Genomic DNA, 57,671 nt, shown 5'->3' with positions numbered 1-57,671 from the left:
CTTGTAAAGCTTCCGCCAAAGTAACAGCATGCTCATGGAAATAGCCACCATCAGGCTTGCCTTCATTAGGTTCACAGCGCGTAACTGCTGCATAAATCGACCACATTGGACTAACTGAATAAACAGCTGGAAAGTCAGAGCCAAAGCCTAAATGACTACCAGAATCAAGAATTTCACGGTATGGCCAAGTATGGGATAATCTTTCCTGCCCAATACATGGCAAATAACCGCCACTCATATAATCACCGGTACAATGTTGCGGTTGAACACAACACATGATATTTAGCTTCTTTAACCGATCGATATCATCCTGTCTAATCATATCAATATGCTCAATTGAATTGTGCAGTGTTAACTTGCCCAACTTATCCTTAGCATATTGATAAGCATCAAGCGCCATCGTACTTGCCTGATCCCCAATTGCATGAATTTTTACTGGTAAATCAGCTTCTTGTGCTTCTAAAACATACTTATTTAATTCATTCTGAGTTAATGAAGCATCACCTGAAACAGTTGGATCATTGTCATATGGCTTGCTAAGTAGTGCTGTATGAGCTTCAACAACACCGTCTAATACCTGCTTAACCCCAGCAACACGATGCTTCTCAGTATGGTATTTTGCTTGTAATTCCTTAGCACCCTTAACATCAGTTAAAGATGGAAATGAAGTTATCCTAGTAGTTAATTCGCCACTTTTTTCTAATTCATCAAAAATTTCTGGAATATTATCATTAGTTAGCCCTGATGGATAAACATCAGCTACTGAGGTTAAACCTAATTCACGAAAATGCTTCAAACATTTTAATAAGGATTGTTTTAAAGTTGGAACATTTAAGACTTCATCCATCATTGCTTTAGTTGCAGGTGGCTCATATAAAATACCGTTTAATTCACCATCTTCATCATGACCATAAATCCCTCCTTGAGGATTAGGTGTATCTTTTGTAATACCAATTTTTTCTAAAGCAACCTCATTGCACCAGACTGAATGCAGGTCAAACGAATTTAAACAAACTGGCCGATCCAAATTCAGTGCATCCAGTGATTTCTTTGATGGCGTATGTGGTTGATCCCAGACTTCTGAATACCAGCCGGTACCATAAATCCACGGATTATCTGGATGAGAATCAGCAAAGTCCTTAACCATTTGCACGCATTCTTCTTCGCTCTTACAATCCATCATTTGAATACAAAAGTCTGGATCATTTTGTACTGAGCCTAACGAAATATGCATGTGAGAATCATTGAATCCAGGCATAATCAAATGATCGCCACAATTAATTACTGTAGTATTCTTATCAATATAACCCGTTAACCGCGATAATGGGACTACTTTTAAAATTCTGTTACCTTTAATCAAGACACATCCTGCTTGTGGCTCGTCATCATTACCAGTAAAAATTGCATTCCCTTTTAAGATATAATCTGCTTTTTCTGTCATCATTAAATCCCCCCTCAATTATTTTTTAGCCTTACTGCCTAATTCAGGTAAAACTAAAATACAAATGATTGATAGACCAAAAATCAACGATTCAATTCCTAAATTAATTGCATAATCATTACCTGCAATCTTCGAAACAATAATCGGAATAATATAGGAAATAAGCATAGATACAGTACCGACAATTCCGCCAGCACTACCAGCATATTTTTCTCCAATTTCTGAGAATTGAATTGGCATTGCCTGCACAATTGGACCACTAATAGCAGTAAAGAAACCATTAATTACTAGCATTACCCATAAGAAGAAGCCAGCTGGTGTATACCAAGTAAAGTACATTACAATCGCACCAATTAACGTTGTCACTGTCAAAAACATCTTATAGCGACCGATTTTATTGCACATTGCCGGTCCAATTAATGAACCAAAGAAACTACCAACAGTAACAATTGCGGCCATAACGCCAGCTGTTGCGTTACTAATGTGTTGACCTAATGTCAAAGCTTGTGGCAAAAAGCCCGCATATGCAGTAGTTGAGGCAATACCTAAACCAGCACAAATTGAAACAATCCACGTATTCTTACTTTTAATAGCAACCTTTAAGTATTTCATGGTTGGCTCTGCTGGCGGCAAGGACTCACCTTTAGGCGTATCACGTACAAAAACTATCCAGCATACTGTTAAGATTAGCAAGATAACTGATGAAAACATGTAAGCTGAGTTAACAGTTGCAAACCAAGAACCAGTAATCTGCGACAACGTGATGCCTAAACAAGATGCCGCATAAAAAATCCCCATAGCTGAATCAGTATCTTGTTTAAACCAAGTACCTAAAACCTTAATTAAATTAGCATTAAGTAGAGCAATGAAAATACCACATAATAGAAGCATAATCATCATCATTGCAAAATTAGTAGCAACAAAGCGCCCAAAAGCACCAATTACCGATAAAATACAGCCAACAGTAATAACTCGTTTGGAACCGAACTTATCGCCTAAAGACCCAGCTGGAATACTAAGTACAACAGCAACTAACATCGGTGCCATCAATAAACTTGAAAATTCTGCAGTCGTGATATGCAGTTGCGGCATAATTGCCGTTGCCAATGCTGAAACCTGAAATTGAATATAGTTAGCCATTAAGCAAAGCAAACTAACAATTGTCAGAATTACCCAGCGATAACTGGGTAACTTTTGTTTTTCCATTTTATTTCTTCCCCCTTAAATTATGAAGACTAATTACAGGTTAAAATTAATAAAATGTACAAGCATTTTCAATCAACTTTGGTAATATTTTTGTTAATTTGGTAAATTAAACTTACCTAAACTTTAGTATGAGACATTTAAAAAGCCTGCTAAACTCACGTTTAGCAGGCTTAATTTTATTTTTCTTTATATTCCATAAAAACATGCATCAATTGACTGCGCCTATCGATTGCTAACTTTTTAAAAATACTATAGATATGGGACTTAACTGTACCAACTGAAATATATAATTCATCAGCAATTTCTTGATTCTTCTTACCCTTTAATACTAACCGTAAAATTTCCGATTCACGCTTAGTCATTTGATAATACTCACAAAACGCGACTACCTGATCTTCCTCACTGGCAACTTCTTTTTCATGGATCATTGCCTGATACTGATTCATTTTATGCTGAACTAATATTTCTAAATGCATTTTATCTGCTCTTATTTCTTCATGCTTAGCAAACCAAATAACTAGGAAAGACATGATAAGTGAAAACAAATCTTCATTAAAACCAATAATCTTCATATAACTAAGTAATTTATTTAAGTCAAGATTATTCAAACTAGACAAACTAAAATAAATAATCCCTTCTATACAAGACAAAAACATGAAAATTCCGGTAATTAACACTGCACGGTTATAATATTTTTGATTAACTGCCTGCTGTCCGTTATGCAATTTATAAGCATATAATAGACATAGCATTAAAATGCCCGCATCCTGAATGCTTCTTTGCCAAACAACCGTGTGAATATCACCATAAAAAAATAAGACATGGCCAATATCTAACACAGCTACGACAATAATTGGTATATAAAAAAGAAACTTTTGCTTCTGCATCAGCATTTTAGCCACAATTTTGACATACAAATCGCCACCAATCAAAAAGAATAAAATCCGAGCAAAATAATAAGTACGCCCATAAACATTCAATCCGCTATTAGCAGTTCTTAATAAATCAAACGAAAACGCAAATGTACTATCAATAATTAAAACTACATAAAGTAGTTCAACATAATAAAAAATACTGTTATTAGTTGCTTTATAAGCATAACTAGAAACATTAATCACCCACAAATATAATATGATAAAGGCAATATTATAAATATAAACAAATATCTCCTGCAAAACGAAAGCTCCTATCCCCAATCATGCCAACTTTGTAACTATCTATCTTGAGTTTAACACAATCGCTTACATTAATTTGGCAAACTTTAATAATATTATCCAGTCAAAACTAAAAAGGCATTAATCCAATCCCGATTTTTAGTGAGGAACTAAATCAATACCTTTTATTTAGTCGTTAATAAAAATTATTCAATAACGTTTAATTTTTCACCATTCAGATAGGCTCGTAAATTATCAAAAACAATCTGCAATAAACGATCACGTGTTTCATGAGGAGCCCATGCAATATGCGGTGTAATGTAACAATTCCTAGCTGTCAGTAATGGACTGTCTGCAGCTATTGGCTCTGTTTGCGCAACATCAACACCGGCAGCTGCAACCTTGCCATCATTTAAAGCAGCAGCAAGATCAGCTTCATTAATTAAGCCACCGCGCGCCGTATTAATAATGACAACGCCGGACTTCATTTGCTTAATTGAGTCAGCATAAATCATATTGGTTGTTTCAGGAGTTTGCGGCACGTGCAGCGAAATAATATCAGCCTCTTTGTACAACTCATCAAGACTGACCTGCTTGACCCAATCACCAGGAACTTCCTTAGGACGATGATTGTAGAAAATCACATTCATGTTAAAAGCATGCGCAATTTCAGCAACGCGCTTAGCAATCGCACCAAAACCGATTAAGCCAATGGTCTTGCCTTGCAACTCAAACAACGGCTTAGCCCAAAATGTAAAGTCAGGATTGCTCGTCCATTTACCTTCATGAACTAGCTTGTTATGTAAACCAACTTGATTATAAATTTCTAATAGCAAGGCAAAGGTAAATTGAGCTACGGCATCCGAACCATATGTTGGAACGTTAGTAACAGTAACACCAGCTGTCTTAGCTGCGTCAACGTCAATCACATTATAACCTGTAGCTGTTACGCCAATATACTTTAAGTTTGGCGCTGCATTAATCACCTGTTCATCAAGCGGTGTTTTATTAGTTAAGACAATCTCAGCATCACCAATCCTGCGTAAAATTTCCGCATTATCATTAACTGGTGTCCGATCATATAATTTGTATTCGCCAAATTCCTTTAATGGTGTCCAATCTAAGTCACCTGGGTTCAAGGCATAACTATCCAAATTTACAATTTTCACGCTGTTTCCTCGTTTCTATCATCAAAGAATTTTAATCAGTCTTATTATAGCAATTAATTGGATTAATTATCGCTCTATTGCTTATTTTTAACGCATCGTTTAGATAACTAAAATATTGCGATAAACCCGTCTTTAAATTTGTTATTACAGTAAATTATTTTAAAACAAGAAAACTATCAGCGTATTCCTTTATACCTATTTTTTAGATATAATATTTATTACAGAACAGCTAAAGCTGGTGGCTATTTCTTTCAAAAGAGGTGGTGCTTATGGTGTATCTACACCTGATGCAAAATCCTAATGAAAGGAGGTTAGCCCGATACCTTTATGGGTATTGCACTTTTTATCTTGCGTTTGGCAATTATCTTTACAATATTAAGTTACTTATTGCATTCTTTAACGAATGCGACAAATTCCTTAACCACTTGGATTATTGCTTTAGCAAGATTGTTTCTTGTAATCAAACTATTTTTTACGAGAAACAAAAAGTAATCACTTTAGCTTTGGCGAGTTAATGATTACTAGATAATTACTATTTGCCACCACTTTAGCTAGTGGCTTCTGTGAGGAGTTCTATTCCCATTAGAACTCCTTTTCTTTTGTCATTATAGCACATGAATTTTGAGAATAAAAATTATACTCTTACTTTGTAGTATCTATTTTTTTCGTTTAAGCTATGACTGAACACTTAAGTCACGACACAATTATTATGCTATTGCCTATTTTTAATGTATTACTAAGATAGTTAGAATACTGCCAATAATTATTTAGATAATTTAGTATTAGTTAGTTTCTATCACATGATACATTTACTTGGGAACAACATAGACTTGGAGATATAGCTGAAATAAAAACAGGAGCCAGTGACCTTCAAGATGCAGATTCGAACGGAAAATATCCATTTTTTGTTCGTTCTAAAAAAGTTGAAAGAAGCAACAAATACTTGTTTGATGGCGAAGCTATTTTAATTCCTGGCGAAGGAAAGCTAGGAGAAATTTATCATTATTACGTTGGAAAATTTGATTATCATCAAAGAGTTTACAAAATAAGTAATTTCAAGTTACAAGGTAAGTATGTTTTATATTACATGCAAAAAAAGTTTAAGCGTCATGCATTAAAATATACTGTAAAAGCAACAGTTGATAGCCTCAGGCTACCTACAATAACTAAATTTCAAATTTTTTCACCAACAAATGAGGAACAAACAAAAATAAGCCTTATTTTAGACCGTATAACTATGGTTTTAACTCTCCAAGAGCGTAAGTTTGAGCTGTACAAGCAAATTAAGAAATATTTGCTTCAAAAGATGTTTGCTAATGAACAGGAAAAAGTTCCTCAAATTAGATTTAAAGGATTTAATGAAGATTGGCAAGTTAACTCATTACACAAAATGGTAAATATTTTTGATGGCGTTCACCAAACTCCAAATTATACTGATTATGGTATAAAGTTTTTAAGCGTAGAAAATATTAAAACACTTAATTCAACTAAATATATTTCAAAAAAGGATTTCAAAAATCCGCCTCAAGAGGGTGATATATTTATGACAAGAATTGGAAGTGTAGGTGTTGCAAATATTTATAAAAGACGAGAATCTGTGGCTTATTATGTTAGTCTGGCTTTAATAAAACCTAAAAGTATCAATTCATTATTTCTATTTAGTTCTGTTAATACCCCCACAAGTTCAAAAAGAAATTTGGAAAAGGACTTTACAAGTAGCTTTTCCTAAAAAAATAAATAAAGAAGAAATAGGTAAAATAAAGCTAAAGTTTCCACTTTTGAAAGAGCAATTTGATATAGGGGGATTTTTTGAAAAATTAGATTTACAAATTAAATCTATAGAAAAAACAACAAATATATTTTATTCTATTAAACAATACTTTCTCCAAAATTTATTTTGTTAACATACATTAAAAATGTCGTATTCTTCAACTAAAGAATATGACTTTATTTTTTTAATAATTCTGCGTGACTGCATATTCTAATAAGTGCCAAAGTTGTTTTATTAACTTGATAGATTAATAATCAGTCTAGCTTTATATAGTATTAAAGATAATTAGAATAATTCCCATCCAAAGCATTATTTTTATAACTTTAAGACAAGCTGTAATTTTGCTCAAATTCATGAATAATCAGCCTAAGTTGAGTTATTGGTAATACTGGCTTGTTAACATCTTTATTAAACTTAGCTGTAACCTTAATATTTAACATATTAAATACCCAAGTCATGCCATAATTCATCTGAATTATCGTAAGTTTTAGTCTTAGATATATCTTCATGCATAGCATCCAACGTTTCTTCATTTGGTATTTCAGGTTTTTTAACTGCAAAAGGTAAACCATTATTCCATATAATTTGTTGATAAAAAATTTTCAAAGCAGTTGAACGATTAAGTCCTAAATCTTTTAAGATGCCTTCTGCTTCATCCATAATTTTACCATCCATTCATACCTGCAAAGTTTTATTCATAATATCACCTTAAATCAATTTTATTATTATTTGTATTTAGCAATAATTTATAACTACAATTGCATAGCTTTTTTAATCTTTATCCAAATAGTTTAAGCTAATTAAGTCCTATGGGCAAAATTATTTTGGAGGTATTGTTTTATGAAGAAGCAGTTATTTTGGGAGTATTTTGAAGAATGGATAGAATTATATAAAAATGGTGCAGTTAGACCTGTTACCTTTGCAAAATATCAAATTACTCTTAGAACGTTGAAGAAATTAGCACCGCATGTTACTTTAGATCAATTAGACCGTAAATTATATCAAAAACTCATTAATGAATATGCACAAAATCATGAACATCAAACAGTAATTGATTTTAATCGTCATCTTAAATCTTCGTTAGTTGATGCTCTTGATGATTAGTTAATTAAGCGTGATCCAACCCGTAAAGTTGTTATTAAAGGAACAATAAGTCGTAATCACAAGAAGAAATATCTTAGTCAAAAAGAACTAACCAAATTAATGCGAGAATTGGAAATAGGTCCAAGAATTTCTTGGGACTATTTTATTTTGCTTGTTGCCAAAACGGGTTTAAGATTTAGTGAAGCATTTGGATTAACTGTTAAAGATTTTGATTTTGAGGCTAGAACTCTTAATGTTAATAAGACTTGGGATTATAAATCAAAAATTGGCAATTTTATCCCGACCAAAAATGATTCATCAATTCGAAAAATACCAATTGATCGCAAATTAAATACACAATTTAAACGTTTGACTAAAAATATGGATGTAAGTAAGCCAATATTTATTCAGGATCAGCAACGAATATTTAATTCTACAATTAATAATCGTTTGGAAGTCTTATGCGATCGTGCTAATATTCCAGTAATTAGTGTTCATGGCTTAAGACATACTCATGCTAGCGTGCTGCTTTATGCTGGTGTTTCAATTGCTTCAGTTGCTAGAAGACTGGGCCATTCTAGTATTACAACAACTCAAGAAACATATCTGCATGTGATTCGCGAACTAGATAATCAAGATAACGATAAAATTATTAAGTATATTTCAACGTTGAAATAGTTAATGAAGTTTAAAAAATGAAAGCTCACAAAAGATTATATCAATTACGAAAAAATTCAGATCATTGTAATTCTGTTAATGAAACTTTATATCTTAAAAATGTTGGTGTACTGAAAAACGTTCGTGAACGACAAACAGATAAGACAGGCTTTATTAACATAGATTGGAATAATTTATGAGCAAGTCATCCTAAATTTATAGCATGTCACTGGCATTGCTAATAAAAATGTTATATATTTTTAGTTCAAAGTTATTAAAAATAGACGATAATTTTCTTCGAATCAAATAAAAAGGACATACTTTTTCAGAATCAACTGAAAGATATGTCCTTTTTTGTATGTATTATATTATGATTTAACAGAATAAGTTTTGAAGAAGATATTGTTTTAAATTAATATAAGCTTTCTTTTTTCTTTCCTGAGTAATAATAAGATTGTCAAAGTAAAGAAAAAATGAGCCCATCTTTTGTTGTTCATCATGAATTGTACACTGAAATTTAAAATTTCTGATTTTGTTCAAACTAAGAAATTTTTGTGTTCCTCCCGCATTTTCAATATGTAAATATTTATTAAATACCGGAGATTTTAACAACTGAATTAAAAAAGTATTACTTATTTTATTACTTTTCTTTAATAACGCAACATTTTTTATTGCAAATCCATCTTGATTTAAAAGTACTGGAGTTCCTATAGTCCCAATCATTCCAAAAATTATGTCTCCGATTGCTATTTTAGAACGTTGGTTTATAGAATCAAAATCTTCTTTAGAAATCAAAGAAACGTCCGACAAATCAAGACCTTTGCTTGTTAAATTCTTAGATGTTACTAAAGGAAAGCCGGTTTTATAATATTTTGGAGATTCATGTGTTCCATCTTTGACATTAACTATTTTACCTAATTGTACTGATTTCCAATTCTCAGTAAACCCATTAAATCTTACTTGAGGCAATATTTCATGTTTATTAGCAAACATCTTTTGAAGCAAATATTTCTTAATTTGCTTGTACAACTCAAACTTACGCTCTTGAAGAGTTAGAAGCATAGTTATACGGTCTAAAATAAGGCTTATTTTTGTTTGTTCCTCATTTGTCGGTGAAAAAATTTGAAATTTAGTTATTGTAGGTAGTCTGAGACTATCAACTGTTGCCTTTACAGTATATTTTAATGCATGTCGCTTAAAATTCTTTTGCATGTAGTATAGAACATACTTGCCATTTAATTTGAAATTACTTATTTTGTAAACTCGTTGATGATAATCAAATTTTCCAACATAATAATGATAAATTTCTCCTAGCTTTCCCTCTCCAGGAATTAAAATTGCTTCGCCATCAAACAAATATTTGTTGCTCCTTTCAACTTTTTTAGAACGAACAAAAAATGGATATTTTCCATTTGAATCTGCATCTTGAAGGTCACTGGCTCCTGTTTTTATTTCGGCTACATCTCCAAGCTCATCCCGTTCCCAAGCGTTAGTGAAGCCTTTAAACCTAATCCGCGGTACATTAGTATCTTTACTCATTCTTGAACAACTCCTTCAGCAATTCTATTTCTTGATTTGATTGTTCATCAGAACCTACTAAGTCATTCAAATCTTCCAATATAGAGCTATTTAGCTCTTTAATCTTTTTATTAGTTTCTTGAATTTCAGCCACGACTTTTTTAATGTCAACTGGTGGTTCTTCTTCAAATGTATCTACATAACGTGGAATATTAAGGTTATATTCGTTTTCCTTAATTTCATCCAAACTGGCGTCATGGGCATACTTATCAACGTCTTCACGCTTAAGATAAGTAGAAACAATCTTATCAATATCTGTTTCACGCAATAGATTTTGATTTTTACCTTTTTCAAAATCCTTGCTGGCATCAATAAAGAAGATATCTTTGCGCTCACGCTTTTTCTTTAATACCAAAATAACTGTTGGAATACTAGTCGAATAGAATAATCCTGCTGGCAAGCCAATTACGGCATCAAGACGATTCTTATCAATCAAGGCCTGACGAATTTTTCCTTCTTTGGCACCTCTGAACAAGACACCATGAGGTAAAACAATCGCCATTGTACCGCTATCTTTCAAGTGATATAAGCCGTGCAAAACAAAAGCATAATCTGCCTTAGTCCTAGGCGGCAATGCCCCATATTCTCCGAATCGCGGATCCTTTAATTTTCGGTCGTCATTATCCCACTTTTGTGAATATGGTGGGTTCATAACCACTGCATCAAAAGTTTGTGGGCCTTCACTACCATCCGTATTTTTACGTTTAGGCCAATCTTCTTCCAAAGTATCAGCGTTAGATAAAGTCATATTCTGATATGGCACATGGTGCATCATTAAGTTCATTCGTGCCAAGTTGTATGTTGTCGTATTTAATTCTTGCCCATAAAAGCGAACCGGAATCTTTTTAGCAAGTTGCTTACTTAATTCACCTTGAACCGTTAATAACAGCGAGCCTGATCCCATTGCAGCATCATAGACACTAAATGGTTCACCATTATCTGTTGCAGATGCAGTTGCCAATCTTGCTAAAACTTGTGAGACTTGGTGTGGTGTATAAAACTCCCCGGCTTTTTTACCAGAATTGCCAGCAAACTTAGCAATTAGATATTCATAAACATCCCCTAGAATATCATGACCAGATTCATCGTTATATTCAAACTGATCAACCAAATTAACAATCTTCATTAATGATTTAGCACGTTGATTAGTATTATTTCCTAAACGACTGTTACCTAAGTTAATATCTGCAAAAACCCCGCTAAAATCTTGTTCGGCATTAGTATTAATCTTAGTGTTATCGTTAAACCGGTTAAACATCTCTTGAAAGTCTTCTGGCTTCAACGTATTATTATTGACTTTATCAGTAATTGACTGCCAAGTATATTCTGGCTCAATTGCATAACCTAAGTCTTCAGCAATTGCCATTAGGAAGTCTTGCAATTCATCTCCTACTGCTTGTTCTAGATAGTCTTTATTTAATTCTTCAAAAGTATTTCCAGTCAATAAGTCACTTTTACGTAAATGATCTAATTGATTTTCTGATAAATAACGATAAAACATGAAACCCAGAATATAATTACGATATTCATCAGCTGCCATATTTCCTCGCAATTCATTGGCCATAGCCCATAATTTACTTGTAATTTCTTGAGCACGATTTTCACTCATTTGTTTCTCCCCTACTTATTTAACTGATCTGCAAACTTTTTAAATGATTGACGCAACTTGGTATGATATTTAATTTTACTAAGTTCTCTAACCATTGTATCTTCTGCGTCATTTTGGTAATTCTGTTGGCCTTCCTGCACTATCTTGGATAGACCACCTTCAACATCCAAGTCATCTTGACCAACAACGTGTTTTTCTAATAGCTCGTTGATTCTTTGTGAATCAGTAATATCAACTAAGCCCCATTTTTTCTTAAAGTCTAGAATTTCTGTTCGATGGTTCTTCTCAGTATGATCTTTAATTAACTGCTTTACTTCTTCTGATAAAACCGGATATTTCTGAATATCTACTTTATGAGCCATTAAGTCATTAGTTACAATTTGAACATCTTTAGCATATTTTTCATCTTCTAATTGGGCAATGAAGTTTTCAATTTGCAGTTTGGTTTTAGCCGCTTCAGTCATTTGTTCATCATTAACTTGATTTGCCAATTGTGCAATCAATTCATCGAGATAGTCATAGTCAACGTCAATGTCTTTGATATGTTCCATTTCCAAAGTTAAGTCACTAACGTCCAAATGCCGACTTTTAGCTACACATTCTTTTATTTGACTAGTGAATGCACCCGTTAGTTTCGCCTCATCATCTTCGGACATCCCGAGCTCTTGCAATAATTTTTCTGGATGTTCCTCATCATATTTCTCATCCTGCTTAATTCTAGCCATTGAATGACTGTAATCATTCAGAGTGTTATACATTTGCTTTTGTTTAACTTCACTATGAGGAATATCATCAAAGTTATTAGTTAATGTGGCTAATTCATCAACTGTCTTCTTTAGCGCTTCAACTTCTTCATCGTATGACTTTGCTAAAATTGAAGTTGCTGCAACTTCAGGTAATTCTTCTTGCACAAAAGCAGATTGCCTGTCAGCATATGTTGCTAAAGCTTGCTTCATTAGCTTTTCTGCGTTCTTAGGCCAGCGATAATTAACAATGCGACCAAAGGGCTTTTTCTGCATATCATGAACCCTATTGGTTCTTGAATAAGCTTGAATCAGAGCAGACCCTTTCAGTGTTCGGTCAACATAAAGAGTACTTAATTCAGGAGCATCAAAACCCGCTAATAATTGATCAACTACGATTACTAAATCTAGATAATTTCGGTCATCAACACTGCGATTTAGCCTAGATATCAGGTCTTGTTCATAATCGTCTACTTGATCATCTGTAAAGTTGGTATTGAACAGTGAATTGTAATTATCCATTGCCCTTCTTAAATTAGTATTATTAACTAATTGGGTATCATCATTACTTGTACTTTGACTAAAAGTTACGGCAACCTTTAGTGGCTTAGCCATAGTGGCCATCTGCTTATTAAATTCATCAAGATACATCATTGCCATTTCTGATGAAGAACCTTGACCAACATGAGTAGTCAGTAACGCGTTATATTGACCTTTATTGGAACGCTTGTCCCACTTTTCTAGAATATCCTCGACCACTTTTTCAACATGTTTAGGATTACGATCATAGACACTTGGCTCCACCATCTCATCCATATCATCGGGTGTTAAATTATTAATTCGTTCTTCAATTTGAGCTTGAGAGAATTTAGGATATCTAAATTTAAAGTATCTTGGTAAATATTGGTTCTTCATCACTTCTTCTGATAAAGTCGTTTCAAAATCAACTTTAAAGCCTAAAACGTTTTTATCAGAAATTGCATCCTTGATGGTGTAAATATGAAGCGGATTTCCGAATACTTCTTGGGTAGTTGGACCTTTTTTAGCATCAAAATTTGGCGTTCCTGTATAGCCAACAAATGCTGATTTGGGAAATGCTGTCTTAATCTTTTGCATCATGTCACCAGCAGTAGAACGATGAGCTTCATCCATGATAAAGACAATATTTTTATCAGAACCATAAACTTCTTTATGACTGGCAAGACTAGATAATTTCTGAATCGAAGTCACGATAATATTATTACTTTTAGACCGCAATTGCCGACCCAAATCATAATGATTTTTAGTTTTAGAAATTGACCCACCAGCAGCAGTATCTGCTGTTGGATCATAGGCTAAATACTGTTCAAAAGTTTGCTTAGTTAATGCTTTTCGATCAACCGCAAAAACAACTTTATCAACATTAGGTAATCTGGCAGCTAACCAAGCAGCTTTAAAGGAACTAATAGTTTTACCAGAACCTGTTGTATGCCAAATGTAGCCAACCTCTTTAGGGTCAAAACCAAAGGAATGATGCCGTAATTTTTCTAAAATTCGTTTGGTTGCGTATACCTGATATGGACGCATTACTTTAACATTTTCATGATTTTTTGTACCATCTAAAATCATAAAGTTAGTCGCCATTTCATGAGCCATCGGAATTGAAAGCATTTGTCTAGCAAATTCACGCCATTCATATACTGGATGGTTGTCTTTTTCTCGTTGCCAACGAAAAGCAAAGTCTGTATTAAACTTATCCAAAGTAGTATTAGCCATATAACGTGCATCATGCGGTGTTAATGCAACTAAAATCTGTACTGTTGAAAAAATATCACTATACTGATTTTCCGAAATATATTGTTGCATCTGATTTAGTGCTTCTTTAGCATCGTGTGCATCAGCTTTTTCTTCAATTTGAATAATCGGCAGACCATTAATTAATAATGTTGTATCAAATCTTCGTCTTTTGCGACCTACTATTACAGGGTCACGCCAAATCTGATTAACAACTTGATAAACGGTATTACCAGCACCAATATGACTTTGATCAAAAACTGTAAGGAAAACATGGTTACCATTATCCAAATCTACTTCAACTTGGGAAATTCCATTAACTCCGTATAAAAATTGCCCTGCTTCATAAGGTGTAGATAAATTCTTGATTTGCACCTTAACTTGGTTAAATTCATTAGTAGTTAATGGCTGATCTAATTTATCTTGATTATTTTGTTCTAAAATTTGCTTAAAGTTCACCCATAACTGTTCAGTCGTTTTTATTTTTGACATATAGGTCCATTGCTTGTCACCACCAATTTTAGTTAAATAATCAATTAGTTCATCTTCAAATTTTAATTCGCTGTTTTCAATTGCCATTTTTCGCCTCTGTTTTAATACCAATGATATTGTCTAAAATTTGATACACAATCCTATCTCTATTTAAAATATTTTTATACAATTGATTAGACTGTTTTAACTGGTCCACATATAACTTTCCAATTGATTTTTGATTTTCAACGCTCAGTTCCGGAACAATAATTTCTTTAAGAATTTTTGTTGTATATTTAAAAACAATGCTACCCTGCAAATATTTTTTTATTTGTCGATCAAAACATTTACTTTCGTTTAATAGAAAAAGAATGTATTCAATTGATACAGAAGTTCTAGGAATTAATTTAACAAAATTCTGTGTTAAAATGTATTTGTCGTGTTTCTGAGTTATAATGGCTGCTTTTCCACTTTGTAGGTTGAAAATCAAGTCACCTTGCTTAACCAGAACCACATCAGATGTAGTTTTTATTTGCTTTGTTTTGCTATTATTTGTTAGAGACTGAAAAGTATCTTCTAAATAACAATTTCTATCATAAACAAAGTAAGATTTTGTATTACTTTTATTACTGGCTTCTAGTCTAGATTGTAATGAACCACTTTTAAATTCGAAAAGGTCCTTTAATTTCAAATTTGGTTCTCCTTTCTTTCGGTAATTTAGCTAAATTACATAAATAATTATAATACATTTTTCACTAAAATCAAGTGTAATTTTTTAAAATTACTTTATTATCATCACTTATTGTTATAATTGATGATAATTACTATAAAAAGAAGGTACAAAAATGATTAAATTTTATGGCTATAAACGTTGTTCAACCTCGCGCAGTGCTGAAAAATGGCTCCACGAACATGATGTTGACGTCGACTTTCAGGACTTGGTAGAGCAACCACCTAAGAAAGAAGACCTAGTTAAGTGGATGACTGCTCATGAAGACCGTGGCTTGCGTTACTTCTTCAACACCCACGGCATGGACTACCGCAAATTGCATTTAAAGGATCAATTACCAAGTATGACCATTGATGAAGCAGCCGAGATGATGTCCAAGAATGGCAAACTAATCAAGCGCCCGTTAGTTGTTGACGGCGACAAATTAACCTGCGGCTTCAATGAAGATGTTTACAAAGATACTTGGTTATAGAAGTGAGCTTAATGCTCGTTTTTATTTTGTCTATTTTCTATGCCTGCAATAACCTTTATAATAGGAAATAAAAAAGGAGCACAGTATGAAATACAATCAATATGCCTATGTCGAAACTGATTTTCAAACACAGGTACAAGAACTACTTACTATCAAATTTTTACCAGAAAATTACCAAGAACTGACTTTTAGCGAGTTGCTAGCTGAATTAGTTGAGAACACACTCGCAGAAGTTAATCCTACCGCGGATTTTGCTAGACAAGCCAAGTTAGGTGAGTTTGCCGTTTCTGATAACCAAACCCTAGCAGATTTTTTAGCGACTAATCCAGAAAACATTAAGCCAGAACAATTTTACAATGTCGCCCTGCAGCTGTTAGGTTATCATGTTCACTACGATTATCAGCTGTCTGACCCACTGGGCTACATGACTAAGCAAGCCCTGCCAGCTGTTTCTAGCATTAATAATCGGGACGAACTAATTCATGCCTTTTACCGCTTATTAAATACCCGTGCCAAAAACGGTCAGCTCTTAATTGACGTCATGGCTGGCAAAGGTTACTTCCACGAAAAACTTCTTGGTATCCCCTACAGTAAATTCATCTTATTTAACGGCAAAAGCTTACCCGTATTTGATACCAGCAACGTAATTCGTGAGGTTGTCTATGTAGAAAGTGACCTTGATACTGATGGCGATGGTCAATCTGACTTATTGCAAACGACTATTTTTCGCCCAGTTGAAAGCGAAATGATGAAAGTTCCAGCGCTCTATACTGCTAGTCCATATTTTGGCGGTATTATTGATAATGTTAAACGTAATCACAATGTCGATGAGAACTTGAGTGATGCCACTGAATGGACTAATCCGCAATATGAACCTGCTGCACGAGTGAAAGCCAAAAAACCAAATAAAATTGCGAATTTAATTAATAAGGATGGCTATCCTGCAATGGAAGAAGCTGTCGGCAAATCCTCTTACCCACTAAACGAATACATGCTCGCACGCGGCTTCGCCAGTGTCTTTGCTGGTGGCATTGGCACGCGCGGTTCTGATGGCTTACGAATTACTGGTTCTCCTGAAGAAACAGAAAGTGCCAAAGAAATTATCGAGTGGCTGCATGGTGATCGAGTTGCCTATACTGACCGTAACCGCACTCATCAAATTAAGGCTTCATGGTGCAATGGCAATATCGGTATGACTGGTCGCTCTTACCTCGGGACTTTGCAAATCGCCGTCGCTACAACTGGCGTTAAGGGCTTGAAGACCGTGGTGTCTGAAGCCGCAATCTCCTCTTGGTATGATTATTACCGCGAGCATGGTCTGGTCATTGCCCCTGAAGACTGCCAAGGTGAAGACATGGACTTGCTTGCCGAGACTTGTCAGTCCAACTTATGGGACGCAGGTTCCTATTTAAAAATCAAGCCTAAGTACGACAATATGCAAGAGCAGCTTTTAACTAAAGAAGACCGCAAAACTGGACAATATTCTGACTTTTGGGAAGCACGCAATTACCGCCACCATACGGATAACATTAAATGCTCATGGATCAGTGTTCACGGTCTGAACGACTGGAATGTTAAGCCTAAGAACGTCTATAAAATTTGGCAAAAAGTCAAACATCTGCCTCTACCGATTAAGCCGCACCTATTCCTGCATCAAGGACCACATTACAACATGAATAATTTGGTTTCAATTGACTTTACCGACCTCATGAACCTCTGGTTTGTTCATGAATTGCTCGAAGTTGACAATGGTGCCGAACAGCAATGGCCAACTGTCATGATCCAAGACAACCTAGAAGCTGATACTTGGCATCAAGAAGCTGACTGGAGTGACGAACTAGGTCAAGAAGTAGTCTATTACCCAACTGATGATAATGAATTACAAAAAGACGGCAATGGCAAACAGCAATTATCATTTGTCGATGTGGGCGGACAAAAATTTAAGCAAGCTCATATTTCCGAAAGTGACTGGCAATACCAATTTATTTGTGGCCAAGAGCCATGGGCTTCATCAAGCCTGCGCTTTACAACAGATGAGTTTATTCATCCCGTAACGATTGTCGGTCGCCCTGAAGTTACTGTCCATGTTTCTTCTAACATTAACAAAGGTCAGCTTTCAGTCGCTTTAGTTGAATTAGGTGATCGCAAGCGCCTAACCGCTACACCTAAATTCATCATGCCTGGTGGTCAAGAACTTGGCTATCGTTTTGGTACCGACACTTTGCAAGAATTTATGCCTGACAAGCTAACTCATGCCAAATTAATTACTAAGGCACACATGAACCTGCAAAACTATGCCGATATGAAGAAGCCAACTGCGATTGAACCAGACCAATTTTATGACCTAACCTTTAAATTGCAGCCGACTTATTATCGCCTACCTGTTGGCAGTCGGCTTTGCTTAATTATCTATTCGACTGACCAATGCATGACTAAGCGCCCACTTGAAGAAGTAACTTATACAGTTGATTTGGCAAAAACCGCTATTAAATTTAGTCAAAAATAATTAAAAAATCCGTTAGAACTTCATTGTTCTGACGGATTTTTAAGTTTAAGCAAGGATTTTGATTGCTAGTGCTTCATATGGTCTTAAACGCAAAAATTTCTCAGTCTTACCATTATCTTTTTGATAATTACTAATTAAAACTTGGTAAGTCTGATTGCAGTACTCCTCAGGCAGCTGCACAACATATTCGGTACTATAAAAATTATTAAAAACTAGTATTCTATCCGCATTATCATCAATATAGCGCTCATAAGCAAGAATGTGCTGGTCGGATTTCAAGAACATTTTAATATGACCATCCGAAATTAGGTCTTCGTGTTTACGCAATTTAATCAATCTTTGATAATAATTGAAAATCTCACCTTCTGATAATTCCTTTTTGACATTAATCTGGGACTGATTTCTCGGCATTAGCCACGGCTTAACTTTACTAAAACCAGCATATTCTTGGTCGTTCCAGTGCATTGGTGTACGTGAATTATCACGCGATTTAGCACGAACAATTGCCAAAGCCGCTTCATCCGACATGCCCTGATTTTTTAAATTATTGAAGGCATTCTTACTTTCAATATCAACATAACTGGTAATTGAAGAATAATCAGGATCAATCATCCCGATTTCTTCGCCCATGTAAATATACGGCGTGCCGCGCATCAGATGAATGGCGGTCGCTAACATTTCTGCTGATTTTACACGGTACTTCCCGGGATCGCCAAACCGATTCAGAGCCATTGGTTGGTCATGATTATTCCAAAATAACGCATTCCAACCGCCACCCTGGTCCATTTTTTCCTGCCATTGAGTTAATAAACTCTTTAATTTCATAAAATCAAACGGCATCTTGGTCCATTTTTCACCATTTTGGTAGTCAACCTTTAGATGATGAAAGTTAAAGACCATTGATAATTCATGTTCACTAGGCTTGGAATATGCAATTGAATTTTGGATAGTTGTTGAAGACATTTCCCCAACCGTAATGGTATCAGGATCCTGACCAAAGCTCGCCGCATTCATTTCCTTCAAATACTTATGGACTATCGGCGTATCAGTGTAGAGCTGCTTTTCTTCAATTGGATCAGTAGAATCTATCAAATCAGCTGCCTTGCCAGTGACATTAATAACATCAAATCTAAACCCCTGTACACCTTTAGCACGCCAAAAGTTGATTACCTTGTAAACTTCCTGTCGCACTTCGGGGTTGTGCCAATCAAGGTCAGCTTGGCTGGGATCATAGAGGTGCAGGTAATAATAATCAGTGTCGCCAAACTTGGCCCATGCAGGGCCACCGAACTTACTCTGCCAATTGGTTGGCAGGCTGCCATCCTTTTTTGCCTTACGTAAATAGAAAAATTTACGATACTTTTCATCACCAGCCAGCGCCTTTTGAAACCACTCGTTACTAGTTGAACAGTGATTAAAGACCATATCTAACATCACGCCGACATTAATTTCTTTCAATTTGGCAACAAGCTCATCAAAATGCGCCATTGTGCCAAACAGCGGATCGATTTGATAATAATTGGCAATGTCATAACCATTATCATGCTGCGGTGAAACAAAAAAAGGATTAAACCAAATCATATCAACGTTTAATTGTTTAATATAAGGAATTTTTTGAATGATTCCGCGAATATCACCAATGCCATCACCATTAGAATCATAGAAAGACTTAGGATAAATCTGATATATGACTTTCTTACCTAAATTAACCATTTAACTTCTCCTTAGAGTTTAATTCTTTGTCTTCGCGCAAAGTCAACAAATTTAAATTTACTTGGATCATGATAAGACAAGGTTAACTGAAATAGGGTCGCATCACTTAAATAATTATGACTGGCAACTAGTACAGCAGTTTTATCCTTCAGGTTTAACTTTTTTTGTAAATTTTCATCAATCTTTTCAACGGTAATTTCCTTAGTCGCATATGAAACTTCCAGTCCCATTTCATTCTCAAGGTAATTGTAAATTGAAGTTTGTGCCGCACTCAGCGGCAACTCATTAATTAGCGGGGTAAACAAAAAATCACAATCAAGAATTTCTGGTTTACCATTAATCTTACGCAGGCGCTCAACGTAAAAGCCCTTCTGCTGCTTTTCATTCGGGAATTTTTTCTTAAAAAGCTCGGGTAACGACGACATTTTCGCCAAAGTTAAAACTTCAGTTTGCGCATCCATGCCCAGAGATTGGCTTAATTCCGCAAAACTTGAAATGCCAGAAATCGGAAAGGAATACTGCTCTAAATTCAAAACCAACGATCCCTTGCCGCGAATCTTCTGAATTAGGCCTAACGAATTTAATTCTTCCAAGGCCTTACGCACCGTCTCACGTGAGGTTCCGTATAACTTGGTCAACTCGCTTTCACTTGGTAAAAAAGAATTAACCTTAAATTGCTGGTGTTTGACCTTAGCTGCAATGTCTTGGGCGATAATTTCTGATTTTGATTGCATGATATTTTTCCTTTCACTAAATCAGATTAATTATATGCGCTTCTGTATGTACAAGTAAATAATTATCGTTAACTTTGCCTAAAATATTTGTAAGCGTTCTATTGCATCTTGTCTAGACAAGTATGATAATAATCATAAATCATTTATTAATAAATGCAAATGCATTAGTCAGTTAGTCAGAAAGAAGGAATAAGAATGGCGAAAAACAAAGAAACCATCCTTTTGGCTCCCGCAAACGGAAAAGTTATTGCATTAAGCAAGATTAACGATCCGGTCTTCAATAAAGGAACTATGGGACAAGGATTTGGCATAATGCCAACCAATGGAGAAGTGGTTGCACCCGTTGCTGGTGAAATTGTCACGATTGCCAAAACGAAACACGCAATTGGTATCAAAACCAGTACAGGTCTGGAAGTACTAATTCACATGGGAATTGATACCGTTGAACTCAACGGCGAACCATTTACAATTAATGTTCAAAATGGTGATACTGTTAAGGCAGGCCAAGTAATTGCTAACATGGATCTTGATGCCATTAAAACAACAAAGTTAGACCCAACAATCATTACAGTCATTACCAACACAAATGATAAACTTGCTGGCTTAGACATCACTGAAGGTGAAATTTCTGCTGGAACCCAAGTAGCAACAGCGTACCTTAAAAATGCCCCAACAACTGCATCGCAGCAAAAATTATCCTATGATGAATTAGCTGCTTTTATCATTAAAAATGTTGGCGGTCCTCAAAATATCAATAATGTTATTCATTGCATCACAAGATTACGGTTCTATCTTAAAGATGAGGCACAAGCAAACGATGATGTCCTTAAAAATCAGCGCGGCATTCTTGACGTTATGCACGCTTCTGGACAATATCAAGTTGTTATTGGCGATGGCGTTGCCAACCTGTATGACGCATTAATCAAGCAATTACCGGAATTAGACGATAGTGCTACTACCACTAATTCGCAAAACGATGGTAAGAATCCTTTTTCACGGGTAATTAACAATTTAATTGGCTTTATTACTGGCTCAATGAGTCCTGTGATTGGGGTAATTGCTGCTTCAGGTATTATCAAGGGGATCCTTGCTTTATTGACGCTGCCGCAGCTCGGCTCAATACTTAATGTTAACAGCGTTCCTTACATTACCATCAGTGCAATGGCTGACTCGGCCTTCTACTTCCTGCCAATTTGGGTTGGTTTTAGTGCAGCCAAACGTTTAGGTAGTGATCCAATCATTGCTGCCGTAATTGGTGGGGTTATTACCATGCCGCAGTTAATTACTTGGGGCAAAGCAGGAAAAGTCATGTTCCGCTTCGCTGGGTTAAACTTTCAGTTTTTGAATTATACCTACTCAATCTTCCCAATGATTTTGGCAGCTTGGCTAGCTTACAAGTTAGAAAAATGGCTTAAAAAAGTTTTGCCAACTTACCTGCAAATGATTTTTGTGCCATTAATAACCGTCCTAATTGTTTCTACTATTACCTTAGTTATTACTGGACCAATTATTCAGGGCATCGCCAATGGGATCGCTGTCTTCATTAACTGGTTAGTTTCCGTATCCGGCTGGCTTGGTGGTTTTATTATCGGTGGCTTCTATCAAGTGCTTGTTATCTTTGGCTTTCACTGGGGTGTTGTGCCATTGGTTGCACAACAGATTGCAAGTACTGGTCAAAGTGCCATCAACGCAATTATTTGTTCAACAATGATTGCCCAAGGTGCTGCAGTTTTAGCAGTCGCAATTAAATCTAAGAAGGCTGACATCAAAGAATTAGGCTTTGCCGCAATGATTAGTGCCTTCTGCGGTGTTACTGAGCCTGCGATCTACGGTGTTAACCTTAGATACAAAAAAGTCTTTATTTCTGGTTCAATTGGGGCTGCATTCGGCGGTTTAATTACCGGATTAATGCACGGAACCATGTTTGGCTTTACTGGTGGCTTAATCGGGTTCTCAAGTTTCTTCAATCCGAAAAATCCGGGCGATCTGAGCAGCTTCTACACATTCTTGATTGCCAGTGCTGTTTCAATCGTTGTTGCCTTCATTATTACTTGGTTCTGGGGCTATGACGATAAGATGGTGATGGGCAAGAAAGTTGCTAAAGCAAAGCGCCCAGGTACAATTTAAAAATAATCTGATATTAAAAAGCAGATCAAGTTTTCCCAAAAGAAATTCTTGACCTGCTTTTTTGTAAGAAGTTATCTTTTACTTCAAACTAGTTGTTAAAAATGACCGATTGGCAAGTGCCGTTAATAGTGCGCGTGCTGTATCTAAGCTCGTAATTAGCGGTACATTCTGTTGAATTGCGGTCTGTCTGATAATAAAACCATCAGAATTCTTCGTTAGATCATGCCCCATTGTATTGATTACCAGATCAATCTTACCGCTGCGCAATTCTGTTAACAAATTATTGTCTGCCTGCTGATGAATTTTGCTAAGCAAGGTCACATGTAGATTATGCTTGTGCAAAAACGCTGCGGTTCCACTGGTTGCAAATATCCGATAGCCAATCTGGGCGAATTTTTGCGCTAAGGGCAAAATTGCCTCTTTGTCACGATCCTCAATGGTTAATAGCACATTACCACTATCAGGAATCTGCATCCCCGCACCAGCAAATGCCTTATAGAGAGCCTTTGCAAAACTCACATCACTACCCATTACCTCACCTGTTGACTTCATTTCTGGTCCCAAATAACTATCAACATCAGCTAGTTTACTGAATGAAAAAACAGGTGCTTTTACACTAACCAATTTTGCCTCTGGTGCCAAGCCGTCGGTATAGCCTTGACTGCGTAGACTTTGCCCCATAATCACTCGCGTTGCAACCTGGGCCATTTCAATACCGGTAACTTTACTTAAAAATGGCACTGTTCGACTAGCACGGGGATTAACTTCAATGATGTAAATTTCATTATCCCGTTCAATTAGCTGCAAGTTCATAATTCCGCGGCAATTTAGTTTTAATGCCAACTCCTTGGTAAGTTTGGCAATTTTTTGCTTAACTTCAGTTGAAAAAGTTTGCGCCGGATAAACAGCCATTGAATCACCTGAATGCACACCGGCATGTTCAATATGTTCCATAATTCCGGGAATCAGCACCTGCTCGCCATCACAAATAGCATCAACGTCGCACTCCCGACCATCTAAATAATCATCTACTAAAATTGGGTGACTGCTGGCAATATCTACATGGTCGTGTAAATAATCTTCTAATTCATCTTGACTGTACACAATTGCCATTGCTTTACCGCCAAGAACATAACTTGGCCGCACCAAAACTGGATAACCAAGTTTGGTCGCTGCCTGAATAACGCCTGCGTGAGTTGTCGCCGTAATTCCCTGCGGCTGCTTTAAATGTAACTCTTTAACTGCCTGATCGAATAATTCGCGGTCTTCGGCACGATTTAAATCTTCGACACTAGTTCCTAGTACTTTAATGCCGTGTTCTTCCAGTCCTGCAGCCAGGTTAATTGACGTCTGACCGCCAAACTGAATGATAATCCCTTCTGGCTGTTCCAAGTCACAAACATTAAGCACATCTTCCAGTGTCAAAGGTTCAAAGTATAATTTATCAGAAATTGAAAAGTCAGTCGAAACTGTTTCCGGATTGGAATTAATAACAATTGCTTCATAACCCATCTTCTGCAGTGCCTTAACGGAATGCACGGTTGCATAATCAAACTCAACCCCCTGACCAATTCTAATTGGACCAGAGCCAATCACCAAGACTGATTTTTTATGGTCACGTTGACTCTCATTTTCTAGGTCATAAGTTGAATAAAAGTATGGCGTTTGCGAAGCAAATTCTGCCGCACAGGTATCAACCATTTTGTAAACAGGAACCATGCCATGCTTTTTACGCACCTGCCTTACTTGTTCAGGTGTGTAATGCCATAATTTACCAATTGTCTGGTCGCTAAAACCATATTTCTTAGCTGTTTTAAGTACAGTAATATCATTTGGATGTGCCGTAATGGTTTTCTCCATATCAACGATGTGGCGCACAATATCTAAAAAATAAAAATTGATTTTGGTCAATTCATGGATATCCGTCATCGAATAACCCCGGCGAAAGGCTTCGGCAAGATAAAAGAGGCGATCGTCTTGTGCCTTAACCAGCTTTTGTTCCAAATCCTCATCACTTGCCTTATGAGCCTCAGCTGAATAAAAGTCTTTTTGATCAATTTCTAGCGACCGGACAGCTTTTTGAAAGGCTTCCTCAGCTGTGCGCCCAATCGCCATCACCTCACCTGTTGCCTTCATCTGGGTACTGAGTTCACGGTTAGCTTTAGGAAACTTATCGAACGGCCAGCGGGGAATTTTGCAAACAACATAGTCAAGTGACGGCTCAAACTCTGCAAAAGTTGTTCCCGTTACCGGATTTTTGATTTCATCCAAAGTTAGACCAACCGCAATTTTCGCAGCCATCTTGGCAATCGGATAACCCGTTGCCTTTGAAGCTAGAGCCGATGATCGTGACACTCTTGGATTAACCTCAATCACATCATAATTAAAGCTCTTTGGATCAAGTGCTAGCTGCACGTTGCAGCCGCCCTCAATCTTCAATGCCCGAATCAAGCGCAACGAACAATCACGTAATAGTTGATATTCCTTGTCTGACAGTGTTTGTGATGGTGAAAAGACAATCGAATCACCAGTATGAATACCAACAGGGTCAAAATTTTCCATACAGCAAACAATCATTGTGTTATCGGCATGATCGCGCATAACCTCAAATTCAATCTCTTTGTAGCCAGCAATCGACTTTTCTACTAAACATTCAGTAACCGGCGATAATTCCAAGCCGTTCTTGGCAATACGTGTAAGTTCATCATGGTCGTTGCAAATCCCGCCGCCAGTACCGCCCATGGTAAAAGCCGGACGAACAATAATTGGGTAGCCAATTTCATCCCCAAATGCCAATGCCTCAGCAACAGTCTTGACACTTTTGGATGGTGGAACTGGCTCGCCCAACTGCTGACACAATTGTTTAAACTCTTCACGATCTTCTGCCTGCTCGATTGATGCAAGCTTAGTTCCTAAAAGCTCAATCCCTAATTCTTGTAAGATGCCGCTTTTAGCTAAAGATAAAGCCATGTTCAAGCCAACTTGACCGCCTAGTGTCGGCAAAATTGCATCGGGATATTCTTGGCGAATAATTCGCGAAATTGAATCAACTGTCAACGGTTCAAGATAAACCTTGTCGGCAATTTCAGTATCCGTCATAATCGTTGCTGGATTGGAATTAACCAGCACGACTTCGTAGCCCTCTTCACGCAAAGCTAGGCACGCCTGCGTTCCCGAATAATCAAATTCTGCTGCTTGACCAATAATTATTGGTCCCGAGCCGATGACCATAATTTTATGAATATCTGTTCTTTTAGGCATGTTGCTTAGCTTCCTTTCTTTGATCGATCATTTGCGTAAAGTAATCAAAAATCCCTTGCTGATCGTGTGGTCCAGGAGTTGCATCCGGATGAAACTGCACCGAAAATGCCGGATACTTCTTATGCCGCAGACCTTCAATTGTACCGTCATTAACTTCAACGTGAGTTACCATTAGGTCAGTTGCCGCAATTGATTCTGCCTTAACCGCGTAACCGTGATTCTGCGAACTAAAGCCAATATTACCTGTCGCAATCTCGCGAACTGGGTGATTAAGTCCTCGATGACCAAATTTCATTTTGAACGTCTCGGCACCATTAGCCAAGGCAAAAACTTGATGCCCCATACAGATTCCCATTAATGGCAAATGCTGCTCAACTTCTCGCACCATCGCCGCAGTACGCGACATTTCCTCAGGATTACCGGGACCGTTAGAAAGTAATACCCCGTCTGGATGCAGACTTAGAATGCGTTCAGCTGTGGTATTGTACGGCACGACAATACAGTTACAATCACGCTGCACTAATTCGCGCAGAATACTATTTTTGATACCAAAATCAACCACTACAATATTACGCTTGGAACCAGGTACTGGATACGAGCGGGTTGTCGACACCCGGCTAACTGCTCCCTTAGTTAAATTTTCTTTTTGTAAGGCTTGAGCAACTTGGGCTGCATCAGCCGCAGAATTAGCAATCTGACCGCGTATTGTACCATACAGCCGCAATTTTTTAACTAAAGCGCGCGTATCAATCCCTTGAATACCAGGAATATTTAATTTTTTAAGAAAGTTCGGCAAGGTTGTCTGCATTCGCCAGTTATCAGGATAATGCGCCACCTGATGACAAATCACACCCTTAATCCCCGGTTCAAGCGATTCATAATCTGCCAGTGTAATGCCATAATTACCAATCAGAGGATTAGTAAACACTAAAATCTGATCGGCATAAGATTGATCCGTAATCGCTTCCTGATAACCAGTCATCCCCGTTGTAAAGACCACTTCACCTTTTGCTTCACATGCAGCACCGAAGCCTTCGCCCTGATAGATACTGCCGTCTTCCAAAATCAGATACTTCATTATTGCTCCTTTGCTTGATAAACTACGCGTCCAGAAACCATTGTCATCATCGTTGATCCATAAACTATGTCTTCGGTAAACGGTGTATTACAACTTTTTGAAAGGTAGTCCTGCTGGTGTAATTTTTTCTTAGCCTGCAAGTCAAAAATGGCAATGTCTGCTGGTTCGCCAATCGCAATCCTCCCTGCATGTTGTAAGTTAAAAACTTTAGCCGGTTTAATTGTTAACCAAGCTAGTAATTGTGTTAGGCTGCAGCAACCTGTCTTAACCAGCTGCGTATAAAGCTCACTAAAGGCTGTCTCACTACCAGTAATGCCAAAAGCTGCTCTGCTAAAGCCACCTGCCTTATCCTGCTGAGTATGCGGTGCATGATCGGTGGCAATCATGTCAATTGTCCCATCAAGCAGTCCGGCAATTAATGCCTGCTGGTCTTCTTTTGACCTTAACGGCGGGTTCATCTTAAAATTACTATCGTTTTGTGTAATATCATTTTCTGTTAACAACAAATGATGCGGTGCTGCTTCACAAGTAACGTGTACACCACGCTTTTTAGCAATTTTGATTAAGTCAACACTGGTCTTAGTTGAAACATGGCAAACATGATAATGCACACCAGTCTTAGCAGCCAGTAACAGGTCGCGCGCAATTTGCGTGGTTTCTGCTAGTTCTGTAATTGGTCGCAAGTCAAATTCTGCTGCCTTTGGGCCATCATTAATTACCCCAAGATTAAAAAGCGTGTCATCTTGAGCATGTTCGGCAATGATTAGATGATTGTCTTTCGCCTGCTGCATTGCATTGTACATTGTTTGTGCATTCTGCACGCCCTTGCCGTCATTACTTAGAGCAATTGCCCCAGCTTTTTTTAAACTAGCATAGTCAGGGAGAGTATCGCCAACTTCATCAACTGTAATTGGCCCGTATTGCAAAACATGGACGACACCATTCTGCTCATTATTAGTTATCATCTTTTGCAGTAATTCAGCGGTATTGGGAACCGGCACCACATTTGGCATTGCCGCGGTAGTTGTAAAACCGCCATGGGCTGCAGCCAACGTCCCCGAATGAACATTTTCCTTTGCCGTTTGACCAGGATCACGATAATGAACATGCATGTCGATTAAACCTGGACTGACCAGCTTATCTTGCGCGTCAATGACTTTCTCAGCCGTCAAATCTTGACCAATAGCACTGATGCAACCATTTTCAATTAAAATATCGCATTGGGTAAGTCGGTTGTCCAAATAGACTTGACCATTTTTAATGACTGTAGCCATTATTCTAGTCCTCCTAACTGGCGACCGCGCATTACAGCCTCAATCATTGCCATGCGCATAAAGACCCCATTTTGCATCTGACGAACAAACATACTCTTGGGTGCTTCAACTAATTTGCCAGCCAGTTCAACATCACGATTAATCGGACCTGGATGCATGATAATTGCATTCTTTTTTAGTGCATGATAGCGGCGCTCATTAATCCCAAATTGCTCGTGATATTGCACTGGATCAAACTTACTTTCATTCAGGTCATCTGCATGACGCTCATGCTGAACGCGCAGTAACATCAGCACATCAACTTGACCAATCAGATTGTCAAGCGGTGCAAATTGCCCATATTGGTCAAACTGCTTGTCATACCAATATTCTGGTCCAGAAAAGTAAACTTGCGCACCAAGCTGAGTTAATAACTCCATATTACTTTTGGCGACCCGAGAATTGGTAATGTCACCAACGATCGCTACTTTCAAATTCTCAAAATGACCAAAGTGCTCATGAATTGTCATCATGTCAAGCAGACATTGCGATGGGTGCTGACCACTGCCATCGCCGGCATTAATGACGCCAATGCTTAAGTGCTGCTCAGGCGCTAAAGAAATTAACTCATTGTAATATTCATTTTGCGGATGGCGAATAACTTCAAGGTTAACCCCCAAGGCCGCCATAGTTAGCGAGGTATCATATAAGGTCTCACCTTTTTTAACTGAACTATGAGCCGGATCAAAGGGAATAACTGTCAAGCCTAATTTGCGTTCCGCAATTTCAAAGCTGGTATGGGTTCTGCTTGAATTTTCAAAAAACATGTTGGTCACATAAACTGGCTTAGCTAATTCAGGTCTAGCCCCTCCATGCTTAAAGTACTCTGCACGGTCAATCAAGGCGCGTACTTCATCTACCTGCAAGCCGGCGACACTAACAAAATGCGGTAAACTAACGAGATTATAATTTTTCATGGTCGAAACCCTTTCTTTAAGATACAAAAAAACCTGAAGCATTTAGATTGCTCCAGGTTAATCAAAAGGGATTTTTGGCCTATTTTAAGATACTCCAAAAGAACTCAAACCCTTCTGACCCTCTCTGGAGTCAATTAAATGGTTGAATGATTAAATTAACTAAATTATGTTATTCTTCCGGTAATGGTTTTAATTTTACGCTATCCTGCCCGTCAACTTCCTCAACACTAACAGCAACTTGTTCTGTTGAAGACGTCGGGATATTTTTTCCAACAAAATCTGCCCGAATTGGCAATTCGCGGTGACCGCGGTCAACCAGAACCGCAACAGCGATTGAACTTGGTCGACCAATGTCCATCAGGGCGTCCATTGCTGCCCTAATTGTCCGCCCCGTATAAATAACGTCATCAACAAGGACGACATGTTGATCGGCAATCTCAACTCCAACTTTATTGGAATTGACAACCGGATCCTGTTTAAGAGTTGCGTCATGACGGTCATCACGGTAGAGGGTAATATCCAGTTGCCCTAGGGGAACATCAACACCTTCCAGCTTTTGAATCCGGTCATGAATCCGTTTAGCCAAATACACACCACGCGTCTTAATACCGACAAGCACCAAGTTCTCGGTTCCCTTATTACGTTCAATAATTTCATAAGTAATTCTTGTTAGCGCCCGCTTCATTGCAAGCGCATCCCAAATTTCTTTTGCCATCTTGTTCTCCTCTCATATCCCCAAAATAAAAGCACCTAGTCGATGAGACCAGGCGCTAACTCGATTGCCTTGCTAGCCTCTCTGGACTAATTAAAGGAATATTAAGTTAAATATACGGACAATTATTATAATTGTCAAATTAAATTTTTAATTAAATTGAGCTTGACCGACAAGATCATTGATATCGCTAACACCTAATTTATTTAGCAGTGCCGGCAATTTTTGAATAATATGCGGGCAGGCTAAATCATCGTGAAAATGCGCACTGCCAACGGCCACGGCACTGGCCCCCGCCAGCATAAATTCAACTACGTCTTCAGCACTTGCAATGCCGCCCATGCCAATAATTGGCAATTTAGTTGCCTGATAGACCTGGTGAACTTGATATAGCGCAAGTGGCTTAATACCACTACCCGAAAGACCACCAATATTATTACCTAAAAAGGGCTTGCGCGTTTCAAGGTTTATCCGCAAACCCATCACTGTATTAATTAGCGACAAACCATCAGCACCACCAGCTTCTGCGGCGCGGGCAATCTCAGTAATTGAGGTAACATTGGGTGTTAACTTGACATAAATTGGCACCTCAACTACTTGTTTAATGGCAGTTGTCAGCTGCTCGACCAATTCCGGATGAACGCCAAAGGTCATGCCGCCGCGAGCCACATTGGGACAGGAAAAATTAAGTTCTAATGCATCTACCAAACCAGATGCGGACAATTCTTTTGCTACCTGCACATAGTCAGACTTACTCCCGCCGCCAACACTAGCAATAATTGGCAAGTTGGGATATTTTTGACGTACAGCCGGGATTTTTTCACTGACAACCTTGCTAACCCCGGGATTAGTTAATCCTACCGAATTTAACACTCCAGATTCTAAAACCGCAATTTGCGGCTGCGGGTTACCCAGTCGCGCTTGTGGTGTTGTTGTTTTCAGCACCAACGCTCCTAACTCATTTAAGTCAAACTTGTTAGCAGCGGGAACATCACCGAAGCCAAAAGTTCCACTTGCTGGCATCACCGGATTTTTCAAATGCAGACCGGGTAATTTTATACTAAGATTAGTCATCTTTACCTCCAAAAATGTATGCTCACAGACATTACAATTATTTTCGCAGTTTATTTTACACGTTTTTAATTATTTGCCAAGATTTAATTTTTATTTCAACTCGACGTCCCATACAGCCTGCTGCATTGAACCATAAAACTTACGATAAAGTTTCTTGGTTTCTGCAGTTTGGTAACATTTTACAACGTTCTTGTAGTCCGGATCGTTCTTTTTGGCTGCCGTAGTACAGATATTATTAATTGCTCCCGCGGACTCCTTATTGATTGGCTCAACATAAATCGTCTCTTTAGGGCCAAGACCTGCTGGCACGGCAAAATCATTATTAACAATTACGGCATCAACGGAATTAATAATTCGCGCGCATTGCTCGTCACTAACCTCTTTAATCTTGATATGCCGCGGATTGCTTGTAATATCCGCGATCGTCTTCAACTTTTTACCCGTAGTCAACCGGATTAACTTAGCATTTTTTAAAACGTGGAGTGCTCGGGATTCCGTTGCGGCATCATTAGGGATTGCAATTGTGGCACCTTGCGGCAACTGACTTAACTTGTGATACTTCTTGGAATATAGCCGAATTGGCGCAATATAAGTTTTACCAATTGAAACGATATTGGCATGGTTTGCCTTTGACCAAGTATGCATAAATGTTGTTGTCTGAATTGCATTTAGATCAATCTCGCCATCACGCAAAGCCTTATTCGGTTGATTGTAATCCGTAAAGACCTTGGTCTTAACGATAATGCCATAATCCCGCTTGGCCTTTTGCGCAACATGCTGCCAAATTACATGTTCAGAATTACTTTCACCGACAACGCCAATCGTTACCACCCGCTGCTTGGACGTATTATTAGAAATTCCTGGGCCGAAGCTAAACCAGCCGGCAACCAGCAAAACTAAGGCAATAATTGTCCAAGTAATAATATGTTTCTTTCGCTTCTTACTCATTTTTTATTCCTTTTCTTAATAAAAAATTCACTTAAATTTATAATAATTATACCAAAATAAACTACTAGCATTAACATTTATTAAAATTACCGGCAAAAATTAGTTGTCTTTTGGATAAGATGATGCTAAACTGACTAGCGATGAACTTTAAACGGTACAGAGAGACCGCAAGTTAAACATGACTAAATTACCCAAAAAGTCTATTTTGACGCGCTCTGTGCCAAAATAGACTTTTTTGGAGGTTTGCAATGGAAAAAGCAGTTTTCGTCGCCCTAGATTATGCTAACGAGCAGGAAGTTGCACAACTTTTGCCAAAACTTGGCATACCGCAAGAAACTTACTTAAAAATTGGCATGGAACTTTTTTATCATTCTGGAAGTGCCTTAGTTAAACAGCTAAGCGAACAGGGATACCACATTTTCTTAGACTTAAAATTGCACGACATCCCTAACACTGTCTATAATGCTGCCAAACAATTAGCCGCGCTAAACGTCTTTTGCATTACTATCCACGCATTAGGCGGCAGCGAGATGATTACGGCTGCTAAAGACGGCTTAATTGCTGGTACGCCAGCTGGTCAAAGTGTGCCTAAACTCTTAGCAGTGACAGAATTAACCTCAATTTCTGATGCAATTTTGCAAGATGAGCAAAATTGTCAACTGCCAATGACTGAGCAGGTCATTAGTCTTGCCCAAATAGCACAAAAAGCCGGCGCCGATGGCGTTATTTGCTCGCCACTAGAAGTTGAAAATCTTCGGTCACAAATTGGCTCCAACTTTCTCTACGTTACGCCAGGAATTAGACCTGCTCAAACTAGCAATGGCGACCAAAAACGTGTCGCTACACCAAAACAGGCAAAAGAATACGGCGCCAGTGCAATTGTTGTTGGCCGACCGATTACGCAAGCTGCTAATCCCCAAGCTGCCTATCAAGCAATTAAGAAGGAGTTTAACTAACATGCATCAAGAACAAATTATTGCCAAATTAATCGCCGAAAAAATCATTACGGTGTCGCCTAACAAGCCGTTTACTTACGCTAGTGGCATGCTTTCACCCATCTATACCGATTTACGCCTGACAGTTTCTTATCCTGACTTGCGCGATTGGATTGCCAGTGATTTAGCTGCTTTGATTAAGGCTAAATTTCCAGACGTTACGATTATTGGTGGTGTTGCAACTGCTGGTATTCCTCATGCTGCATTGGTCGCAGCCAAGCTGGGACTGCCAATGATTTATGTCCGGCCAAAGCCTAAAGATCACGGCAAGGGCCGCCAAATTGAAGGTCGTTTTACTAGCCAAGACAAGATTGTCTTGATTGATGATTTAATTACCACCGGTGGTTCCGTCTTAAATGCAGTTAAGGCAACCCAAAATGAAGGCGGCAACGTCATTGGTGTCAGTTCAATTTTTACGTATTATTTACCAGACGCCAAGCAAAATTTTGCGGCAGCCAATGTTGCCTTTAATCCCCTGCTTTCTTATCCAGAACTACTGGCCAAAGAAAAAGAGCTGAATTATATCACGGAAGCTGAATACGATGCACTTAAGACTTGGCATGAAGACCCTTGGCAATGGGGCAAAAAATTTAACCAAGAATAATAGCAAAAAACTAAAAAATCACCTGTTGCACTTCATAGTAACAGGTGATTTTTTTATAATTTAAAATTTTGCATCATGGTGTTCACGATAAGTGTAATAGACATAAGCAATGACACCAAAGGCAACTGGTCCAATTGCCGTCCAGAACGACGTCATGTAGTCCCCAGATAACATTGGTTCAACACAAGTAAAGATAATTCCCATGGCAACAACCAGCCAGACAACAATCGTTACTGCCCACACCTTGCCTTTACCTTTGATAAAGACAAATGGTCGATCAATATCCTTCTTCATCTTGAAGAACGGGAATACCCCAATTAAGAACAAGTACGGTACGGTTGAAGAAACGTTCATCATATCCATTAAAATCGTGTAAAATTGCCCTGCAGCATTACCACCAAAGGAAATAAACAAGATGATGACACTAATAAGTGCTGCCTGAGCCCACATTGCCCGTTCAGGCATATTGTGCTTATTTAATTTTACTAACTTTTTAGGCAACAGCCGCGCATCACAGCCCTCAATGAAGGACTTGATTGGTGAATAAACCATTAAGAAGGCTGCAGAAATTCCAGACAGAACATCAGCCAAGCCAGCAAGCCGAGAAAAAATTGTCCCTAATGCCAAGGTAGTAGATTGTGACAAGCCCATACTGTGACCCATCACAATTCCCAAATTGTTGACTAAGACATATTCCATATTGGCAATGTTAACATTCTTTGCGCCCAAAATGGCAGTCCAATTAGTTGAAATTCCACACATTAAAATATTAATTACATAAAGACCCGTCATCAAGGCCATTGCGCCCATCATGGCCTTGGGGAAAGTCTTCTCAGGTTTATCAACTGAATCAATGACGCCAGCCGAGGTTTCAAGACCACCATAAGCAAATAACGCATAAACAATAAACGACAATACCGCTACCGGTGTCTGAAAGGCTGGATTAGGCGACTTAGTAAAGTTCATTGCCGTAACTGGTTCAGCAAAATGCCCATGACTAAAGGCAAATACGACTAGTGACGCCAGCATGAAGCCCAGAGCAATAATAATTGCAAAAGCCCCGCCGACTTTATCAACGGCCGTAATTTTATCAATCCCTTTGGCAGCAAAGAACGTGACGATTACCATGAAGGCAACTTCAAGAACACCTAAGAGTTGTGTTGATGACAAGAAGCCCAAATGCCAGGTTTGTGTCATGTCTTTACCCGAAATTAAGGTTGACAGCGCAACAAGGAAAAATTGCGTGGAAGAAACCAGCCACACAACCCAAGCAGCCAACCAAATAAAGGTCCCCACAAACGCGACCTTTTCATTAGCCGATTCTTCAAGCCAAGAAAAAATACCACCCTTGACGCCCTTAAAAGATGCGCCATACTCCGCAAAGATTAATGCAGACGGTAGAAAGAACAAAATTGCCGCAATCACATACCAAATGATACTTGCATAACCCATTTGGTAATACGCGGTCAGCGAATTACTGAATCCAAAGATGGACGAGAAGATCATTAAAATTAACGTGCCGAGGGTGATTTTGTTCGGCTGTTTTTTATCCATAAATAGTAGCTCCTTTTCAAAATAGACCTTACTATTATGAACCTTTTTGAGTATTCATTCAAAAGCTCTTATCTTTGTGTAATTTTACTTTAATAAAAAAGGCAAGGCATTAACAACCCTGTCTTTATAAATTAATGATGACTAATCGCACTATTCAATCGTTTGCGATAACACAAATAAACAATAATCATTAATGGGATTAGCAGCAGTTGGACTGGATAGAAGTACTTAATCGGCAGCAAATCATTCACAAAGCCCATAATAATTGGCCCAAAGGACATCCCAATATCCAGCCCTAAATAAAAGGTGCTGCTGGCCAAGCCCTGCTCATTGATTGGTGCAAGCAGCAATGCCGTTGACTGCAAGACCGAATAGATGACGCCGTAGCCAATTGCCATTCCACAAGCAGCGAGTCCCATCTCCCAGTTGCTTTTCATGACGGCCAATAATACCAAATAAATAGCCGTAGCGATGGTGCTGAGCCAGAACCACACACCAAAGCGAACTGTGTCGAACAAATTCTTGAGACCAATTCTAATTACCAATAAAACAACGGCATAAATTAGGAAGTATGACCCAACCGCGATATTCAAGTGACGTTCTTCCGCATAAGTTACTAAGTCTGCCTGGGTCGCAAAATACGGAAAGGCAAACAAGGTCGTAAGTAAAGCAATTGGTAAATCTTTGACTTCAATAATCTTGAAGTGCTTGGCTGCATTGACTTCAATTGACTTTTTCTTAGGCTTAGCATGGTTGCCAACAAAGTTAATCGTAATAATCATCAAAAAAGAAGATACCGCAGAAGCAATAATCGCTAAGCGATAACCTGTTTTTTGATAAACATTAATCGCAAGAGCTGGTGCCACAGCCATTGCTAAAGCATTCATTAACCCATAAAAGCCCATAGCCTCACCAACATGCTCACGTGGTACTAAGAATGCCAGCCAAGTTGTCATGCAAACTGTATCCAACACGTACCCTGCACCATTAATTAACCGGAATAACAGCAGCCAACCACTTTTAGGAGCAAAGACATAGCCAGTTACACCAATAAAAATCAAAACACCGCCAATTAGTGATAAACGATACTTAGAAAACTTATCCGTCAAGTTACCAGCAATTGGTCGTAAAAACATCGCGGCAATACTCATAATTCCCACGATAATTCCCGCAAATGCACTGCTGGCACCAAGACTCTTGGCGTAACCATTAATTAGCGGATTGACAAACATCGTACTAAACATAAAGAAGAACGATGCTGCCATTACCAATATTACATCTTTAGTATAAATTGATTTATGCTGTGCCACTTTTAACCTCACAAAATTCATTAACACTATAATTCTACCACTTAATAAAAGTTTAATTAATGGTTCGATTGTTTATTTTATAATTAGCAAAAAAGAACTGCCTGAAAATAATCAAGCAGTTCTTTTGAATAAATCAATCTTTTAATTAATAACCCATGTACTTATTTCTTTCCCAGTCGGAAACAGTTTGGGTATATTGTGCCCATTCTAATTCCTTTGAAGAAATAAAACTGGATGATAGGTGGTCACCCAAAGCATCTTGGATTAACTTGTCGGCCTTGAATGCCTTTAAGGCACTGTGCAAAGTTGCTGGCAATGGTTTAATTCCCAATTCTTCACGTTTTTCTTCACTCATTTCGAATAAGTTAGAAGTAATTGGATCCATTGGCATTTCTTGCTTCTTAATGCCGTCAAGTCCAGCAGTTAAGCATGCTGCAAGTAGCAAGTATGGGTTGGCAGTTGGGTCAGCAGAACGCATTTCCAAACGAGTGTTAATCTCTTCAGCTGATGGAATCCGGATCATTGGTGAACGGTTCTTTGAAGCCCATGAAATATAAACTGGTGCTTCAAAGCCTGGGATCAACCGCTTGTATGAGTTAACAGTTGGGTTACCAATTGCTGTAATTGCCCGCGCATGTGTCAAAATTCCGTTTAGGAAGTAAAGCGCAGTATTTGAAAGGTGGTACTCATTATTCTTGTCATAAAAGGCATTCTTGCCATCTTTGAACAAGGACATGTTAGTGTGCATCCCGTTACCAGCTTGACCTTGAAGCGGCTTAGCCATAAACGTTGCAAACAAGTTATGTTTTTTGGCAACTTCACGAACAACCATCTTAAAGGTTTGAACACGATCAGCAGTTGTTAACGCATCATCGAATTTGAAGTCAATTTCTTGTTGACCGTCACCAACTTCATGGTGAGCAGCTTCAACTTCAAAGCCAATACTCTCAAGTGTTTCAACAATTTCCCGACGGCAACTTGCACTTTCATCATTTGAAGTCATATCAAAGTATGAAGCATGGTCTGGCACTTGAGTAGTCCAATCACCATTCTCATCTAACTTCAACAAGTGAAATTCTGCTTCAAAACCAATGTCAAAAGCAGAAAAGCCCATTGTCTTCATCTCTTCAACAACCCGCTTCAAGTTATTGCGTGGGTCACCAGCAAATGGCTTACCATCAGTTGTATGAACTGAACAAATCAGCCGACCAATCTTGCCGCCTTGACTGTCAGTCCATGGCAATACTGCCCAGGTTGAGAAATCTGGATACAAAACCATGTCGCTTTCTTCCAAACGAACGAAACCGTCGATTGAAGAACCATCAAAACGAATGTCATTACTCAAAACTTTTTCAAGTTGGCTATTTGGCACCTCAACGGCCTTTGAAGTACCGTTAATGTCTGTAAATGCCAATCGTAAAAAGCGAACGTCATTATCAGCAACGCTCTGTCTAATATCATCTGCTGTAATTGTTTTTGCCATTTTTTTCACCTAATAAAAAATCATACAGTAATTGGTCTGGTCCTAACAAAACCTCATCGTTCTGCATAAAACCTGTTTTATACAATACCAAACCCTAGTCCAAAAGTCAAAGTGGTCTAGTATGTTTTTTCAACCTTTACCGTTTTTTAATTAATTCAGGAATTACTTGCAAAAAATAATTCATTTACTGCATTCGTGATGGCAATCTTCACATGGGCGTAAGTCAGTCCACCTTGCATGTAAATTGCGTAAGGTGGACGAATTGGACCATCACCAGAAAATTCAATACTTGCTCCTTCGACAAAGGAACCGTCAGCCATAATGACCTTGTCTTCATAACCCGTATCATTGCTTGGGATTGGATCAACGAAGGAATTAACCGGTGAGTTCTCCTGCAAGACTTTGGCGAAGCGAATCATCTTATCCTGATCGTTAAAAATCACGGTTTGAATCAAGTCAGTCCGGTCTTCATTCCACTTAGGCGTCACTTCTTCACCCATGCGCTCCAAAAGCGCTGCCGAATAAATGGCGCCTTTAATTGCATTACCCGTTGTATTCGGGGCAATAAACAAGCCTTGGAAGTAATCAAGGTTGTTATTCAAGCTGGCCCCTTCTTCACGGCCAATGCCCCCAGCAGTCAAACGTGCAGCCGTATTTTCAATCAGTTCGTGCTTGCCGACAACATAACCACCAATTTTGGCTAAACCGCCGCCCGCATTTTTAATTAATGAGCCAGCCATTAAGTCAGCACCATATTCAGTTGGCTCATGCTTTTCGGAAAATTCACCATAGCAATTGTCAATCATAATGATACTCTTAGGGCTAACTTTACGAATCATTGCAATCATCGGCTTGATCTTGGCAACGGTGAAACTCTGGCGGGTATTATAGCCGCGTGAACGTTGAATAACGACCATCTTAGGTTGATGCTCACTTAGCAATTTACGCGCTGCATCATAATCAACTTCACCGTCTTTTAGGTCAACATGCGAGAATTTGACCCCGTATGATTGCAAACTGCCGCGACCATCACCAGCAACGCCGATTACCTGCTGCAGAGTGTCATACGGCATTCCTGTTAAGTAAGTTAATTCATCTCCTGGCAGCAAGTTCCCAGCCATTGCCGTGGCAATCGTATGCGTACCGGACACAAATTGTGAGCGGACAAGAGCATCTTCGGTATGAAAAATCTGCGCATAAATCCGATCTAACTTATCACGTCCAGTATCGTCTGAACCATAACCAGTGCTTCCTTGTAAGTCAGCTTCTGCAACTGCCTTATCCTTAAATGCCTGCAAAACCTTGTTCTGATTATATAAAATATTGTCATCAATCTTAGCAAGCTGTGGTGCGATTTGCGCATCAATTTCTTTAACGATTTGTTGTAATTCTTCTGGCCAATTATTCATGGAGCCATTCCTCAACTTTCTCTTCTATTTCTGTAATACAATTTTGATCTTTTAACGGGTCAAACCAGTGACAAGGTAATTGGTGCCTAAAATATGTCAATTGCCGTTTGGCGTACCGCCTTGAACTGGTCTTTAGCTGGTCCACACAATCTGCCAGGCTTTTTTCACCCTTTAAATACGGGAAAAATTCTTTATAACCAATTGCCTGCAGGATTTGGTATTCCCGGTCACGATTTTGGTAAACAAATTCGGCTTCCTGCAGCATCCCCTGAGCCATCATTTGGTCAACCCGCAAGTTAATTCGCCGGTAAATTTCTTGCCGTTCAGAATTTAAGCCAATAATTAAATAATCATAGCGCGGCTTAATTTCTGTTTGCTGCTGGGAAAATTTCTGCCCTGTTCGCTCAATTACGGTCAATGCCCGCAAACTGCGCCGAGAATTGGCCACGGGGATTTTACTGGCGGCAGCAGGATCACGCTTATTTAATTCCTGCCACAAGGCTTCTGGCCCCTGCTCGTCCAAAAATTCTTGCCACTTGGCAGCAATTGCCGTTTCGTGTTCATCCTTTTCACCTAGCTGCATCTGATTAAGCAGCGCATTAACATAAAAGCCCGTCCCACCAACTAGTATTGGCAGTTTACCAGCAGCCGCAATTGTCTTAATTGCTGATTGAGCCTCTTCAGTAAAATCCTTAACCGAATATGGCTCAAATACCGATTGGGTATCAACCAAATAATGCTTAACCTGAGCTTGTTCCTCTGGTGTTGCTTTTGCCGTGCCGATTGCTACTTCTTGGTACACCTGCATTGAATCACCAGAAACAATTTCACCATTTAACTTTTGTGCTAATTTGATAGCCAAACTGGTCTTGCCAATCGCTGTCGGCCCTACAATTGCTAGTACTTTTTGCATCTCGAATATCCTTTTTCCTAATAAAAGCAAAGAACATGTTTGCGCGAGTGCCCGAAACATGTTCTTCTAATTAATATTTAGATGTTTTTGTGCGACCATTCCACTCATCAAAACCATTTTTCAACCATTTAATTGAAGAAAACTTCTTCTTTTGCAAAAATCTGGCAGCTCGCAAAGTTACGGTTAATGAGTCAGAGTATAAATAAACCGGCAAATCGGCTCTAAGTTCGCTATATTGGTATTTAAGGGTTGTATAAGGCAAGTTACGTGCGCCATCAATATGCTTTCTCTTAAATGGGGCTTTTTCACGTAAATCAACGATTTGGGCCTTTCTCATTCCCTTATTAAATTCCTCATTGGTTAAGTCGCCGCTGCCGAGACGCTTAGTCTGGAACTTATTCCATAGCCAAACTGCAACAAAAGCCAGAATGACAACTACTAAGACAACATCCAAAATAATTAAAAAAGTTGACATTGATTTAACTCTTTTCTAAATAAACTTATAAGAATAATTTTACTACTAAATTATCCTAGCTTCTATGCTTTTCTTTCTCTTTGCGTTCTTCATGCTCATGTTCACGCCGCAAAATCATCTTCGCAATTAGGTAATCATGCTTGTCGATTAAGCGTGAACGATTAATATTGTCAAGTTCAAGCGCCATCAGCTCAATGTCCCAAATGCGTTTGCCAACATGCACAAGGACACCATATTTTTCAAGGAGCTGCTGAACATCATATAAGTTCTTCATTAGAAACCTACACTAAGTAATCCTATGCTGGTATGAACCGCATAAACGCAATAAATCACCAAACAACAGACTGCAATAACACGGATTTTATTTGAATATTCACGAAATTGCTTATTACCTAAAATAATAGCTAACAATAAACCTGTAATTAAGCCGCCCAGATGTCCAGCAATATCAATTTTTGAACCATTGCCAATACCAAACAGTACATTAGAATTTGAAAACATATCAAATATAATATTAATTACTGCTAACCAAAATGCCTGCTTGCCTAAGTAAACAATTGCGGAATTATCACGATTTCGGACACCAATTGCTGCCATTGCTCCCATTAAACCAAATAAGGCTGTTGAGGCTCCAGCACTAATTGAATAGTTGCTCCAAGCCAAACTAAGCAAACTGCCACCAACTCCTGATGCCAAATATATTGCTAAGAAACGCCAATGTCCTAGAATTTGTTCTAAATAAATTCCCAAATAATAAACCATTACTACATTAGTAATTAAATGCATAATGCCAATATGTAAAAATTGTGCTGTAAATAACCGCCACCATTGTCCGTAAACAAGAACTAGGCTCTTTACCATACCGCCCATCATAACAAGAGTTGCGGAATTTTGTGAACCACCTAGGGCAGTTTCCATTAAAAAGACCACAAACAAAACAATTAAAATGGTCCATGTCATGTAACTATCTTTAAAACTTTGTTTTTGCATTATAGCCTCGCTAACTTACAAAACTGCATTGGGAGTAATAATCGTTTGCATTGGTACATCCGTTTGTTCAACGTCCCATGTAGTCTTATTAAAAATCATCTGTGAATTTACTAGAGCAACCGTCTTAGTTTGCTGATGTTTAGCTAAAAAGCGATCATAATATCCGCCGCCAAAGCCAAGCCGCTGGTGTGTATCTTTTGCAAAAGCAAGTCCTGGCACAATAATTAAGTCCAAGTCATTATTAACTTTCGCATTCGGATCATCAACTTCCACAACACCAAACTTAGAAGTCGTCAACTTAGTCATATAACTATAATATAGAAAATCTTGTGAACGTTCTGGATTGTTATAGGCCTTAGCTAAATAAACATCCTTGCCTTGATCCCATAATAAAGCAATTAACCGTGAAGTATCAACCTCATAAGCAAGCGAAGAAGTTACGCCAACTGTTTGACTATTTTGGAGTTCATCCCAAGCCATTATTTTGTCTAACAGCTGCTGGTCCTCCAGTTCTTTTTGTTCAGTTTTTGCAAAATCTTGTAATCGACTGATTTGTTTTTGCCGTAAATCTTTTTTATTCATCGATTTCTTTCACTACAAAAAATAGCAGGAACAAAATGCCCCTGCCATATTGGTTTATTACTTAGTTTCACGATGAAGAGTTGCGTGTCTTTCAACAGGGCAATACTTCTTCAAACTTAAACGTTCCGGATGCTTACGCTTGTTTTTCTTAGATAAGTAACTTCTGTCGCCACATTCGGTGCATTCCAAAATGATGTTATCTGCCATTTCTTTCACCACCTACAATTTATTATTCTGACTGATTTATGATAGCATTTTTTAGAAAGTTTTACCAGAGTTATCCTCAAATTTCTAATTTTTATGCAACTTAAAGTAATCTTGGACCATTGCCTTAGCCATTTGCAGGGTGTAAGAACCTTCCAAATCAGGATCTAAGCCTGGGAAAACAACCGCCACTGCTAGTTTAGGATTATTCGATGGTGCATAGCCGACAAAGGTCGCATTAATCAACTCTGGCGGATTCTTCTGGTTCGGATGATTAGGATCATAGTAGAATGTTTGAGCCGTACCGGATTTACCCGAAATCGACGGTTTAACATCCTTTAACTTATGAGCCGTCCCCCACGAATTAGTTCCGTGAACAACGCGCCAGAACCCCTGATGGATAACATCTAACTCGTCACTAGTCCAAGGAATTCGCAATTGCACATTAGGTTTCTTGTTATAGTCAATGTAGACTTTCTTACCATTAGTAGCTGTATGCCCTACTGACTGCACAACATATGGCTGCAAACGATAACCACCATTAGCAATCGTGGACACATATTGCGCTAATTGAATTGGCGTATAGGCATCATAGTTACCATAGGCCAAGTCAAGGACCGATCCAGACAGAATTTGTCCTTGGGCATTAAACGATTTACCCTGAATCCCAGCAGATTCACCAGGCAAGTCAACACCTGTTTTTTGTCCTAAGCCAAACATATTAAAGTTACGACGTAGCGTGTCAAAAGCTGTATCAGGCATACTGATAAATTGCTTAGGCACGTATTTAGCATGAACCCAATTCATTGCTAGGTGCATCATATAAATGTTACTTGATACTTCAAGCGCTGTTGGTGCATCCAAAGCGCCAAATGTCCCAACCGGATAGACAGACTTCTTAATTGGCGAACCTGGCAAATAAATCGGCGTATCAGGCAAAGTATTGTTAGTTGGGGTAATTACCTTATTAATCAGACCGCCGCCGACCATTGCCCCCTTAACAACTGAACCCATAACATAAGTTTGGTTAATGACACCTAAGGCGTTGTCAACAGTCTTATTCTTGTTCGGGTCGCGGTTAATCCCAGCAACGGCCAATAGAGCCCCAGTCTGCGGGTTCATTGCCACGGCATAAGCCCCATTGGAATAATGCGCTGCTCCTGAAGCAATAGCTGAAGCATAGGTCTGCTTGAGTGCGTTTTGAACTTCCTTTTGATACTTCGCATCAAGCGTTAGAACCAAACTGGCCCCTGCCTGACCAGAATAAACCGACTTAGTCTGTTCAATATTACCATCAGACTTGGTCCAGACCTTGCTGGTGGACTTCGTTCCCTTTAAAAGCGGTTCATATTCTTCTTCTAAGTACGATGTCCCCACACGGTCATTACGCGAATAACCATTAGTCAAGTAATATTGCAAATTATCACTTGGCAAGCCGGCTTTTTCAGTTGAAACTGAACCAATGATACTTTGAATAGACGAGCCATTAGGATAGGACCGCTGCCAATCAGTCCCAATACCAACTCCAGGCAAGCTAGATAGATGTTCCCCCACCTCAGCAATTTCCTTATCAGTTAGGCCCTGATTTTTAATATAAATTGTTGATAGGGTATATGCACCCGATATTTTGTTATAAATTAAAGCTGCTGTCTTCTCACGGGTTGTCAGCTTGATGTGCTCCTTGCGCACTTGATCGTTGATCGCATTATTAATGAGTTCTTCGTCCTCGGTATTGCGCACCGACTTAGGCACTTTAGCTGTTTCCTTAGTACTATTAGCCTTATTGCCAAGATAATAATCAATTACCTGCTGCTCAGTTGGCTTTTCATCATTAAGTCTAATGTAATAACTTAAAGCATTAGCAATTGAATATACTTGGTCGGACGTGGTTGAAGCACTTTTGGTATAAGTAATGGCATTCTGCGCCTTATTACCAACCAAAACGCGGCCTTTACTATCGTACATAACGCCGCGCGGCACCTGACTTGATACCACAGCAGAATTAGACTTCTGCACTTCGGCCTTAAAGCGTGAGCCATAACCTAGCTGCAAATATGCTAGCTGACCAATCAGCGTCGCAAACAGAACAAAAATAATCCCTAAAATAATTTTCATTCTGAGCGGTGTCGATGATTGACTTTTTGCATTAGCAGCTCCGCGATGTTTTTTAGAATATTTCACTTAATTCAAACCTCTCTAAACTAGAGTTATTTTAACAAAAAGCAGACGCCAATTCTATCACTTGACCATAGCTTTGGCAAAATTTTAAAAGATTACGTCAGGAATTTTTACTTAGCCATTTAGTTACCGCTAACATAATTTCATAATTCGCTTCTGTCTTGTTAGCGTTTGTAATAAAATTAGAATTAAAAAAGGAGAGATTTTATGACACTTATATACCAAATTGGCGTTGATGCTGGTGGAACACATACAACAGCAATTGCTTACGACATGCAGGGGCAAGAGCTTGAACGAGCTGAAGCTGGCGCTGGACAAGTTAATACTGACTATGACAACGCAATTATTAATATCAGTGATGCAATTAACCAGCTACTTAATCAAATTGATGGCGACTGCCAGCGAATTTTGTGTGGCATCGCGGGTTTATCCGTTATCGGTAATGCACCCCAAGTTGCTGCCGCAATCTCTAGTAAAGTTGGCAACTTGCCAACGCGGGCAATTACCGACTCACTCCTTGCGCTATATAATGGTCTTGAAGGTGCTGACGGCGGTTTAGTAATTGCAGGAACCGGTTCTGTTTTTAATGGCCTCCAAAATGGTCACATCATTACTACTGGCGGTTACGGCTCATTATTAGGTGATGAAGGGTCTGGTTATGCAATTGCCCTCTCTGCCTTAAAAGCAGCCTTACTCAGTTGGGATAAGCGCGAAGATAATGCCTTAATCGCGATGTTTAACCGGATATTTGCAGTTGATAATATCGTTGATGGTACCGCCAAGTTTTACCAGATGACTAATCCCGAAGTTGCTTCAATGGCGGTCGAAGTTGCTAAGCTTGCCGACCAAGGTGACGTGAACGCGACAGCGATTATTAAGGAGCAGGCCGAATTACTTGCCCGCGATATTATTATCGGCATGGATCGTTATGACAACCCTAAGCCAATGAAGGTGGCATTGACCGGTTCAGTTCTTGCCAATAACTCAATGCTGCGGGGCTTTTTAGAAGCTAAAGTTCATGCTAAATATCCGCAAGCAGAATTTTCAATTTCTAATGGTGAAAATGCCCGCGGAGTTGTCTTTGACAAGAGCAAAGATTACCGCCACTTTACAAGCTAACTAAGCGATAACAAAAAAGCAGTTCTAATGAACTGCTTTTTTAATTTTAACTATTCTTCTACCTTGTTGATGACAACTTCAAACTTGCCGCCTGGAGTTGAAATAGTTACGGTTTCGCCCTTCTTCTTACCTAAGATAGCTTGGGCAATTGGTGAATCGTTAGAAATTTTACCGCTTAGTGGGTCAGATTCGTCACTACCAACAATTGTGTAGGTTTCTGGATCATCTTCACCGACTTCAGTATAAGTAACCGTCTTACCAACAGCCACTTCGTCAGGATTGCTGGCATCGGCGTCAACAACATGCGCATACTTCAGCATTTCTTCAACGACGCTAATCCGATCTTCAAGGTGACTCTGCTCATCCTTAGCAGCATCATACTCGGAGTTCTCGGACAAGTCACCGTATGAGCGGGCAACCTTAATTCGTTCGATTACTTCTGGACGTTTAACAACTTTTAAATTTTTAAGTTCTGCTTCAAGTTTTTCTTTTCCTTCAGCAGTCATTGGATATGATTTTTCAGGCATAAAATATACTCCTTAAAGTTAAATTTTCTTTGCAATGGTCTATGATATTAATTTCCCAGCACAAAGTCAACCTCTAACGAATTTTAGCGCTAAGTTTATCTTCCAAATCTGCCATAATCGCATTCATTGCCTTAGTGACAACTTCATCAGTCAAAGTATCTTTTTCATTCAAGAAGGTCAGGTTGTAAGCTAAACTCTTCTTGTCATCGTCAATATGTGTCCCTTGGTAAACATCAATTACGCGTAGATTGCGCAGGTACTTACCGCCATTTGCTTTAATGACATCTTCAATTTCTTGGTTAGTAACGTCTTCTTTAACCAAGATTGACAAGTCACGTTCAATTGCAGGGAATTTCGGTGCTGGCGTTGAAACAGTCTTCGGTGCAATAATCATTGGAATAATTTCATCGAGATTTAATTCATAACCGTAAATTTCTGCACCGTTGAGAGCCTTATCAGCCATCGTAACAGTGTGGGCAATCATGCCAATTAAACCAACATACTTGCCCTTGATGTAAATTCCAGCGGTTCTGGTTGGGTGCAAGCCAGCAACAATTTCTGCCTTATATTCAACTTCGTTTAAGTCGATTCCAATTGCTAATAGCAAGTTAGTTAATTGACCCTTAACATAGTAGAAATCAATCTTTTCGTCTTCATGTTGCCAGTTGGCAAAGTAAGTATTACCAGAGTAAAGTGCAGCTAAATGTTCGTGCTCATTGTAAGTACCACCTTCGTGGTCATAAACACGGCCTTGCTCATAAAGAGCTAATTGGTCTTGCTTACGTGCCATATTGTAGCTGGCAGCATCAACCAATCCCGTTAACAAGTTTTGTCTTAAAGTTGAACGACTTGAGTTAAGCGGCATTTGAACTGCAACAACTTCTTTAGGATCTTTAGTAAAAGCCAATGCCTTATCTGGTGAAGTCAATGAGTAAGAGATTGCTTCAAGCAAGCCTTGACCTTGAGCAACCTTTTTAATTCTTCTTAGGACTGTTTCTTCCTTAGAATAGCCACCGTGAGTTTCTGCTAGAACAGGTTGCGTTGATTCAATATTGTCATAACCATATAGCCGGCCGACTTCTTCAACTAAGTCTGCAGGAATGGCAATATCCCAACGTCTTGCAGGGACATTAACAGTTAAGTCATCACCGTCAAGTTCAGCCTTAAAGTTTAACTGGTCAAAAATGTGCAGCATTTCATCGCCAGAAATGGTCGTACCTAAGGCTTTATTAATGTATGAAGCAGTAGTTTTAATTACAACTGGCTCACGCGACTCATCAGCAGCCTTAATTACACCCTCGGCAACTGTCCCTTGCGCATTATTTCTGAGAAGTAATGCTGCCATGTCAAGTGCACGCATCGTAGCATCCCAGTTAACGCCCTTTTCGTAGCGACTTGAAGCTTCAGTTCTGTTCGCATGACGCAAGGCAGCTTTTCTAATTAAAGTCGGGTCAAAGATAGCAGATTCCAAGATAACATCGGTGGTATCATCTTCAATTTCAGAATTAAGACCACCCATTACTCCAGCCATCATAACAACACGGTCACCGTCGGTAATGACAATGTCATTAGGATCAAGATCAACGTCTTTGTTGTTCAATAAAACTAATTTTTCACCCTTATTGGCTTGGCGTACAACCAACTTGCCACTCTCAAAGGCGCGAGCATCATAAGTGTGCATTGGTTGGCCTGTCAGCAGCATAATATAGTTAGTTACATCAACTACATTGTTAATTGGACGAATTCCGGCATTCCATAACCGTTTTTGCATCCACAAAGGACTGTCAGCAATTTTAACGCCAGTTACTTTACGCAAGTAGAACTTAGGGGCTAACTTGGGATCAACTTGGGCAACAAAATCATTTGTCCAATCGGGACCATCAGCCTTCAAAGTTACATCTTCAACCTTAACGGGCTCGTCGACAATAGCACCAACTTCGTATGCGGAGCCTTCCATTGACAAGGTATCAGCACGGTTAGGGGTAATGTCAAAGTCAAAAATATAATCGTCCATTCCTAATGGTTCATAAGCATCTTGACCCGGTTTAATATCTGCATCTTCAGGGAAGACATAAATCCCATCAGTGTATTTTTCAGGAACTAAATTGTCGGCAAAGCCAATTTCTTGTAAACCACAAATCATGCCGTTAGATTCATAACCGCGCATCTTGCCCTTTTTGATCTTAACGTTGTCGGCAATTCTTGCGCCTGGTAATGCAACAACAACATTCTCACCAGCAGCAACATTTGGCGCACCACAGACGATTTGGTGAGGCTCATCTTCGCCAACATCAACGTGAGTAATGTTAAGGTGAGTACCCTCAATTGGCGTGCAGTCGATAATATGACCGATTACTAATTTTTTCAAACCTTCTTGTGGGTGTTTAACTTCAGCGACTTCAACACCTGTCCGGGTGATTTTTTCGCCTAATTGTTTGGGATCTTGATCTAATTTTAGAAAATCTTGTAGCCAATTGTATGAAACTAGCATTATCTTTCCTCCTTACGGAATTGCTCTAAGAAACGGACATCATTTGTATAAAAATCGCGAATATCATCAATACCATATTTTAAAATCGCGAACCGATCTAGGCCGACACCAAAGGCAAAACCACCATAGACATTTGAGTCAACGCCGGCATTTTCCAAAACATTAGGGTGAACCATTCCGGCACCTAAGACTTCAATCCAGCCAGTGTACTTACAAATTGCACAACCCTTACCATTACAATTGAAGCAGGAAACATCCATTTCAACTGATGGCTCCGTAAATGGGAAGTAACTTGGACGCAGACGAGTTTCGCGGTCTTCACCGAAGATGTGCTTAGTGAGCAATTCCAGAGTACCCTTTAAGTCACCCATTGTGACATTCTTATCGATAACTAACCCTTCCATCTGCATGAATTGGTGAGAGTGCGTCGCGTCATCATCATCACGACGGTAAACCTTACCAGGTCCAACCATCTTCAATGGTCCTTGAGAAAAGTCATGCTTTTCCAAAACCCGAGCTTGGTCACCAGAAGTCTGTGAACGCAGTAAGTCTTCAGGATCAACATAGAAGGTAGCCTGCATATCACGAGCTGGGTGGTCCTTAGGTAAGTTCATCATTTCAAAACAATAGTGGTCAGTTTCAATTTCTGGTCCCTGAACCACTTGGTAACCCATTCCAATAAAGTATTTTTCAAGATCATCCAAGATAATGTTAATTGGGTGCTCCGAACCAATATGATTTTCCCGACCTGGCAAAGTCACATCAATCTTTTCTTTTTCAAGACGTTCCTCAACAAGTGCTTCAACAATCTCGGTCTTAGCATCATCCAATTTATCATTAAACAAATCACGAAGCTTGTTCACACGTTGACCAATTTCTCGTCTATGTTCAGGAGCAACATCCTTCATTGAGTGCAAAATTTCAGTTAATTCACCTTTACGGCCAACTAATTTTACCCGAACATCATTTAACTTTTCTTCACTTTCTGCCTTGTCGATTTCAGCGAGGCCTTTATCACGAAGTTCTTTCAGTCGATCAAATAAGTCCATAATTTTTCCTTTCAAATAAAAAAAGCCCCGTCCCGAAAAGGGACGAAGCTACGCGGTACCACCCTAGTTTGGACTCCATAAAGTCCACACTCAAGTCTTCGATAACGGTGAATACCGGAATTGATTAGATCCTACTGGCAAGATGAAATTCGCAGTTCCATTTAGACCCTTCTTTCAGCTCAATAAAAAAGTCTCTCTGATTAAACAATTGCTGTTACTAGTCTTGCTCATTAGTAATTAATTACTAGGATAATTCTTTTGCCCACAAGTTGCAAGTGAAAATTTGCTTTTAAACCCAGTTATCGGCCCATTCATGAATTTGGTCAAAAACCGGCTGTAATTCAGCACCTTTTTTAGTTAAGCCATAAGAAATAATTTTGGTTTTAGCATCAACTGAACGTTTAACAATTTTTTCTTTTTCTAATTCTTTTAATCGTTCAACTAAAACTCGGTCAGAACAAGCAGAAACGCAATTAGCTAAGTCTTTGAAACGCATGAAATTGGTCTCACACAAGGAACTAATAATCAAGCCATTCCACTTCTTGCCGATGATCTGGAATGCATTAACAAAGTGAGGGCAAGTTTCATAAGTTAATGCCCGACACCCGTTAGTTTGTTGATAGTTTCCTTTTTGACTCATGGCAGTTCCTCCGTTATTGATATCTGTTTCTGACAACTATTATAATTAATTTACTTACTAAAAACAAGTATTCAATCCTTCAGTACTAGGCAAAATGATAGATCATAATTCCTGCTGCCACTGCCGCGTTTAGTGATTCAGCCTGACCCTTAATTGGAATGTACAGCTTTTCATCGCTGGCTTGTGCTACTGGTAAACTAACTCCATGCGCCTCGTTACCAATAACTAGCCCTAATTGCGCTACTGGGGCAAAGTCAGGCAATTGTTTGGCTGCTCGATCGAGCATACTGGCATAAACGGGAATATCACTATTTTTTAGAGAAGCAATTGTCGTAGGTAAGTCTGCCACAATTAAATTAATGTGGAATTGACTTCCCTGCATTGCCCGTTGCGTTTTAGGATTGTACAAGTCAACACTGTTTGGCGACAAAACTACCCCATCAAACCCCGCAGCATCAGCTGTTCTAATAATTGTTCCGACATTACCCGGGTCAGCTAATTGGTCGAGCAAAACCCACTTACCATAATTAAAGGGATAATCCTTAGGCTGGGCAATCTTCAAAACCATAAAAATATCTTGGGAATTTTTGGTACTTGATAAATGACGGACAATTGCGGAATTAATCAAGATAACATTTCGACCAGAAATATCGACTTCATTTTCAGAAGCAGCAGTATCCAGTGCTTCTTGCGTTCCTAATAAATAAACGAACTTGCGGTTGGCTTTAATTGCTTCTTCAACTAGATGAAAACCTTCAATTAAATATAAGCCCGTTTCCTCACGGTATTTTTTCTGCTTTAATTTGGCTAAATCCTTAATTAACTTATTGTTTACCGAACTAATCTGTTCCATTGTTAAAACCTCTTCCTCTTACTTCTATTCTAATGTAAACTATTAAATTTAAAAATGGTAAAATCAAGTATGTAACTTATAGAAAGGATTAATTATGGGCTTTTTTAATCGAAATAACCACTCTCATCGACAAACTTCCGCTAATTCAAATACGGAAACCTGGGAAATTACTGTTTCTGGTATCGTCCAAGGTGTCGGCTTCCGCTGGAGCGTTCAAGTTTTGGCCGACAAAATGCAGCTTACGGGTTCTGTTCACAATAATTCAGACCAAACTGTAACCATTATGTTACAAGCTGACCTTAATCAAGTTAACCAATTTTGCCAAGAATTGCCTCACAATATTTCGCAATTCGCCAAAATAACCAATCTGAGAAAAGAAAAACGGGTAAATGTGGGCAAAATGCATGGTTTTCATGTATTATATTAGATATTGACTAAATTAATAATGTGGTGAATTGAATGAAAAAATATCGTAAATATCTTGGTTTAGCTGCCTTAACTTTGGCAGTCATGTTAATTGTGACGGGGTGTGCCCAGCGCGGCACCGCGCTCAATACGCCGCCGTCAAGCGGCATTTACGGCTGGATTTACAGCTTTATCGGAAGGCCTTTGCAGAATATCATGTTGCGCTGCTACACCCTGATTGGCGGGGCAAATGGTGCTGGTTGGGCCATTATCTTAATGACGTTAGTGGTTCGGATGATTTTATTACCATTAATGTTAAACCAGCAAAAGAAATCGACAACACAACAAGAAAAGATGGCCCGTTTGCAGCCGCAAATGAAGTTAATCCAAGACGCAATGAAAAAGAAGGATTTAACTCAAGACCAGCAGATGACCTTGGCCAACTGGCAGCGGCAATTGTATTCGCAAAATAACCTGTCGCTAACGGGCGGTATGGGTTGTCTGCCATTAATTATCCAGTTCCCAATCATGATTGGGATTTACCAAGCTGTGATGTATTCTAAAACCTTGGCTAATTCAACATTCTTCACGATTTCGCTTAGTGAAAAATCAATGTTGATGGCGATTATTGGTACAGTATTTGCCCTGATCCAAGGTTACATTTCACTGATTGGTATTCCTAAGGAACAGAAAAAGCAAATGCAGTCAATGATGCTGCTGAACCCAATCATGACCCTGTTTATTTCAATGTCTGTTTCTGGTTCAGTCGCATTATATTGGGCTGCAGGTAACTTCTTTACCATTATTCAACAGGTAATCGTGACATTCATCATTATGCCGCGCGTTAAGAAAAATGTTGACGAAGAACTCAAGCGTGAACCGTTCAAAGAAATTGTTACACCAGCTAAAATTGCTGAATTGTTAAGCCAAAATTCTGCTGGACCAGTAGTTAACAAACAGGTCAAAGAAATGCACGAAAATTTGCGCAACCGCAATAAAGGCAAGCAAAATCATAAGTAACAAAATATTGTATATAAAAATGAACGTTAGATTTTATTCTAACGTTCATTTTTTGTTTGAGCTATCCTAGCTTTAATTCTTTATGGCCGTTAAATCACCATTTAAGTCGCTTTAATACTGCTTGAAGTCAATTATTATAGCCTGCCACAATTAAAATTGTCTGTAGCTTAATATAGGCGCATTGTGCCAAGTCACCTAACTTACTAAGATTTTTATACAAAAAAAGACTAATCCAGATTAGACAATCTGCATTAGTCTTTTTAAAATTGAGGCTTTTCAACCTCTATTTAACTTATTACTTTTTGAAATTAGCAACTAAGATGTACTTGCCATAACGACAATGGTAATACTTGCGACCGTTAATCACTTTGGTACCATAGATCTTCATCTTTTGTCCTTTTCTTACTTTTTCATTACCTACACGGTGGCCCTTTTCATTGTAAACATAAGCATTGTGTTTCAAATGCAGTTCTTTACCCTTGAAGTTGCCAGCAGCGATGAACTTACCATGTAAAATATTGTAGAATTTACGGCCTTGGACATAAATTGTATCAAATGCCTTAAGTTCTTTACCCTTCTTTAAGACAGTCTTGCCAACTCGCTTACCCTTTTGGTTATAAATATAAGCATTGTGGCGAAGTTTACTTTCAAAACCAACGAAGTTTTGAGCAGAAACATAATGACCATCACCAATGTAGTAGAAGTACCGACCATTGATAAGTTGTTGCTCGCCATAAGTCTTAACCTGTGACTTTCTAGCCAAAATCAGGTTACCGACACGTTGTCCCGACTTATCATAAATATATGCATTATGATGAAGCTCTTTAATTACAGCGTTATCAGCTGCTGCTGACGTTGAAGTAGATGACGACATTGCTGGAACATAGTTACCACCATTGCCTGCCCACTCACTATTGAGTGAATTACTCTGACTAAGCGAAACACTTAGGCTTTGACTAGCACTGTCTGATACCGACTTACTGCTGCTCTGACTTAGTGAAGCACTGGTACTAATCGATTGACTTGTTACAAGTGAATCACTCTCACTTTGACTAGTTGACATGCTTACACTGGCTGAACTGCTGCTTGCAATCATCGAGTCGCTAGTACTAATTGATGTACTTGCCGCAAGTGAGTCACTCTCACTTTGGCTAGTTGACATGCTTACACTAGCCGAGCTGCTACTTGCACTGATCGAAGCGCTAGTACTAATCGATTGACTTGCTACAAGTGAATCACTTTCACTCCGACTAGTCGATAGACTTTCTTTAGTTAAACTGTCGCTTTGACTAATTGAAATACTAAAGCTTTCACTGGCGCTGCTTACGATTGAGTCACTAGCACTAATTGATCTACTGTAACTTTCGCTAATACTATCTGCTACAGACTTACTGCCACTTTGAGTTACTGAAGTACTCAAACTTGCTTCATAAGAACTATTATTAACAGAATTGCTGTAGCTCTCACTAGCACTATCTGCCTTTGACTTACTCTGGCTCTCACTGGTTGATCTGCTCATGCTTGCAAGATAGTCACTAGTACTAATTGATACACTGAAGCTCTCGCTTGTGCTATCTGCCTTAGATTTACTTTGGCTCTCACTGGTTGAGCGACTCATACTTGCAAGATAATCACTAGTACTAATTGATACACTGAAGCTTTCACTTACACTGTCTGCCTTAGATTTACTTTGACTCTCACTGGTTGATCTACTCATACTTGCAAGATAATCACTGGTGTTAGTAGAACTGCTGAAACTATCACTTTGGCTAGCTACTTGTGAGTTGCTTACACTATTGCTCAAACTTGCTGAAGCATTGCTATTACTTAATGAAATACTAAAGCTTTCGCTCGCACTAACAGCAACTGATTGACTATCTCTTACACTTGCTGAAGCACTCATACTTGCCATATATGAACTATTATTGACAGAGTTACTATAGCTTTCGCTGATACTATCTGCCTTAGATTTACTTTGACTTTCACTAGCCGAGCGACTAGTACTTGCAAGGTAATCACTATTGCTTACTGAGGTACTGAAGCTTTCACTTTGACTAGCTGCCTGTGAGTTACTGATACTATTACTCAAGCTTGCTGAAACATTATTATTACTTAATGAAATACTGTAACTTTCACTGGCACTAATAGCGACTGATTGGCTATCTCTCATACTTGTTGAAGCACTTAAACTTGCCGAGTATGAACTATTATTGACAGAGTTACTATAACTTTCACTCATACTGTCTGCCTTTGACTTACTCTGACTCTCACTTGTTGATTTACTCATACTTGCTTCATAATCACTTTGACTAATTGAAGTACTGAAACTCTCAATCAAGCTAGTTGCTTTTGAATTACTGATACTATTACTCAAACTTGCTGCAGCATCACTATTACTTAATGACATACTATGACTTTCACTAGCACTACTTGCAACTGATTGACTATCTCTTACACTTGCTGAAGCACTTAAGCTTGCCGAGTATGAACTGTTATTCACAGAACCACTATAGCTGTCACTAACGCTATCAGCATTTGACTTACTTTGGCTCTCGCTAGTTGAACGACTGGTACTTGCAACGTAATCACTATTACTAATTGAAGTACTGAAACTCTCACTTTGACTAGCTGCTTGTGAGTTGCTGATGCTGTTACTCAAACTTGTTGACGCAAATGAACTTTGCATACTCTTTGAAGCACTCTCACTTTCACTTGTTGCAGCCGAGTTACTGTTACTCAAGGATGTACTGTAACTTTGACTATCTTTTTGATTATTTGAAGTACTTTGACTGGCAACACTGTTACTGTCGCTAATTGAAGTACTGAAACTTTCGCTGGCGCTGTCGGCTGTTGACTTACTGTCCTTTTGACTCTTTGAAGTACTTTGGCTGGCAACACTATTACTATCGCTGATTGAAGTACTGAAGCTTTCGCTAGCACTATTAATCTTTGAGTTGCTATCACTCAATTTCTTACTTTGACTTTCACTTACACTATCAGCCATTGACTTACTTTGACTCTCACTTGTTGAACGACTAATACTTGCAACGTAATCACTTGTACTAATTGACATACTATAACTATTACTAATACTTTCTGCTTTAGATTTACTTTGACTTTCGCTTGTTGAACGACTGGTACTTGCAACATAGTCACTGGCACTAACTGAAGTACTGTAGCTTGCACTAGCACTTGCTACTGTAGAATCACTATTGCTTACTGAAATGCTGTAACTCTTGCTTGCGCTAGATGCTGCCGAATTGTTATCACTAATTGAAGTGCTATAGCTTTCGCTTTGGCTATCAGCTGTTGACTTGCTGATGCTTTGGCTCTTTGAAGTACTTTGACTAGCAGTGCTGTTACTGTCGCTGATTGAAGTACTAAAGCTTTCGCTTTGACTATCAGCTGTTGACTTACTGTCCTTTTGACTCTTCGAAGTGCTTTGACTAGCAACACTGTTACTGTCGCTGATTGAAGTACTGAAACTTTCGCTTTGACTATCAGCTGTTGACTTACTATCCTTTTGACTCTTTGAAGTACTTTGACTAGCTGAGCTATTACTGTCGCTAATTGAAGTGCTATAGCTTTCGCTGGCACTTGCAACCTTCGAATTACTTTGACTCAGTGAATAACTAGTACTTTGACTTTCTGAAGCATTCGAGTTACCTGAAGCATTAATGGCTGAAGTAAATGAATCCTGCAGACTCTTCGAGATACTATTGCTTTGACTAATTGCCGTTGAATTACTCTGACTCAGTGAAGTGCTGTAGCTTTGACTTTGACTATCAGCTGTTGACTTGCTGATGCTTTGGCTCTTTGAAGTACTTTGACTAGCAGTGCTGTTACTGTCGCTGATTGAAGTACTAAAGCTTTCGCTTTGACTATCAGCTGTTGACTTACTGTCCTTTTGACTCTTCGAAGTGCTTTGACTAGCAACACTGTTACTGTCGCTGATTGAAGTACTGAAACTTTCGCTTTGACTATCAGCTGTTGACTTACTATCCTTTTGACTCTTTGAAGTACTTTGACTAGCTGAGCTATTACTGTCGCTAATTGAAGTGCTATAGCTTTCGCTGGCACTTGCAACCTTCGAATTACTTTGACTCAGTGAATAACTAGTACTTTGACTTTCTGAAGCATTCGAGTTACCTGAAGCATTAATGGCTGAAGTAAATGAATCCTGCAGACTCTTCGAGATACTATTGCTTTGACTAATTGCCGTTGAATTACTCTGACTCAGTGAAGTGCTGTAGCTTTGACTTTGACTATCAGCCAATGACTTGCTGTCTCTTTGACTCTTGGAAGTACTTTGACTAGCTGAATAGTTACTATCACTAATTGAAGTACTGAAACTTTCGCTTTGACTATCAGCTGTTGACTTACTATCCTTTTGGCTCTTGGAAGTGCTTTGACTAGCTAAGCTGTTACTGTCACTGATTGAAGTACTGAAGCTTTCGCTGGCACTGTTAATCTTTGAGTTACTTTGACTTAGTGAATGACTAGCACTTTGGCTTTCTGAAACATTCGAGTTACCTGAAGCGTTAATGGCTGAAGTAAATGAATCCTGCAGACTCTTAGAAATACTATTGCTTTGACTAATTGCTGCAGAGTTACTTTGACTTAATGACGT

43 protein-coding genes and 2 pseudogenes (1 of these 45 running past the window's edge) are annotated in these 57,671 nt (G+C 38.6%); 10 read left to right on the top strand and 35 right to left on the bottom strand.

All coding sequences use genetic code 11. From position 1 onward, the window contains the following. The 4 genes from PT278_RS00225 to PT278_RS00210 form a co-directional block, all read right to left on the bottom strand. Positions 1-1,444, bottom strand: partial view of an amidohydrolase gene (locus PT278_RS00225; protein ID WP_277129436.1) — the 5' portion only. 182 nt of this gene lie to the left of the window's left edge; 1,444 of the gene's 1,626 nt are visible here — the first part of the coding sequence; the start codon lies at positions 1,442-1,444; its stop codon lies beyond the left edge, outside the window. Positions 1,445-1,459: 15 nt separating this feature from the next. After that, complete coding sequence (locus PT278_RS00220) at positions 1,460-2,647, bottom strand: MFS transporter (RefSeq protein WP_277129435.1); 1,188 nt, start codon at positions 2,645-2,647, stop codon at positions 1,460-1,462. 176 nt (positions 2,648-2,823) lie between these two features. Continuing rightward, on the bottom strand, positions 2,824-3,822 hold the full coding sequence (locus PT278_RS00215) for a helix-turn-helix transcriptional regulator (RefSeq protein WP_277129434.1): 999 nt from the start codon (positions 3,820-3,822) through the stop codon (positions 2,824-2,826). 185 nt (positions 3,823-4,007) lie between these two features. Continuing rightward, complete coding sequence (locus PT278_RS00210; RefSeq protein ID WP_277129433.1) at positions 4,008-4,970, bottom strand: D-2-hydroxyacid dehydrogenase; 963 nt, start codon at positions 4,968-4,970, stop codon at positions 4,008-4,010. Between the two features lie 823 nt (positions 4,971-5,793). Between PT278_RS00210 and PT278_RS00205 the strand changes: the two are divergent. Continuing rightward, positions 5,794-6,699 (top strand): annotated as a pseudogene (locus PT278_RS00205) (restriction endonuclease subunit S); the annotation flags it as partial. Between the two features lie 483 nt (positions 6,700-7,182). Here PT278_RS00205 and PT278_RS00200 read toward each other — a convergent pair. Beyond that, complete coding sequence (locus PT278_RS00200) at positions 7,183-7,401, bottom strand: type II toxin-antitoxin system RelB/DinJ family antitoxin (protein ID WP_277129432.1); 219 nt, start codon at positions 7,399-7,401, stop codon at positions 7,183-7,185. Between the two features lie 180 nt (positions 7,402-7,581). Between PT278_RS00200 and PT278_RS00195 the strand changes: the two are divergent. Beyond that, positions 7,582-8,502, top strand: a pseudogene (locus PT278_RS00195) (site-specific integrase). Positions 8,503-8,856: 354 nt separating this feature from the next. On the opposite strand, the gene PT278_RS00190 reads toward PT278_RS00195, so the two are convergent. From PT278_RS00190 to PT278_RS00175, 4 genes are read right to left on the bottom strand one after another with little or no spacing between them, the layout of a single operon-like run. Beyond that, positions 8,857-10,020 (bottom strand): restriction endonuclease subunit S, encoded by a 1,164-nt coding sequence (locus tag PT278_RS00190; RefSeq protein ID WP_277129431.1) that lies wholly within the window; start codon positions 10,018-10,020, stop codon positions 8,857-8,859. Then, a complete protein-coding gene (locus PT278_RS00185) occupies positions 10,013-11,668 on the bottom strand; it encodes a type I restriction-modification system subunit M (RefSeq protein ID WP_277129430.1) in 1,656 nt (551 codons plus the stop codon). The genes PT278_RS00190 and PT278_RS00185 overlap by 8 nt, the downstream gene beginning before the upstream one ends. An 11-nt stretch (positions 11,669-11,679) precedes the next feature. Beyond that, complete coding sequence (locus PT278_RS00180; RefSeq protein ID WP_277129429.1) at positions 11,680-14,763, bottom strand: HsdR family type I site-specific deoxyribonuclease; 3,084 nt, start codon at positions 14,761-14,763, stop codon at positions 11,680-11,682. Next, positions 14,753-15,346, bottom strand: coding sequence for a hypothetical protein (locus tag PT278_RS00175; RefSeq protein ID WP_277129428.1), 594 nt, complete (start codon positions 15,344-15,346; stop codon positions 14,753-14,755). Before PT278_RS00175 ends, PT278_RS00180 begins: the two co-directional genes overlap by 11 nt. Before the next feature lie 154 nt (positions 15,347-15,500). Between PT278_RS00175 and PT278_RS00170 the strand changes: the two genes are divergently transcribed. Continuing rightward, positions 15,501-15,857: an arsenate reductase family protein gene (locus PT278_RS00170; RefSeq protein ID WP_277129427.1), complete on the top strand. Its 357-nt coding sequence runs from the start codon at positions 15,501-15,503 to the stop codon at positions 15,855-15,857. 85 nt (positions 15,858-15,942) lie between these two features. After that, positions 15,943-18,363: a Xaa-Pro dipeptidyl-peptidase gene (locus PT278_RS00165; RefSeq protein ID WP_277129426.1), complete on the top strand. Its 2,421-nt coding sequence runs from the start codon at positions 15,943-15,945 to the stop codon at positions 18,361-18,363. 45 nt (positions 18,364-18,408) lie between these two features. Here PT278_RS00165 and treC read toward each other — a convergent pair whose 3' ends face one another. Next, on the bottom strand, positions 18,409-20,076 hold the full coding sequence (gene treC / locus PT278_RS00160; protein ID WP_277129425.1) for an alpha,alpha-phosphotrehalase: 1,668 nt from the start codon (positions 20,074-20,076) through the stop codon (positions 18,409-18,411). 11 nt (positions 20,077-20,087) lie between these two features. Further along, complete coding sequence (treR, locus tag PT278_RS00155; protein WP_277129948.1) at positions 20,088-20,813, bottom strand: trehalose operon repressor; 726 nt, start codon at positions 20,811-20,813, stop codon at positions 20,088-20,090. Between the two features lie 192 nt (positions 20,814-21,005). Between treR and PT278_RS00150 the strand changes: the two genes are divergently transcribed. Next, positions 21,006-22,937 carry a PTS glucose transporter subunit IIABC gene (locus PT278_RS00150; protein WP_277129424.1) on the top strand — a complete coding sequence of 644 codons (1,932 nt, stop codon included), beginning with the start codon at positions 21,006-21,008 and terminating at the stop codon, positions 22,935-22,937. Positions 22,938-23,015: 78 nt separating this feature from the next. Here the strand turns inward: PT278_RS00150 and carB are convergent, their stop codons facing one another. The 7 genes from carB to PT278_RS00115 all read right to left on the bottom strand — a co-directional run bounded on the left by carB (position 23,016) and on the right by PT278_RS00115 (position 32,240). Continuing rightward, entirely contained in the window at positions 23,016-26,198 is a 3,183-nt protein-coding gene (gene carB / locus PT278_RS00145) for a carbamoyl-phosphate synthase large subunit (protein WP_277129423.1), read from the bottom strand. Then, complete coding sequence (locus PT278_RS00140) at positions 26,191-27,276, bottom strand: carbamoyl phosphate synthase small subunit (RefSeq protein ID WP_277129422.1); 1,086 nt, start codon at positions 27,274-27,276, stop codon at positions 26,191-26,193. Before PT278_RS00140 ends, carB begins: the two co-directional genes overlap by 8 nt. Continuing rightward, complete coding sequence (locus tag PT278_RS00135) at positions 27,276-28,550, bottom strand: dihydroorotase (RefSeq protein ID WP_277129421.1); 1,275 nt, start codon at positions 28,548-28,550, stop codon at positions 27,276-27,278. The genes PT278_RS00140 and PT278_RS00135 overlap by 1 nt, the downstream gene beginning before the upstream one ends. Next, positions 28,550-29,506 (bottom strand): aspartate carbamoyltransferase catalytic subunit, encoded by a 957-nt coding sequence (locus PT278_RS00130; RefSeq protein WP_277129420.1) that lies wholly within the window; start codon positions 29,504-29,506, stop codon positions 28,550-28,552. Before PT278_RS00130 ends, PT278_RS00135 begins: the two co-directional genes overlap by 1 nt. A 169-nt stretch (positions 29,507-29,675) precedes the next feature. Then, positions 29,676-30,221 carry a bifunctional pyr operon transcriptional regulator/uracil phosphoribosyltransferase PyrR gene (pyrR, locus tag PT278_RS00125; protein WP_277129419.1) on the bottom strand — a complete coding sequence of 182 codons (546 nt, stop codon included), beginning with the start codon at positions 30,219-30,221 and terminating at the stop codon, positions 29,676-29,678. A 147-nt stretch (positions 30,222-30,368) separates the two neighbouring features. Next, on the bottom strand, positions 30,369-31,292 hold the full coding sequence (locus PT278_RS00120) for a dihydroorotate dehydrogenase (protein ID WP_277129418.1): 924 nt from the start codon (positions 31,290-31,292) through the stop codon (positions 30,369-30,371). A gap of 90 nt (positions 31,293-31,382) precedes the next feature. Then, the gene (locus PT278_RS00115) at positions 31,383-32,240 is read right to left on the bottom strand and encodes a MetQ/NlpA family ABC transporter substrate-binding protein (protein WP_277129417.1); all 858 of its coding nucleotides are present in this window, start codon (positions 32,238-32,240) and stop codon (positions 31,383-31,385) included. Positions 32,241-32,488: 248 nt separating this feature from the next. On the opposite strand from PT278_RS00115, the gene pyrF reads away from it, so the two are divergent. Then, a complete protein-coding gene (gene pyrF / locus PT278_RS00110; protein ID WP_277129416.1) occupies positions 32,489-33,196 on the top strand; it encodes an orotidine-5'-phosphate decarboxylase in 708 nt (235 codons plus the stop codon). Position 33,197: 1 nt separating this feature from the next. After that, positions 33,198-33,839: an orotate phosphoribosyltransferase gene (gene pyrE / locus PT278_RS00105; RefSeq protein WP_277129415.1), complete on the top strand. Its 642-nt coding sequence runs from the start codon at positions 33,198-33,200 to the stop codon at positions 33,837-33,839. Between the two features lie 60 nt (positions 33,840-33,899). On the opposite strand, the gene yjeM is transcribed toward pyrE, so the two are convergent. The 11 genes from yjeM to PT278_RS00050 all read right to left on the bottom strand — a co-directional run bounded on the left by yjeM (position 33,900) and on the right by PT278_RS00050 (position 44,940). Next, positions 33,900-35,393, bottom strand: coding sequence for a glutamate/gamma-aminobutyrate family transporter YjeM (gene yjeM / locus PT278_RS00100; protein ID WP_277129414.1), 1,494 nt, complete (start codon positions 35,391-35,393; stop codon positions 33,900-33,902). A 131-nt stretch (positions 35,394-35,524) separates the two neighbouring features. Beyond that, the gene (locus PT278_RS00095; RefSeq protein ID WP_277129413.1) at positions 35,525-36,703 is read right to left on the bottom strand and encodes an MFS transporter; all 1,179 of its coding nucleotides are present in this window, start codon (positions 36,701-36,703) and stop codon (positions 35,525-35,527) included. A gap of 145 nt (positions 36,704-36,848) precedes the next feature. Continuing rightward, a complete protein-coding gene (gene glnA / locus PT278_RS00090; protein ID WP_277129412.1) occupies positions 36,849-38,186 on the bottom strand; it encodes a type I glutamate--ammonia ligase in 1,338 nt (445 codons plus the stop codon). Between the two features lie 155 nt (positions 38,187-38,341). Beyond that, the gene (locus tag PT278_RS00085) at positions 38,342-39,595 is read right to left on the bottom strand and encodes a methionine gamma-lyase family protein (RefSeq protein WP_277129411.1); all 1,254 of its coding nucleotides are present in this window, start codon (positions 39,593-39,595) and stop codon (positions 38,342-38,344) included. Continuing rightward, the gene (miaA, locus tag PT278_RS00080; protein WP_277129410.1) at positions 39,588-40,508 is read right to left on the bottom strand and encodes a tRNA (adenosine(37)-N6)-dimethylallyltransferase MiaA; all 921 of its coding nucleotides are present in this window, start codon (positions 40,506-40,508) and stop codon (positions 39,588-39,590) included. The genes PT278_RS00085 and miaA overlap by 8 nt, the downstream gene beginning before the upstream one ends. A 70-nt stretch (positions 40,509-40,578) precedes the next feature. After that, positions 40,579-40,983, bottom strand: coding sequence for a rhodanese-like domain-containing protein (locus PT278_RS00075; protein WP_277129409.1), 405 nt, complete (start codon positions 40,981-40,983; stop codon positions 40,579-40,581). Between the two features lie 55 nt (positions 40,984-41,038). Then, positions 41,039-41,257: a YqgQ family protein gene (locus PT278_RS00070; protein WP_277129408.1), complete on the bottom strand. Its 219-nt coding sequence runs from the start codon at positions 41,255-41,257 to the stop codon at positions 41,039-41,041. Continuing rightward, entirely contained in the window at positions 41,257-41,973 is a 717-nt protein-coding gene (locus PT278_RS00065) for a rhomboid family intramembrane serine protease (RefSeq protein ID WP_277129407.1), read from the bottom strand. The genes PT278_RS00070 and PT278_RS00065 overlap by 1 nt, the downstream gene beginning before the upstream one ends. 15 nt (positions 41,974-41,988) lie before the next feature. Next, positions 41,989-42,555, bottom strand: a complete 567-nt coding sequence (locus PT278_RS00060; RefSeq protein ID WP_277129406.1) for a 5-formyltetrahydrofolate cyclo-ligase — start codon at positions 42,553-42,555, stop codon at positions 41,989-41,991. A 57-nt stretch (positions 42,556-42,612) separates the two neighbouring features. After that, complete coding sequence (gene rpmG / locus PT278_RS00055; RefSeq protein WP_172999151.1) at positions 42,613-42,762, bottom strand: 50S ribosomal protein L33; 150 nt, start codon at positions 42,760-42,762, stop codon at positions 42,613-42,615. 84 nt (positions 42,763-42,846) lie between these two features. Beyond that, positions 42,847-44,940, bottom strand: a complete 2,094-nt coding sequence (locus PT278_RS00050; RefSeq protein ID WP_277129405.1) for a penicillin-binding protein 2 — start codon at positions 44,938-44,940, stop codon at positions 42,847-42,849. Between the two features lie 204 nt (positions 44,941-45,144). On the opposite strand from PT278_RS00050, the gene PT278_RS00045 reads away from it, so the two are divergent. After that, positions 45,145-46,056 carry a BadF/BadG/BcrA/BcrD ATPase family protein gene (locus PT278_RS00045; RefSeq protein WP_277129404.1) on the top strand — a complete coding sequence of 304 codons (912 nt, stop codon included), beginning with the start codon at positions 45,145-45,147 and terminating at the stop codon, positions 46,054-46,056. A 50-nt stretch (positions 46,057-46,106) separates the two neighbouring features. Here the strand turns inward: PT278_RS00045 and greA are convergent, their stop codons facing one another. The 5 genes from greA to PT278_RS00020 form a co-directional block, all read right to left on the bottom strand. Beyond that, a complete protein-coding gene (gene greA / locus PT278_RS00040; protein WP_277129403.1) occupies positions 46,107-46,583 on the bottom strand; it encodes a transcription elongation factor GreA in 477 nt (158 codons plus the stop codon). A gap of 73 nt (positions 46,584-46,656) precedes the next feature. Continuing rightward, positions 46,657-49,074, bottom strand: a complete 2,418-nt coding sequence (gene pheT / locus PT278_RS00035) for a phenylalanine--tRNA ligase subunit beta (RefSeq protein WP_277129402.1) — start codon at positions 49,072-49,074, stop codon at positions 46,657-46,659. After that, the gene (gene pheS / locus PT278_RS00030) at positions 49,074-50,123 is read right to left on the bottom strand and encodes a phenylalanine--tRNA ligase subunit alpha (RefSeq protein WP_277129401.1); all 1,050 of its coding nucleotides are present in this window, start codon (positions 50,121-50,123) and stop codon (positions 49,074-49,076) included. Before pheS ends, pheT begins: the two co-directional genes overlap by 1 nt. Before the next feature lie 289 nt (positions 50,124-50,412). Beyond that, positions 50,413-50,763 carry a helix-turn-helix domain-containing protein gene (locus PT278_RS00025; RefSeq protein ID WP_277129400.1) on the bottom strand — a complete coding sequence of 117 codons (351 nt, stop codon included), beginning with the start codon at positions 50,761-50,763 and terminating at the stop codon, positions 50,413-50,415. A gap of 85 nt (positions 50,764-50,848) precedes the next feature. Beyond that, positions 50,849-51,616, bottom strand: a complete 768-nt coding sequence (locus PT278_RS00020) for an RNA methyltransferase (RefSeq protein ID WP_277129399.1) — start codon at positions 51,614-51,616, stop codon at positions 50,849-50,851. Positions 51,617-51,710: 94 nt separating this feature from the next. Here PT278_RS00020 and PT278_RS00015 point away from each other — a divergent pair, with 94 nt between their 5' ends. Both PT278_RS00015 and yidC read left to right on the top strand, forming a co-directional pair. Beyond that, positions 51,711-52,043, top strand: a complete 333-nt coding sequence (locus tag PT278_RS00015; RefSeq protein ID WP_277129398.1) for an acylphosphatase — start codon at positions 51,711-51,713, stop codon at positions 52,041-52,043. Between the two features lie 32 nt (positions 52,044-52,075). After that, the gene (gene yidC / locus PT278_RS00010) at positions 52,076-53,041 is read left to right on the top strand and encodes a membrane protein insertase YidC (protein WP_277129397.1); all 966 of its coding nucleotides are present in this window, start codon (positions 52,076-52,078) and stop codon (positions 53,039-53,041) included. 295 nt (positions 53,042-53,336) lie between these two features. Here the strand turns inward: yidC and PT278_RS00005 are convergent. Then, on the bottom strand, positions 53,337-57,671 hold a 4,335-nt coding region (locus tag PT278_RS00005), incomplete at its 5' end, for an SLAP domain-containing protein (protein WP_277129396.1).

The organism is Lactobacillus sp. ESL0703 (assembly GCF_029433435.1).
GTDB lineage: Bacteria > Bacillota > Bacilli > Lactobacillales > Lactobacillaceae > Lactobacillus.
The sequence above is the reverse complement of the archived record's forward strand: the minus strand, read 5'-3'. Positions and strand labels throughout refer to the sequence as shown.

Bases quoted from the DNA above. Each gene is read 5' to 3' on its own strand.
- PT278_RS00220 (WP_277129435.1), bottom strand. From the start codon at position 2,647: ATGGAAAAACAAAAGTTACCCAGTTATCGCTGGGTAATTCTGACAATT.
- PT278_RS00200 (WP_277129432.1), bottom strand. From the start codon at position 7,401: ATGGATGAAGCAGAAGGCATCTTAAAAGATTTAGGACTTAATCGTTCA.
- PT278_RS00190 (WP_277129431.1), bottom strand. From the start codon at position 10,020: ATGAGTAAAGATACTAATGTACCGCGGATTAGGTTTAAAGGCTTCACT.
- PT278_RS00185 (WP_277129430.1), bottom strand. From the start codon at position 11,668: ATGAGTGAAAATCGTGCTCAAGAAATTACAAGTAAATTATGGGCTATG.
- PT278_RS00180 (WP_277129429.1), bottom strand. From the start codon at position 14,763: ATGGCAATTGAAAACAGCGAATTAAAATTTGAAGATGAACTAATTGAT.
- PT278_RS00170 (WP_277129427.1), top strand. From the start codon at position 15,501: ATGATTAAATTTTATGGCTATAAACGTTGTTCAACCTCGCGCAGTGCT.
- PT278_RS00165 (WP_277129426.1), top strand. From the start codon at position 15,943: ATGAAATACAATCAATATGCCTATGTCGAAACTGATTTTCAAACACAG.
- treC (WP_277129425.1), bottom strand. From the start codon at position 20,076: ATGGTTAATTTAGGTAAGAAAGTCATATATCAGATTTATCCTAAGTCT.
- PT278_RS00150 (WP_277129424.1), top strand. From the start codon at position 21,006: ATGGCGAAAAACAAAGAAACCATCCTTTTGGCTCCCGCAAACGGAAAA.
- carB (WP_277129423.1), bottom strand. From the start codon at position 26,198: ATGCCTAAAAGAACAGATATTCATAAAATTATGGTCATCGGCTCGGGA.
- PT278_RS00140 (WP_277129422.1), bottom strand. From the start codon at position 27,276: ATGAAGTATCTGATTTTGGAAGACGGCAGTATCTATCAGGGCGAAGGC.
- PT278_RS00135 (WP_277129421.1), bottom strand. From the start codon at position 28,550: ATGGCTACAGTCATTAAAAATGGTCAAGTCTATTTGGACAACCGACTT.
- PT278_RS00130 (WP_277129420.1), bottom strand. From the start codon at position 29,506: ATGAAAAATTATAATCTCGTTAGTTTACCGCATTTTGTTAGTGTCGCC.
- pyrR (WP_277129419.1), bottom strand. From the start codon at position 30,221: ATGGCAAAAGAAATTTGGGATGCGCTTGCAATGAAGCGGGCGCTAACA.
- PT278_RS00120 (WP_277129418.1), bottom strand. From the start codon at position 31,292: ATGACTAATCTTAGTATAAAATTACCCGGTCTGCATTTGAAAAATCCG.
- PT278_RS00115 (WP_277129417.1), bottom strand. From the start codon at position 32,240: ATGAGTAAGAAGCGAAAGAAACATATTATTACTTGGACAATTATTGCC.
- pyrF (WP_277129416.1), top strand. From the start codon at position 32,489: ATGGAAAAAGCAGTTTTCGTCGCCCTAGATTATGCTAACGAGCAGGAA.
- pyrE (WP_277129415.1), top strand. From the start codon at position 33,198: ATGCATCAAGAACAAATTATTGCCAAATTAATCGCCGAAAAAATCATT.
- yjeM (WP_277129414.1), bottom strand. From the start codon at position 35,393: ATGGATAAAAAACAGCCGAACAAAATCACCCTCGGCACGTTAATTTTA.
- glnA (WP_277129412.1), bottom strand. From the start codon at position 38,186: ATGGCAAAAACAATTACAGCAGATGATATTAGACAGAGCGTTGCTGAT.
- PT278_RS00085 (WP_277129411.1), bottom strand. From the start codon at position 39,595: ATGAATAATTGGCCAGAAGAATTACAACAAATCGTTAAAGAAATTGAT.
- miaA (WP_277129410.1), bottom strand. From the start codon at position 40,508: ATGCAAAAAGTACTAGCAATTGTAGGGCCGACAGCGATTGGCAAGACC.
- PT278_RS00075 (WP_277129409.1), bottom strand. From the start codon at position 40,983: ATGTCAACTTTTTTAATTATTTTGGATGTTGTCTTAGTAGTTGTCATT.
- PT278_RS00070 (WP_277129408.1), bottom strand. From the start codon at position 41,257: ATGAAGAACTTATATGATGTTCAGCAGCTCCTTGAAAAATATGGTGTC.
- PT278_RS00065 (WP_277129407.1), bottom strand. From the start codon at position 41,973: ATGCAAAAACAAAGTTTTAAAGATAGTTACATGACATGGACCATTTTA.
- PT278_RS00060 (WP_277129406.1), bottom strand. From the start codon at position 42,555: ATGAATAAAAAAGATTTACGGCAAAAACAAATCAGTCGATTACAAGAT.
- rpmG (WP_172999151.1), bottom strand. From the start codon at position 42,762: ATGGCAGATAACATCATTTTGGAATGCACCGAATGTGGCGACAGAAGT.
- PT278_RS00045 (WP_277129404.1), top strand. From the start codon at position 45,145: ATGACACTTATATACCAAATTGGCGTTGATGCTGGTGGAACACATACA.
- greA (WP_277129403.1), bottom strand. From the start codon at position 46,583: ATGCCTGAAAAATCATATCCAATGACTGCTGAAGGAAAAGAAAAACTT.
- pheT (WP_277129402.1), bottom strand. From the start codon at position 49,074: ATGCTAGTTTCATACAATTGGCTACAAGATTTTCTAAAATTAGATCAA.
- pheS (WP_277129401.1), bottom strand. From the start codon at position 50,123: ATGGACTTATTTGATCGACTGAAAGAACTTCGTGATAAAGGCCTCGCT.
- PT278_RS00025 (WP_277129400.1), bottom strand. From the start codon at position 50,763: ATGAGTCAAAAAGGAAACTATCAACAAACTAACGGGTGTCGGGCATTA.
- PT278_RS00020 (WP_277129399.1), bottom strand. From the start codon at position 51,616: ATGGAACAGATTAGTTCGGTAAACAATAAGTTAATTAAGGATTTAGCC.
- PT278_RS00015 (WP_277129398.1), top strand. From the start codon at position 51,711: ATGGGCTTTTTTAATCGAAATAACCACTCTCATCGACAAACTTCCGCT.
- yidC (WP_277129397.1), top strand. From the start codon at position 52,076: ATGAAAAAATATCGTAAATATCTTGGTTTAGCTGCCTTAACTTTGGCA.